Origin of the sequence: Curtobacterium sp. MCSS17_008 (assembly GCF_003234185.1) — a bacterium.
In the GTDB taxonomy this organism is placed as follows: domain Bacteria; phylum Actinomycetota; class Actinomycetes; order Actinomycetales; family Microbacteriaceae; genus Curtobacterium.
Genome location: NZ_QKSM01000008.1, coordinates 1 through 57671 on the forward strand (window position 1 = coordinate 1; position 57671 = coordinate 57671).

Consider the following 57671-nt stretch of genomic DNA (forward strand, 5'->3'; position numbering starts at 1 on the left):
GGGGGGGGGGGGGGGGGAAGGACCGGAGGCCCGTGGCGACGTGCCACGGGCCTCCCGTCACCTGGGCGCTGGTGGCGCCGTCAGGCGCGCGCCTTCAGGCGCGCGTCGTCAGGCGCGCGTCGTCAGGCGTGCGAGCAGGATCGCCTCGGACGCGATCGCGCGGTGCAGCACGCCGAGGTGCTGCGACTCGTTCGGGCTGTGCGCGCGGGTGTCGGGGTCCTCGACACCGGTCACCAGGATCTGGGCCTCGGGGAACTCGGCGGCCAGGTCGGACACGAACGGGATCGAGCCACCGATGCCCTGCTCGACCGCGGGGTTGCCCCAGCCCTCGTGCATCGCGGTCCGCGCCTCCTGCACGGCCCAACCGGCCGTGTCGACCAGGAACCCGTCGCCGGTGTCGACCTCGGTGATCTCCAGCTGCGCGCCGAACGGCACGTGGGCGCGCAGGTGGCGCTCGACGGCGGCGTACGCGTCGGTGGCGGACTGCCCGGGGGCGACACGCACGGACACGCGGGCGGCGACCGTCGGCAGCAGCGTGTTCGACGCGTTCGCGACACTCGGGACGTCCATGCCCGTGACGGTGATCGACGGCTGGAACCACATGCGGGACAGGACCGGTCCGGTGCCGACGGGCTGCACGCCCGGGAGCAGGGCGGCGTCGGCGGCGAGCTCGGCGTCGGTGCGCTCGGGGACCTCCGCGTCGTACGCGGTGAGTCCCTCGACGGCGACGGAGCCCGCGTCGTCGTGGAGCGAGGCGAGCAGGCGCACCATCGGGATCATCGCGTCCGGGGCGGCCCCGCCGAACATGCCGCTGTGGCTCGCGTGCTCGAGCGTGGTCAGGCTGGCCCTGAACGTGACGTTGCCCCGGAGCGACACCGTGATCGACGGCACCTCGGCCGACCAGTTGTCGCTGTCGGCCACGACGATGACGTCCGCGGCGAGGTGCTCCTTCTGCTCACGGAGGAACGTGCGGAAGGAGCGGGAGCCGAACTCCTCCTCCCCCTCGACGAAGAGCACGACACCGAGGTCGAGGTCGTCGCCGAACTGCGCGTGCAGGGCGCGGAGGGCGGCGACGTGGGTCATCACGCCGGCCTTGTCGTCCGAGGCGCCGCGGCCGTACAGGCGGTCACCGCGGAGTGTGGGCTCGAAGGGCGGGGTCTCCCACAGCGCGTCGTCGCCCTGGGGCTGCACGTCGTGGTGCGCGTAGAGCATGACGGTCGGCTTGCCGTTGCGCGCGGGACGCACGGCGAGGACGGCCGGCTGCCCGAGCTCGCGACCGTCGGCCTGGGCCGTGGCCGTCTCGCCCTCGACCGCGGACCGCACGATGCGGACGGCGTCGTCGGCGAACACCCCGGTCGAGCGGGCGAGGTCGGCGACCGCCTCGGCACTGGCCTGCACGTGCGCGGGGTCGAAGGCCGACCACGACACCGACGGCAGCCGGACCAGGGCGGAGAGGTCCGCGATCGTGGTCGGCAGGCCTCCCTGCACGTGTTCGCGGAGGGCATCGAGGAGCGCGGGGTCGGTCGCGGAGCTGTGCTGGTCGGTGTCGGTCATGTCCCGTAATCTAGAGGAGATCCAGCACGCAACCGCAGTCAGGAACGCACCGTGGCGAAGGCAGCCCCCAAGACCAACACGACCGTCAACCCGTCCGAGGAAGAACTCCTCGAGTCGGGGAAGGGTCGGCCGACGCCGTCGCGTCGCGAGCGCGAGGCCGCCAACCGTCGTCCCCTCGTCGGCAACAGCCCGCAGGACAAGAAGGCCGCCCGCGCGCGACTCAACGCCGAGCGTGAGAAGGCCCGCGTGGGCATGGCCAACGGCGAGGAGCGCTACCTGCCCGCCAAGGACAAGGGCGAGCAGCGGAAGTTCGTGCGCGACTGGATCGACGCCCGCTGGAACGTGGGCGAGGTCATGATGCCCGTGCTCGTGCTCTTCCTCATCGTCGGCTTCGCGGCAGCGCAGACGGTGCTCGCGTCCTACTCGCTGCTGCTCGTGTGGGCGTTCGTGGCGCTGTTCGTGCTCGACTGCATCGTGCTCTGGCTGTCGATGCGCAAGAAGCTCGCGAAGAAGTTCGGTGAGATGCAGCGCGGCACGTTCCTCTACATCCTGACCCGGGCGTGGCAGCTGCGCTTCCTGCGCCTGCCGAAGCCGCAGGTCCGTCGTGGGGAGTACCCGACCCTCTAGCGCCCCTCCCGCAGAGCGCCGTCCGGTTGATCCGGGCGGCGCTTCGTCGTTCCCGGGCGCACCGCGCTCCCCCGCAGGCTTGGTCCACCCGGCGGAGTCGGATCCCGGCCCGGGCCGTCGGTCGGGACACGCGCGGAGCCGTCCGCCCAGGTCGCACGACACGCCGCTCGCCCCACACAGCGGCGGCGGTTCGTGCAACAGCGGCGGTCCTGAGCGGCGAGTCGTGCGCCCCGATGAGCCGGACCCCGGCGACGTCGCACGCCCGGCCGAAGCGTCAACGGGGCCCGACGCGTCAACGAGCCAGACTCGACAACGAGCCCGACTCGACAACGAGCCCGACGCGTCGATCGGCCCGACGCGTCAACGAGCGGCGTGCCGCAGGCGCCGACGCCGCAGGCGGTTGATCCGCGTCGCCCAGGTGGGCCCCTCGTAGAGGAACGCCGTGTAGCCCTGCACGAGCGTCGCACCGGCGTCGATCCGGTCCTGCACGTCCTGCTCGCTCGTGACGCCCCCGACCGCGATGACGCAGAAGTCAACGGGCACCGACGCCCGGACGCGGCGCAGGACCTCGAGCGAACGACTCGCGATCGGCGCGCCGGAGAGCCCGCCAGCGCCCATCGCCTCGACCTCGGCGGCGGGCGTCTCGAGTCCGGTGCGGGCGATGGTGGTGTTGTTCGCGATGATGCCGTCGAGCCCGAGGTCGACCGCGAGCCCGGCGATCGCGTCGATCTGCTCGTCCGTCAGGTCCGGCGCGATCTTGACGAGCACGGGGGTGCGCACCGCGGCGTCGCGCACGGCGGACAGCAGCGGGCGGAGCTGGTCGAGCTCCTGCAGACCGCGGAGCCCCGGCGTGTTCGGCGAGCTGACGTTCACGGCGAGGTAGTCGGCGAACGGCGCCAGCAGTCGGGTCGACTCGAGGTAGTCGTCGACGGCGTCCTCGACCGCGACCACGCGGCTCTTCCCGATGTTGACGCCGATGACGGGTCGGCCCGGGTTGCGACGTGCACGCTCCAACCTGCGGGCGGCGCGGACTGCGCCGTGGTTGTTGAAGCCCATCCTGTTGACGAGCGCCTTGTCGCGGACGAGACGGAACAACCGGGGCTTCTCGTTGCCGGGCTGCGCCTTCGCGGTGATCGTGCCGACCTCCACGTGGCCGAAGCCGAGCAGCCCGAGCCCGGCGATGCCCTTCGCGTCCTTGTCGAACCCGGCCGCGAGCCCGAACCGCGACGGGAAGTGGATCCCCATCGTGGTGACGCCGTCGGCTGCCGACGGCCGCGAGTACCGCTCGACCACACGACTCAGGAACGGCACCTTCGGCAGCGCCCGGATCACCGCGAACGCGATGTGGTGCGCTCGCTCCGGATCCATGTTGGCGAAGACCGATCGGAAGACGACGGCGTAGCCGTTCCGGACGACCCGCTCCGCCACCCCGCTCATGCCCGGTCCCCCGTGCCGGCACCGCCGGATGCGGAAGCCTCTGCCGCATGGTGGTCGAGACGGAGTTGCGCGATCGCCTCCTCGAAGTCCTCGAGGGTGTCGAACGCCTGGTAGACGCTGGCGAAACGGAGGAACGCGACCTCGTCGAGCTCCCGGAGCGGCGGCAGGATCGCGAGGCCGATGTCGTTGGCGTCGATCTGGCTCGACCCCGACGAGCGCACGGTCTCCTCGACGCGCTGCGCCAGCACGGCCAGGTCGCCGTCGGTGACCGGACGCCCCTGGCACGCCTTGCGTACCCCCGAGACGATCTTGTCGCGGCTGAAGGGCTCGGTGACGCCGTTGCGCTTCACGACGTTCAGCGAGGCGGTCTCGGTCGTCGAGAACCGGCGCCCGCAGTTCGGGCACTGGCGGCGGCGACGGATCGAGGTGCCGTCGTCGCTCGTGCGGGAATCGACGACGCGGGAGTCCGGGTGGCGGCAGAAGGGGCAGAACATGTCGGAGCCAAGGCTATCGGCTCAGCCGCCACCCCAGGGCTCAGGCGACGGGTCCGTGGAGCGATCCCCCCGGGCCCACCGGCTCAGGCGCGGCCCGTCCGCTCCGTCACGGCAGCAGCATGCCCGGGCAGCTGCTCCTCGGTGGCGAGCGCCACGATGTGCGGCGCGACCTCGGCCAGCGCCCCGGGCGTGTAGCGGATGACCTGCTGCGGTCGCAGGAACGTGGACGCCGACAGGCCCGACCCGAACCGCGCCTGGCCGCCGGTCGGCAGGACGTGGTTCGACCCGGCCAGGTAGTCGCCGAGGCTCACCGGCGTGCTCGGCCCGACGAACACGGCCCCGGCCGCGTCGATGTCCGCGAGCACGCCGTCGTCGTCCGCGGTCTGGATCTCCAGGTGCTCCGGCCCGTAGGCGTTGCTCACGGTCGCGGCGTCGGCCAGCGAGTCCACCAGCACGACGGCCGACTGCGGACCGTCCAGCGCGGTCTGGAGGCGCGCAGCGGTCCCGAGCGCCGCCACCCGTTCCGGGACGGCGGCCTCGACCGCGTCGGCGAACGCCTCCGACGTGGTCACCAGGACGCTGCCCGCCTGCTCGTCGTGCTCGGCCTGGCTCACCAGGTCGGCCGCGACGTAGCCGGGGTCGGCGGTGTCGTCGGCGATCACGAGGATCTCGGTCGCGCCGGCCTCGGAGTCGATGCCGACCACACCCCGCACCAGGCGCTTCGCGGCCGCGACGAAGTTGTTGCCCGGGCCGGTGACCAGGTCGACGGGCTCGAGGCCGATCTCGGCGACCCCGTACGCGAGCGCGCCCACCGCGCCGGCGCCGCCCATCGCGTAGACCTCGTCGATGCCGAGCAGTCCGGCCGCGGCCAGGATCGTCGGGTGGACCCGGCCGCCGTGGTCGCGCTGTGGCGGCGACACCAGGGCGATCGAGCCGACGCCGGCGACCTGCGCGGGGACGACGTTCATGACGACGCTCGACGGGTAGACGGCCTTGCCGCCGGGCACGTAGAGGCCGACGCGGCGCATCGGCTGCCACCGCTGGTGGACCTCGGCACCGTCCGCCAGGGTGGTGACGGAGCCGACGGGTACCTGCGCGGCGCTGGCGGCACGGACGCGGCGGATCGCCTCGTCGAGCGCCTCGCGCAGTGCCGGCGCGAGCCCGGCGACGGCGGCGGCGATCTCGGCGGCGGGCACGCGGACGTGCTCCGGCGCTCCCCCGTCGAAGCGCTCTGCCTGCTCGCGCAGCGCCGACGCCCCGTGGTGCCGCACCGCGTCCACGAGCTCGCGGGCGGCATCGACGGCGTGGGAGACGTCACCGACGGCGCGCGGCATGAGGCGGAGGAGTTCGGCACGGGCGGGCAGGCCGCCGCGGAGGTCGATTCGCTGCATCATCAGGCGTCCAGCGTACCGGCGGCACCGGACAGGAGTGCGTCCACGACCGGTCCGTGGTGCCGGGCCTGGTCGGGGCCCCACGTACCGAGCAACTGCAGGGTGAGGACGCGGAACGCCAGTGCCCGCACGAGCACCTGCGACCACTCCGGTTCGTCTGCGACGACCCCGAGCGCCGCGAGCCGCTCGACCTCGACGCCCTGCCAGCAGACCGCGTCGACGGCTGCGATCGCCGCGGCGTACCCGACCGGCCGCCAGGAGGGCGCCCAGTCGAACACGACGGGCGGCTCGCCCGGCTCGAACAGCACGTTGCCGAGCAGGTCGCGGTGCACCAGCTGCGACGGCGACCGGACGGGCCGGAACGCGGCGGTGAGCCGGTCGAGCGTCGGGCCCGACGGCATCGAGCCGGTCCCCCACACGGCGCGGTCAGCCCGACTCCACGCGTCGTCCACCGTGTCGAGGAATGCAGGACGTCGGAGCCCCGCCACGGCGCGGTGGAAGGCCGCACCGGCACGTATCACGTCCTCGACGCGCTCCGGGGCGGTCTCGCCGGCGCACCACGTCCAGGCCTCCCAGCCGTCGGCCGTCCACCCGCCGTCGAGCGTGGGGACCGGCCGCGGTGTGCGGAACCCGACCGTGTGCTCGAGGCGGGCGAGCACGTCGGACCGCCACCGCGCCTCCCGGGGGTCGCCGTGCGGGCGCAGGACGACCGCTCCGGCGCGCCACGTGCTCCCGCGTCCACCGGGCAGCCGCTCCGGCCGCCGTCCTGCTGCCCCGAACGTCCGGAGCACCGCAGCCGAGGGCCACGGTGCGCCGGAGGTGGACATCGGGTTCCTAGACCAGGCAGCGCGGGCCGAGCAGGCTCTTCAGCTCACCGAACAGGTCGGGCGTCAGGCTCACCGGGAACGGCAGCTCGAAGGTCCGTGCGACCGAGTCCTTGAGCAGGCGCAGCCGCACCTCGGTCTCACCGCTGTGCCGACCGAGCACCGCAGCGAGCTCGGTGACGATCTCCGTCGTCGCCTGCCGCTCGGGCACCGACAGCGTCAGCGGACCGGACCCCATGGCGTCGCCGACGTTCGGCTGGAACATGCTCACCGCGTGCAGCGCCTTGCCGTCGTCGCGCACGTTGACCCGGCCACGCAGCACCACGATCGAGTCCGCCACGAGCGACGGCCCGAACTCCTGGTACGTCTTGCCGAGGAACATCACGCCGATCTCGCCGCCGAAGTCCTCGATCTGCACGATGCCGTACGGGTTGCCGCTCGACTTCGCGACCCGGTGCTGCACGCTCGTCAGGAGCCCCGCGACCGTGACCGTCTCGCCCTCCACGGAGTCGTCGGCGGCGATGAGGTCCGCGATCGTGATCGACTGGTGCTTGGCCAGCTCGATCTCGAGCCCGGCGAGCGGGTGGTCGGACACGTAGAGCCCGAGCATGTCCCGCTCGAACGCGAGCTTGTCGCGCTTGGCCCACTCGGGCCGGTCCGGCACCTGCGACACGGGTGCGGCGGCCGGCTGTTCCTCGGCGACCTCGGCGAAGAGCGAGTCGAAGTCGAAGCCGACGTTGCCGTTCGCCTCGTCGCGCTTGACCTTGACCGCGCTCTCGACGGCGCCCTCGTGGATCTCGACGAGCGCGCGTCGGGTGTCGCCGAACTCGTCGAAGGCACCGGCCTTGATGAGCGACTCCACCGTGCGCTTGTTCGCCGACGAGATCGGGATCTTCCGCAGGAAGTCGTGGAACGACTCGAACGGCCCCTTCTCGGTGCGAGCCGCGACGATGTCGTCGACGACGTTGAACCCGACGTTGCGGATCGCGCCCATGCCGAAGCGGATGTCGTCGCCGACGGCCGCGAAGAACCCGATCGACTCGTTGACGTCCGGCGGCATCACGCGGATGCCCATGCGGCGGCACTCGTTGAGGTACAGCGCGAGCTTGTCGCGGGCGTCGCCGACGCTGGTCAGCAGCGCCGCCATGTACTCGGCAGGGTAGTGCGCCTTGAGGTACGCCGTCCAGAACGACACCACGCCGTAGGCCGCCGAGTGCGCCTTGTTGAACGCGTAGTCGGAGAACGGCAGCAGGATGTCCCAGAGGGTCTTGATGGCAGCGGCCGAGTAGCCGTTGTCCTGCATGCCCTTCTCGAAGCCGGCGTACTGCTTGTCGAGCTCCGACTTCTTCTTCTTGCCCATCGCACGACGGAGGATGTCCGCCTGTCCGAGCGAGAAGCCCGCCACCTTCTGCGCGATCGCCATGACCTGCTCCTGGTAGATGATCAGACCGTAGGTCTGGTCCAGGATGTCGGCGAGGGGCTCGGCGAGCTCCGGGTGGATCGGGGTGATCGGCTGCTCGCCGTTCTTGCGGAGCGCGTAGTTCGTGTGCGAGTTCGCACCCATCGGCCCCGGACGGTACAGGGCGATGAGCGCGGAGATGTCCTCGAAGTTGTCCGGCTTCATGAGCCGGAGCAGCCCGCGCATCGGGCCGCCGTCGAGTTGGAAGACACCGAGCGTGTCACCGCGCTGCAGCAGCTGGTACGCCGCCTCGTCCTCGAGCCCCATGGTCTCGAGGTCGAGCTCGATCCCCCGGTTCGTCTTGATGTTGTCCAGGGCGTCGCTGATGATCGTCAGGTTCCGCAGGCCCAGGAAGTCCATCTTGATCAGGCCGAGCGACTCCGCAGCGGGGTAGTCGAACTGCGTGACGATCTGGCCGTCCTGCTCGCGCTTCATCACCGGGATGATGTCGATGAGCGGCTCGCTCGACATGATCACGCCGGCCGCGTGCACACCCCACTGGCGCTTCAGCCCCTCGAGCCCGAGGGCGGTGTCGAAGACCGTCTTCGCCTCGGGGTCGGTCTCGACGACCGTGCGGACGTCGACCGCCTCCTTGTAGCGCGGGTGGTCCTTGTCGAAGATGCCGGTCAGCGGGATGTCCTTGCCCATGACGGGCGGCGGCATGGCCTTCGTGAGCTTCTCGCCCATGCCGAACGGGAAGCCGAGGACACGCGATGAGTCCTTCAGCGCCTGCTTCGCCTTGATGGTGCCGTAGGTGACGATCTGCGCGACACGCTCCGACCCGTACTTCTCGGTGACGTACTTGATCGCCTCACCGCGGCGCCGGTCGTCGAAGTCGACGTCGAAGTCGGGCATCGACACGCGGTCCGGGTTGAGGAACCGCTCGAAGATCAGACCGTGCCGGATCGGGTCGAGGTCGGTGATGCGCATGGCGTACGCCACCATCGAGCCGGCGCCGGAGCCGCGGCCGGGTCCGACCCGGATGCCGTTGTTCTTCGACCAGTTGATGAAGTCGGCGACGACCAGGAAGTACCCCGGGAAGCCCATCTGGTTGATGATCCCGACCTCGTAGTCGGCGCGCTCCTGGACCTCGCGCGAGATGCCGTCCGGGTACCGGTACTGCAGCCCCTTCGCGACCTCCTTCTCGAACCACGAGTGCTCGGTCTCGCCCTCGGGCACCGGGAACTTCGGCATGTAGTTCGCCGCGGTGTCGAATTCGACGTTGCAGCGCTCCGCGATGAGGAGCGTGTTGTCGCAGGCCTCGGGGTGGTCCCGGAAGACGTGCCGCATCTGCTGCGGCGTCTTGAGGTAGAACTCGTCCGCGTCGAACTTGAAGCGGTTCGGGTCGTTGAGCGTCGACCCGGACTGCACGCAGAGGAGCGCCGCGTGCGACTTGGCGTCGTGCGAGTGCGTGTAGTGCAGGTCGTTCGTGCCGACGAGCGGGATGCCGAGGTCCTTCGAGATGCGGACGACGTCCTCGATGACGCGGCGCTCGATCTCGAGCCCGTGGTCCATGACCTCGGCGAAGTAGTTGTCCTTGCCGAAGATGTCGCGGTAGTCGGCCGCGGCCTGCAGCGCCTCGTCGTACTGGCCGAGGCGCAGACGCGTCTGAATCTCACCCGAGGGGCAGCCCGTCGTGGCGATGATCCCCTCGTGGTACTGGTCGAGGAGCTCGATGTCCATGCGGGGCTTGAAGTAGTACCCCTCGATCGACGCTCGGCTCGACAGGCGGAACAGGTTGTGCATGCCCGTCGTGTTCTCGGCGAACATCGTCATGTGCGTGTAGGCGCCGGAACCGGACACGTCGTCACCGCCGCCGTCGCCCCAGCGCACGCGCGTCTTGTCCGAGCGGTGGGTGCGGGGCGTGATGTACGCCTCGGTCCCGATGATCGGCTTCACGCCGCCGGCCTTCGCGGCCTTCCAGAACTCGAACGCGCCGAACATGTTTCCGTGGTCCGTGACCGCGACGGCGGGCATGCCCTGCGCGGCGGTCTCGGCGACCAGGTCGTTCAGCCTGGCGGCGCCGTCGAGCATCGAGTACTCGCTGTGCACGTGCAGGTGGACGAAGGAGTCGGAATCCGACACGGGACCTCCGGGACGACGGGGACGGCTTCGGGGCGGGACAAGCCTAACCGTCGGCACCGACGTCCTCCGCGTGTCCGGCGCCGGTGCCGAGCGGCGTCCGGCAGCGCGGTCGCGCGGGCGGGCCGGACACGCCGCACGCATCGCGCCGAGCGGGCGGAACCCGTCGGCAGGGGCCGCGAACCGGGACGGACACTGCCCGCTCGCGTACGGGCGGCGGACCCGACGACCCGCCGGCAGGGAGGCACGTGGAGGCGCCGCCACGCGCCTCCCGGCTGGCTCGCAGCGCGCAGCGCTCGACGGCCGGTCAGCTCAGGTCGCAGGACCTGCCGCTCACTTCTCCGACGGCCGGCGTGTTGCGCGACCGGTACGACCGCCGGCGGCGGGTCGTGCGACCAGAAGAGGCCCGCGCCGACGCCGCGCCTCCCGGCCCGCTGCCGCCTACGCGGAGGCCGCGCGGATGCGCTCCAGTGCCGTCTGCAGGTCCTCGGGGTAGTCCGCCGAGTAGGACACCCACTCCCCCGTGCGCGGGTGCTCGAACGCGAGCCGGACGGCATCGAGCCACTGCCGCGTCAGGCCGAGCTCGTTCGCGAGCACCGGATCGGCGCCGTACGTCGTGTCACCGACGAGGGGGTGCTTCGTCGCCGCCATGTGCACGCGGATCTGGTGGGTGCGCCCCGTCTCCAGGTGCACCTCGAGCAGGGTCGCCGCGCGGAAGGCCTCGAGGGTCTCGTAGTGCGTCACGCTCGGCTTGCCGTCGGCGGTGACCGCGAACTTCCAGTCGCTCGACGGGTGTCGGCCGATGGGGGCGTCGATCGTGCCCGAGGTCGGGTCCGGGTGCCCCTGCGCGAGAGCGTGGTACACCTTCTCGACCGTGCGCTCCTTGAACGCACGCTTGAGGTGCGTGTAGGCGAGCTCAGTCTTCGCGACGACCATCAGGCCCGAGGTGCCGACGTCGAGCCGGTGCACGATGCCCGCGCGCTCGGCCGCCCCGGAGGTCGCGATCGTGAAGCCCGCGGCCGCGAGCCCGCCGGGCACGGTCGGTCCGTCCCACCCGGGCGAGGGGTGCGCGGCGACGCCGACGGGCTTGTCGACGACCACGATGTCCTCGTCGTCGTGCACGATCCGCATGCCGGGGACCTCGACCGGCACGATGCGCGGCGGTTCCTTCGGCGACCACTCGACCTCGAGCCAGGAGTCGGCGTGCAGCCGGTCGGACTTGCCGACCTCGACGCCGTCGACCCGGACGCCGCCCGCTGCGACGACCTCGGCGGCGAAGGATCGGGAGAACCCGAGGAGCTTCGCGATGGCCGCGTCGACGCGCTCACCGGCGAGCCCGTCGGGGACGGGCAGGGAACGTTGCTCGCTCACGTCGCGTCGTGCCCGAGGACGTCGCGACCGTCACGCGGCGCGCGGGGATCGGACTCGATGGTGACCGGACGGGAGGCACGACTCGCCTCCGCCTGGTCGGTGGACACCGTCGACTCGGCCGGACCGGCCTCCGCGCGGGCAGCGGCGGCGTCGGCTGCGCGCTGCTGCTTCGCCGAGAGCGCCCGGGTGCCGTCGAGGTTCACCCCGAGGATCACCAGGAGGACGAACACCACCATGCTGACGCAGATGAAGGAGTCGGCGATGTTGTAGATCGCGGGCATCATCCACGGGGTCGAAATGAAGTCGACGACGTGTCCGCGCCCGAACCCGGGCTCGCGGAACAGCCGGTCGAGCAGGTTGCCCAGCGCTCCGCCGAGGAGCATGCCGAGCACGATCGCCCACCACATCGACCGGATGCGCCGGGCGAAGACGATGATGCCGACGACGACGGCCGTCGAGACGATCGAGAACACCCAGGTCATGTTCACCGCGAACGAGAACGCGGCGCCGGGGTTCCGGACGTAGAACAGCTGCAGGGCGTCGCCGAGGACCGCGACGGGCTGGCCGTAGGGCAGGTTCGCGACGACGAGGGCTTTCACGCCCTGGTCGAGCGCCACCACGATGACAGCGGCGAAGGCCAGTGCCGCGATCGCGCGGACACTGACCTTCGCCGATGGTGCTGGTCGGACCAACGTCAGTTGCCGAAGCCCTGCGCCGACGCCGGCGCCGGGGTGAGGCCGGACTGCTCGGAGCCCGACCCGTCGAGCTCGGCGAGCTGACCCTGGATGTAGCTCTTGAGCTGCGCACGGTAGTCGCGCTCGAAGGTGCGGAGCTCGTCGATCTTGCCCTCGAGCTGGCGCTGCTCCTGCTCGAGCACCGCGACGCGCTGTCGGTTGGTGTTCTCGGTGTCGGCGATGATCTGGCGCTGCTTCGCCTCGGCCTCGGAGACCAGGCGGGCGGCCTGCGCGGTGCCCTCGGCGATGAGGGCGTCGCGCTTCTCGATGCCCTCGCGGACGTGCTCCTCGTGCAGGCGGCGGGCCAGCGTGAGCAGGTTCGTGGTGCCCTCGGTGTCCTCGTCGGCCGGCACGGTCGAGGGGGCCGGGGCCGCGGCGGCGACCGGCGCGGGCTCCGGAGCGGCGGCGACGGGGGCCGGCTCGGGCTCGGCGGCCGGTGCCGACTGCTCCGCGGGCTGCTCGCCGGCGGCCGGCTTCGGCGCCGACTCGGCGGCCTGCAGGCGCTGGCGGAGCTCGTCGTTCTCGGCCGTCAGGCGGCGGAGCTCGACGACGACCTCGTCCAGGAAGTCGTCGACCTCGTCCTGGTCGTAGCCCTCGCGGAACTTCGTCGGCTGGAACCGCTTGTTGACTACGTCTTCCGGCGTCAAAGCCATTGCCGTCACCTCAATAGAACTGCTGAACGTGTGGAACCACTTGCGTCGCGACCGAATGTACCAGCCGCGTCGAGCGGTGCGGATGCCCGCCGGGGCGGACATCGATCCCGACCACCGTACACCGGGGCCGGTGCGGAACGGCGACCTCGCCGTGGCGTGGCGCGTGTCGCGGCCCGACGGTGGTCAGAAGGAGCGGGCGAGCGCGCCGACGACGACCCGGAGGATGATCACCACGAGCATGACGATCGTCCAGCCGAAGTCGAGCGCCACCGGCCCGAGCCGGAGCGGCGGGAGCAGGCGTCGGACGAACCGGATCGGCGGGTCGGTCAGGGTGTAGACCACGTCGGCGACGACGAGCATCGCGCCACGGGGGCGCCAGGTGCGGTTGTACGCCTGCACGATGTCGAACGCGAACCGGCCCCACATCACGAAGAAGTAGAGCAGGAGGGCGAAGGAGAGGATCCCGAAGACCAGTGACACGATGGGGCTCGCTCGGCTCGGGTGCGTCCGCCGTCACGGCGACCGCACGGGGCGGGGTGAACCGGGGGACGGCTCAGGACTGGGCGAAGAAGGACGCCTCGATGTCGGACTCTACCTCAGCGGGCTCACCGCTCACCGCGACGTGGGCGGGTGAGAGCAGGAAGACCTTGTTCGTCACGCGCTCGATCTTGCCGTACAGGCCGAGCGACAGGCCCGACGCGAAGTCGATCATGCGGCGGGCGTCCGACTCGGTCATCTGCGAGAGGTTGATGATGACGGGGATGCCGTCGCGGAAGCTCTCGGCGATGGACTGGGCGTCCTTGTACTCGCGCGGGTGGACGGTGAGGATCTCGTTCATTTCCTGGACCGGGGTCGCCTTCTGTGCGGTCGTGTGCGAGCGGCGGAGCGGGGTGACCTGGGCGCCGCGCTGGTGGGTGTGCGTCTTGGGCTCGACGGGTGCCGCCGCCGGAGCAGGTGCGGCCGGTGCGGCTGCAGCGGGCGTCTCGGGCCCCGCGGTGGCGGCTGGCGCGGCAGCCGGAGCGGCGGCCTGGCGCGTGGGCGCCGGGGCCTGCTGCTGCTCGTCCTCGTACAGTTCCTCGTCGGCGAGGCCGAGGTAGACCATCGTCTTCTTGAGCGGGTTGGCCATGGTTCCTCCGGAGGTCGGTGCTCGTGGATGCCCTGCAACGAGGCTAGGGCGCGAGCGGCCGGTTTCCCGTGATTGCGCTCCCGATGCGGAGGTGTGTCGCGCCCTCGGCGATCGCCTCGGCGTAGTCGCCGCTCATCCCGGCGGAGATGTCGGCGGCGTGCGGGGCGATCGCGACCACGCGTGACGAGATCGCGCGCAGACGGGCGAACGCTCGCCGGGGTTCCTCGTCGAGCGGCGCGACCGCCATCACCCCGCGGAGCCGGATGGTCCCGGTCGCCAGGACACGCTCGACCATGGCGTCGACGTCGTCCGGCTGCACCCCACCGCGTCCGGGGTCGTCGGTGAGGTTGACCTGCACGAACCCGTCGATCACCCGTGGCTCGGGCTCGGTCTCGGTGGGCGCGAAGGCGTCGACCACGGAGCCACGGTCGAGCGACTGGACGACGTGCGCGTACCGACGTGCTTGTCGTGCCTTCTTGGACTGCAGCTGGCCGACGAAGTGCCACGTCAGGCCGAGGTCGGCGAGCTCGGCAGCCTTGGCCTGCGCCTCCTGGTGCCGGTTCTCCCCCACGTCGGTGACGCCGAGGGCGGCGAGTTCGCGGACGAGGGAGGCCGGGTGGTACTTCGTCACGACGACGAGCGTGAGCTCGTCGCTCGACCGCCCAGCGGCTCGCGCCGCGTCGGCGATGCCCGACCTGACGGACGCGAGACGCGCCTCCGGTCCGTCAGGGTCGACGGACGGGAGGCGCGTGTCGGCTGCCAACGGCGTCCTACTTGAGGAAGTCGGGGACGTCGAGCTCGTCGTCGTCGTCGAACGCCGGGTCGGCGGCACGACGCACGGGGGCCTCGTGCTCCTGCGATGCCCACGACGGCGTACTGGTCGCCGTGTCCTCGATCGCACCGGTGCCGGCGGTCGCCGCCGAGGCGGACACGCCGGACTCCGGGTCGACCCAGCTCGAGCGACGCTCCTTCTGCTGCGAGCTCGGCTCGCCGCCGTCGAAGCCCGCGGCGATGACGGTGACGCGGACCTCGTCGCCGAGGGTGTCGTCGATGACCGCACCGAAGATGATGTTCGCTTCGGGGTGGACGGCCTCCTGCACCAGGCGGGCGGCGTCGTTGATCTCGAAGATGCCGAGGTTCGACCCGCCCTGGATCGAGAGCAGCACGCCGTGCGCACCGTCGATCGAGGCCTCGAGCAGCGGCGACGCCACGGCGAGCTCGGCCGCCTTGATCGCCCGGTCCGCTCCGCGGGACGAGCCGATGCCCATGAGCGCCGAACCGGCGCCCTGCATGACGGACTTCACGTCGGCGAAGTCGAGGTTGATGAGGCCCGGGGTGGTGATGAGGTCGGTGATGCCCTGGACGCCGGCGAGCAGGACCTGGTCGGCGGTCGCGAAGGCCTCGACCATCGAGATGCCGCGGTCGCTGATCTCGAGCAGGCGGTCGTTCGGCACGACGATGAGGGTGTCGACCTCGTCCTTGAGGGAGGCGACGCCGTTCTCGGCCTGGGACTGCCGGCGCTTGCCCTCGAAGCTGAACGGCTTCGTGACGACACCGATGGTGAGCGCACCGATCGACTTCGCGATGCGGGCGACCACGGGGGCACCACCCGTGCCCGTGCCGCCGCCCTCACCGGCGGTGACGAAGACCATGTCGGCACCCGCGAGGGCCTCCTCGATCTCCTCGGCGTGGTCCTCGGCCGCGCGGCGGCCGACCTCGGGGTCCGCGCCGGCGCCGAGGCCGCGCGTGATCTCGCGGCCGACGTCGAGCTTGACGTCGGCATCGCTGAGCAGCAGTGCCTGTGCGTCGGTGTTGATCGCGATGAACTCGACGCCGCGCAGGCCGAGCTCGATCATGCGGTTCACGGCGTTCACGCCGCCGCCGCCGACACCGACGACCTTGATGACGGCGAGGTAGTTGTGGTTCGTGGTCACGTCAGTCGGGCCTCCGGTTGAACCCTCAACCTCTACTTGAAGTTCAGGGGCAATGCTGGTAGATGTGGTGCTCCCCCGAAGCTACGGGTGCGCTCCGCACGCTGTCGCCCCGCCACGCCGCGTGTCGCCGATCAGGTCGGGCAGATCGCGCTCGGGAGGTCAGTCCTTCGCGCGGATGATCCCGTTGTCGGGCGCCGAGACGTCGAACTCGACCTTGCGGTCCGGGTCCCGAGACGCGTGGTCCGCCACGAGCGCGGCGAGCAGTGCTGCCTTGGCGTCCGACGCGTCGGGGCTCCCCCACACCACGGTCGAGCCGTCGTCGAGCGTGAGCGTGACGTCGTCGGCCGTGCTGGCGCGGACGTCGGTGACCTGGCGCCGGACCGTCGAGGGCAGCGAGAGGACGACCTCGGTCATGGTCCGGAACACCGACGAGCCGAGCTTCGCACGGGCGACGTCGGCGACCGGCACCCCCTCGGGACGCTTCGGTGAGGACTGCACCACGATGCCGGCAGGATCGACCAGGTCGTACGACGATCCCGACCGCACCGCGACGACCGGCGTCCGCTCGGTGACCGTCACGACGAGGGTGTGCGGCGGGAGCTCCTCGGTCACGTAGCTCTCGATGAGGGGGAAGCCGGCGATGTCCCGCTTCACCTCGTCGAGGTCGAGCCGCGCGAGCGGGGTCCCGACCTGGTCGGAGAGCGCCTGGCGCAGCGCCGTCGCGTCGACCCGTTCCGTCCCGCGGACCTCGATCGTCCGCAGCGCCATCAGCGGCGAGTACACGGCGACGAGGATCGAAGCGCCGAACACCACGACGACGGTCGCCGCCGTGATCCAGGCAGCACGACGGTGCCGCGCACGGCGGGTGAAGCGCCGGACCTCGGCGCGCTCGAGCGACCTGCGGCGGCGCTTCGCCACGCGGGCCTCGCGGGCGGTCTCCGCCGCACGGACGCCGGCACCGAGCGGCGCCGCGTGCTCGTGCCGGTCGGGAGCGGGCGGTGCGACGGGGTCGATGACGTCCGTCACGGTCGCGGCGGGGCCGGTCGCGGCGCCGCTGACGGCCGACGCGTCGAGGGCGTGCCCGTCCTCGCCGGTGCGGTGATCGGCGCCTCTGTCGTCGGCAGGCCGGTCGTCGTCCTGCTGGTACTCGCGGAGACGCTCGGCGACCGACGAGAAGCCGGCGCCGAGACGACGCCCGGCCGCGCTGGCGAATGCGCCGGCGCGGTCCCGGCGACCCGACGCACCGGACAATCCGGCGTCGGACGAGGTGACGGGTTCCTCGGATTGAGCCGGCGTACCGGGGGCGGGTCGAGCCTCCCGGCCGTCCACCGTCGAGCCGCGCGGCGACCGCCGCGGGACGACCGGGCCGCGACGTTGCCGCGGCGCCCGGGCACCGTCGGCCGGGGCGTCCGGTTCCTCCGGACGCCCGTCGAAGCCCTCGGGACGCTTCACCGCGCGCGCGTCCCGTCGTGCAGGGCGCCGAGGACCTGCGGGATGATCCGGTACACGTCGCCGCAGCTCAGCGTCATGATGATGTCGCCGTCACGGGCGACCTCGGCGGCTCGCGCCGCGGCGTCGTCCCAGTCTGGCAGGAACTCGACGTGCGACTGGTCCGCGAAGCGCTCCTGCACCAGGGCGCCCGTGACACCGGGCTCCGGGTCCTCGCGGGCGCCGTAGACGTCGAGCACCACCGTGTGGTCGGCGAGCTCCTCGTACACCTTGGCGAAGTCACCGGCCATCAGCCGGGTGCGCGAGTACAGGTGGGGCTGGTGGATCGCGATGATCCGCCCGTCGCCGACGACGTTGCGGGCCGCGCGCAGGGCGGCGGCGACCTCGGTGGGGTGGTGCGCGTAGTCGTCGTACACCGACACGCCGCGCTCGACGCCGTGCAGCTCGAACCGACGCTCCGTCCCACCGAACGCCTCGATGCCACGGATCGCGTCCTCGGGTGCGACACCGAGGGCGGTGAGGACAGCGAACGCGCCGACCGCGTTGACGGCGTTGTGCCGACCGGGAACGCGCAGGGTCAGGTGGTGGGTCTCGCCGGCGGCGCGGAGGTCGACCTCGACGCTGGCGGCCTCGACGATGCGCTCGATGCGCACGTCGGCGTCCGCGGCCTCGCCGAAGGTGACGACCTCCGGCGCGTCCTGCCGCGCCCGGACACCCGCGGTGACGCGCTTCGCGCCCGCGTCGTCACTCGAGACGACGATGCGCTCGCTCGCCTTGCCGGCGAACTCGACGAAGGCGTCGATGAACGCCTCCTCGCTGCCGTAGTGGTCGAGGTGGTCGGCGTCGACGTTGGTGATGAGGGCGACGGCGACGTCGTAGAGCAGGAACGAGCCGTCCGACTCGTCGGCCTCGACGACGAACAGGTCGCTGCTGCCCGGCGCCGAGCTCGTCCCGAGGGACTGGATGACGCCGCCGTTGACGAAGCTCGGGTCGAGGCCGAGCTCGACCAGTGCGGTGACGATCATGCCCGTCGAGGTGGTCTTGCCGTGCGCTCCGGCCACCGCGACCAGGCGGTGCTCCGCGATGAGCGCGGCGAGGGCCTGCGACCGGTGCAGGACCGGCAGACCGCGTCGCCGGGCCTCCAGGAGCTCGGGGTTGTCGGGCCAGAGCGCGCTCGTCACGACGACGGTGTCGGCGGCGCCGAGGTTCCCTGCGTCGTGGCCGATGTGCACCTCGGCGCCGAGCGCGCGCATCGTGCCGGTCGTCGCGGTCTCGCGGGAGTCACTGCCGGTGACGCGGTGACCTGCGGCCAGGAACATCCGGGCGATGCCGCTCATGCCGGAGCCGCCGATGCCGACGAAGTGGACCGTGCCGAGGTCGTCCGGGATCGGCTGGGTCAGGTCCGGCTTGATGGTCATCGTTCCTCCGTGGTGGTGCTGGTGCTCGGGCGCTTCGAGGCGTCGCGGACGAGGGCCGTCATGCGGTCCGCGCCGTCGCGGTGTCCGACGCTGCCCGCCCGCACCGCCATGTCGGCGATCCGAGCCCGGTCCCGCAGGATCCCGAGCAGCTGGAACGTCACCCACTCCTCGGTGAATTCCCCGTCGTCCACCAGGACCGCTCCCCCGGCGTCGACGACGTCCTTCGCGTTGTACCGCTGCTCGCCGTTGCCCACCGGGTAGGGCACCAGCACGCTCGGCAGCCCGACCGCGGTCAGCTCGCACACCATGCCGGCACCCGATCGCGAGACGACGAAGTCGGACGCCGCGTAGGCCAGGTCCATGCGGTCGCAGTAGGGCAGCACGTGGTAGCCGTCGAGGTCGCTCGGGCCGATGTCCGACTTGCCGCCGACGACGTGCAGGACCTGCCATCCGGCGTCGACGAGCGCCGTGGCCGAGCGGTTCACCGTCGTGTTGATGCTCCGCGCACCCGACGACCCGCCGGTGACGAGCAGGACCGGGCGCTCCGGGTCGAGGCCGAACTCCGCGAGTCCCTCGGCGCGGGCGGCCCGCCGGTCGAGCGTCTCGATCTCCCGGCGGAGCGGCATGCCGACGACGCGACCGTGACGCAGGCGCGTGTTCGAGAACGTGACGCCGACGTGCCGGGTCAGGAACGCGGCGAGGCGGTTGGCCAGGCCGGGCTTGGCGTTCTGCTCGTGCACGACGATCGGCGTACCGGTGCGCTTCGCAGCGATGTAGGCCGGCGCGGCCGCGTAGCCGCCGACACCGAGGACGACCTCGACGTCGTGCTCACGGATCAACTGCTCGGTCCGCCGGACCGCTCCGAGGAAGCCGCCCGGGAACCGGAGTGCGCGGGCGTCGAGCCGTCGCGGGAACGGCAGACGCGGGATGGTCAACAGCTCGTAGCCGCGCATCGGGACGAGTCGCGCCTCGAGTCCCTCCGCCGTCCCGAGGACGAGCACGCGCGCGTCCGGGTCGCGCTCGGTCAGGCGGTCGGCGACCGCGAGCAGCGGGTTGACGTGGCCGGCGGTACCGCCGCCGGCGAAGAGGTACGTGCTCACCGGAGCACTCCGTTCTGTGGTGCGGGGACCTGGCCGTTCTTCCCGGGCAGGTCGCGGGCGAAGGACAGCACGACCCCGATCGCCACGAGGGTCATGATGAGCGCCGACCCGCCCGCCGAGATGAGGGGCAACGGGACGCCGAGGACCGGGAGCAGGCCCAGGACCACGGCGATGTTGACGAGCGCCTGCCCGATGATCCACGCCATGATCGCCCCGGTGACGGTGCGGACGAAGGGGTCGGTGGACTGCCGGACGACCTTGACCATGCTCACGGCGAGGACGACGAACAGGGCAAGGACGACGACGGCGCCGATCAGTCCGAGCTCCTCGCCGATGATCGCGAAGATGTAGTCGTTGTCGGCTTCCGGCAGCCACGACCACTTGGCCTTCGAGTTGCCGAGTCCGACGCCGAACACACCGCCGGACGCCAGCGCCCACATGCCGTGCACGGGCTGCCAGCAGAGGTCCTGGTACTGGTTCGAGTCGGTGCAGCCGGAGAGCCAGGCGTTGATGCGGTACTGGCGGGACGACGACGCCATCGTGACGAAGGGCAGCACCACGAGCATCGCCACGATGCCCACGAGCAGGTGCCGCGCGCGGGCTCCGCCCACGTAGAGCGCACCGAACACGAGGATGACCATGATCATCGCGGTTCCCTGGTCGCCGCCGAGGACCACGAACCCGAGTGCGAGGACCGATGCGATGCCGACCGGGACGAAGACCTCCTTCCAGTCGTCGAGCTTGTCGCGCTTGACGTGCAGGATGGCGCCGATGCCGAGCGCGAGTCCGAGCTTCACGACCTCGGACGGCTGCGCGGTGAAGGAGCCGAGCTCGATCCAGTTCCGGTTGCCCTGGATGTCGAGGCCGAGCGGGGTGAACACGAGCAGCTGCAGGACGAGTGCCGCGAAGAGGATCCGCATCGCCCACTTCCGCCACATCCGGGCGGGGACGCGGCTCGCGACGAGCATGAGCGGCACACCGAGGACGGCGTACAGCCCCTGGCGCGACGCGGCGCCGAAGAAGTCGTGCGTCGCCGCGTACTGCTCGACGCTCGACGAGGACAGCACCATGACGACGCCGAAGACGACCAGGAACAGCGTCACACCGAGGATCGTGTAGAAGGTGCTCGACTCCGCGACGAAGAGGTTCTTCACCGCGACGACGGCGCCGCGACCCCGGTGGGGTGCGTCGGCGTGCGGAGTGCTGCCCGTCGTGCGGCTGCCGCTACGGCCGCTCGGGAGATCCGTGGTCGCCATCGGCTGTGCCTCCCAGGTGCTCGTGGACCGCCGCCGCGAATCGACGCCCCCGGTCTGCGTAGGAGCCGAACTGGTCGAACGACGCCGCGGCCGGGGCGAGGAGGACCGTGTCGCCCGGTCGCGCGACCGATGCGGCATGCCGGACCGCCTCGGGCATGACCTGATCAGTGTCCGTCGCCTCGACCTGCAGGACCGGCACCGCGGGCGCGTGTCGTGCGAATGCCTCGAGCACGGGGGTCCGGTCCGTACCGATCACGACGACGGCACGGGCGTCCGGGCCGAAGCGCTCGACGAGGCCGTCGATGTCGACGCCCTTGAACTGGCCGCCGACGATCCAGACCACGGTGCCGAAGGACGACAGGGACGCGGTCGCCGCGTGCGGGTTCGTGGCCTTCGAGTCGTCGACCCAGGCGATGCCGTCCGCCGTCGCGACGTGCTCGGTGCGGTGGTGGTCGGCACGGAAGCCCTGCACCGCGGCGCGGATGTGGGCGGGCTCGACCGCTGCGGCCCGGGCGAGGGCGGCGGCGGCGAGCACGTTCATGGTCATGTGCGGGCTCGCGAGCCCGGCGGTCTCGAGGTCGGCGACGGTCGCGAGCTCGAGCGCGCTGTTCCGGCGGTCCTCGGTGAAGGCCCGGTCGCACAGCACGTCGTCGACGACCCCGACGTCACCGGGAGCCGGTACGCCGGGAGTGAACCCGACGGCACGGCAGCCCTCCACGACGTCGGCCTGCTCGACCATGCGGCGGGTGGCCTCGTCCGCGGTGTTGTACACGCACGCCATCACGGTGCGCTCGTAGACCTTCGCCTTCGCGGCACGGTAGGCCTCGGCCGAGCCGTGCCACTCGAGGTGGTCGTCCGCGATGTTCAGGCAGGTGCTCGCGAGCGGCACCACGGCGCCGTCGCCCGCCGTCGGCATGTAGTGCAGCTGGTGGCTGGAGAGCTCCACGACCAGGACGTCGAAGCCCTCCGGGTCACGCACGACGTCGAGCACCGGCACCCCGATGTTCCCGCATGCCACCGCCCGCAGACCGGCGGCGGCGAACATCGCGGTCGTCAGCTGCGTGGTGGTGGTCTTGCCGTTCGTGCCCGTGATGGTCACCCACGGCGCGGCGATCGGCCCGCGCACGACCTTGTCGCGCACACGCCAGGCGAGCTCGACGTCGCCCCACACCGTGCTGTTCGCGGTCGCCCACTGCACGGTCGGGTTGTGCGGCGGGAGACCGGGCGACACGACGACGACGTCCGGGGCCTGCGCCTCGAGCGCCGAGGGCACCGTGTCGAGCGGGGTGCGCACGAACCGCGCCCCGATGACGTCCAGGAGCTCGACGGTGCCGTCGGCGCCGTCAGGTGCGTAGACCGCCACGTCGCTGCCGAGCTCGACGAGCGTGTCGGCCACGGAGAAGCCGGTGGAGCCGAGGCCGAGCACGGCGACCCGCAGCCCCTTCCAGCCCTCGGCGTACCAGCTGTCGAGTCCTGCGAGGCGGGCGTCAGCCGACACGGGCGATCCATTCCAGGTAGAAGAGTCCGACACCGGCCGCGACGCACAGTCCCGCGATGATCCAGAACCGGACGACGACGGTCACCTCGGCCCACCCCTTCAGCTCGAAGTGGTGGTGCAGCGGACTCATCCGGAAGATGCGCTTGCCGTGGGTGATCTTGAAGTAGGCCCGCTGCAGGATGACCGAGCCGGTGACGATGAAGAACAGGCCGCCGATCAGGATGAGCAGCAGCTCCGTGCGGCTGAGGATCGCGAGACCGGCCAGCGCGCCGCCCAGCCCGAGCGAGCCGGTGTCGCCGAGGAAGATCTGCGCCGGCGAGGTGTTGTACCAGAGGAAGCCGATCAGGCCACCGCAGACCGCCGCCGCGACGACCGCCAGGTCGAGCGGGTCCGACGTGCTGTAGCAGGCGTGCGCGGTGCTCTCGTCGAGGCGGACGCCGCCGCAGATCTGGTTCGACTGCCAGAAGCCGATGACGACGTACGAGCCGATCGCCAGGATGCTCGAGCCGGTGGCGAGGCCGTCGAGGCCGTCCGCGACGTTGACGCCGTTCGACGTCGACACGGTGAGCAGGACGATCCACGCGAGGTACAGGATCGTGCCGATGACGGTGCCGAGCACCATGAAGTCGAGCCACGGGACGTCCCGGATCGCCGAGATCATGGTCGATGCCGGGGGCTTCCCGTTGCCGGTCGGCACGACGAGCGCGATCGTGGCGAAGACCACCCCGACGATGACCTGCCCGAGCACCTTCGCCCACCCGCCGAGCCCGAGGCTGCGCTGCCGACGCACCTTGAGGAAGTCGTCGATGAAGCCGACGAAGCCGAGCCCGACCATGAGGAAGAGCACGAGCAGTCCGGAGAGCGTCACCGAGTCGCGGCCGACCAGGTGTCCGACGAAGTACCCGAGCACCGCGCCGATGATGAGGACGATGCCGCCCATCGTCGCCGTGCCGCGCTTGGTGTGGTGCGACTGCGGTCCGTCGTCACGGATGAACTGTCCCCACCCGAGACGGTGGAACAGCTTGATGAACAGCGGTGTGAGCAGCAGTGTGAACACCAGCGCCACGGCGCCGGCGACGAGGAGCGCGATCATTCGGTGACACCTCCGAGGCGGTCGCCGAGGAATCGCAGTTCGGCGGACTTCGAGGACTTGACGAGGACGACGTCGCCGGGGCGGACCATCTCCTGCAGGGCGTGGACGGCGTCGTCGACGTCCTCGATGTACACGGACTCGCCGTCCCACGACCCCTCGAGGGTGGCGGCCTGGTGGATCGGCGCGGCACCGGGTCCGACGACCACGAGCTGTCCGATCCCGAGACGGACGACGAGCCGGCCGATGCGGTCGTGCTCCTCCGTCGAGAACTCCCCGAGCTCCGCCATCTCGCCGAGCACGGCGACGGAGCGCTCCCCCGGGCGCACGATCTGCGCGAGGGTGCGGAGCGCGGCCGCCATCGAGTCGGGCGAGGCGTTGTAGGCGTCGTTGATGACGGTGACGCCCTCCGGGCCGCCCTGGAGGAGCTCCATGCGCCAGCGCTCGGCACGCGTCATCGACGCGAGCGCCTCGGCGCCGGCGGCGAGCGGGATGCCCCAGAGGTGGGCCACGGTGAGCGCGGCCGAGGCGTTCATGGCGTGGTGCTCGCCGAGGATGGCGAGGCGGACGTCGACGGTTTCGGGGACCGGGGACGTGCCTCCCACGTGGTCCGCGGCGGCCTCGTCCAAGACGGGAGGCGCGGTGAGCGTGAAGCGCGTCCCGCTGCGGTCGGTCTCGACACCGGCGATGCGGTAGTCCGCACCGGCGGACGTGCCGAATCCGACGACGGTCGCGTCGGTGATCGCGCGCATGGACGCGACCCGGTCGTCGTCCACGTTGAGCAGCGCGGTCGCGGTGGCGGGCAGGTCGGTGACCATCTCCGACTTCGCGCGCTGCGTCGCCTCGATGCCGCCGAACTCGCCGGCGTGCGCGAGCCCGACCTTGAGGACGACGCCGACGTCCGGTTCGGCGATCGACACGAGCTTGGCGATGTGCCCCGTGCCGCTCGCGCCCATCTCGACCACGAGGAAGCGGGTGTCGTGCGTGATCCGGAGCATCGACACCGGGGCGCCGACGTGGTTGTTGAACGACCCCTGCGGCGCGACGGTCGCGCCGTGCTGCTCGAGGATCGTGCGGAGCATGTTCTTCGTGCTCGTCTTGCCGTTCGAGCCGGTGATGCCGACCACCCGCAGCGGCGCCGGGCGGCCGTGCTCGTCGACGCGGGTGGCGCTCGAGGCGCGGACGCGCGAGACGACCTCGTGCGCGAGCGCGGCGAGGGCCGCGTACCCGTCGGCGACGACGATCTGCGCGGTGCCGGTGCCCTCGGTGTCGGAGCCCTCGGGCAGGTCGACGGCGCGCTCGGTCACGACCAGGGCGGCACCGGCCCCGGCTGCGTCCGGGACGAAGCGGTGGCCGTCGGTCTCCTCGCCGAGGAGCGCGAAGAACACGCTGCCGGGGCCGACCAGGCGGGAGTCGGTCTCGACGCTGCCGTCGACGATCTGCTCGGGCGCACCGCCGACGAGCTCGCCGCCGATCGCGGTGGCGATCTCGGCGAGGGTCAGGGCGATCATCGGATCTCCTCCGCCGGACCGGAGTTCGGCTCCCAGCCGGCCTCGCGCAGGGCCTGTCGGGCCTCGTCGCGGGCCGAGTACGGCGTGCGGACGCCGGCGATGTCGCGGTAGTCCTGGTGCCCGGGGCCGGCCCAGAGGATCGAGTCCCCCTCGCCGAGCAGGCTCACGGCCTTGCGGATCGCGGCCTCGGGCGGGCTGACCTCGTACGTCTCGTGGTCCGGGTACGCCTCGCGCGCGGCGTCGACCAGGGTCTTCCGGATGCTCGCGGCGTCCTCGAAGCGGGGGTGGTGGTCGGTGATGACGAGGATGTCGCTCCCCGCCGCCGCAACGCGGGCCATGTCGCCGCGCTTGGTCTTGTCGCGGTCGCCGTCGGCGCCGAAGAGCATGAGGACCTTCCCCGGCGTGAACTGCCGCACGGCGGCGAGGGTGTTCTCGAAGGCGTCGGCGCTGTGGCCGAAGTCGACGTAGACGCTCGGGCCGCGGTCCCCGGACACGCGCTCGGTCCGGCCGGGCAGGTAGCACTCGATGGCGCTGAGGCGCTGCTCGTCGGTCTCGTCGGCGTACCGGCGGTGGCCGGACTCGAGCGCCTGCGCGATGGCGCCGAGTTCGAAGCCGCCCTCGACCAGCATGACGATCGCGAGCGCGGCGTTCGCGGCCATGTGCCAGCCGATCAGCGGCACACGCGTCGTGAGCTCGCGGCCCTCCGGTCCGGCCAGACGGAACTCGGTGTAGGCGGCGTGCGCCTCGACGATGTCGACGTGCCACTCGGCCTCGACGTCGGGGTGCACCGTGATGGTCGTGACGGGGATGCGGGAGTCCTGCACCACGCGGTGACCCCAGTCGGTGTCCAGCGAGACGACGCCGCGTCGGGCGTGCTCGGGCTGGAACAGCGGGAGCTTCGCCTGGTAGTACTCCTCCATGTCGGCGTAGTCGTCGAGGTGGTCGTGCGACAGGTTCGTGAACCCGGCGACGTCGAAGACGATCCCGTCGACGCGGTGGCGGCTGAGGGCCTGGGCGCTCACCTCGACCGCGACGGCACGGACCTCGGCCTCGCGCATGCGGGCCAGGAGCGCGTGCATCTCGCTCGCCTCGGGCGTGGTCAGGCGGCTCGTCACGCTGAGCGACCCGATGTGACGCTCCGCGGTCGAGCTCAGGCCGGTGACCAGGCCGAGCTGCTTGAGGATGCCCTCGAGGATGTAGGACGTGCTCGTCTTGCCGTTCGTGCCGGTCGTCGCGAAGAGCTGCGGGAGGTCGGTGGCCTCGTCCGGGTGCGTGCGGTAGACCCACGCCGAGACGTCGCCGAGGGCGGCTCGCGGGTCCTCGACCACGAGCACCGCGAGGCCAGAGGGTTCGGCGAGGGCGACGCCGTCCGCGTCGGTCAACACCGCGACGGCACCGCGCTCGGCGGCCTCGGCGGCGAACTGCGCGCCGTGTCGGTTCGCGCCGTGCACGCCGACGAACAGGTCACCGGGCTGCACCTCGGCAGCACTCAGCGTGACGCCCGTCGTCTCGACGGCGTCGACCGTGCCGACGACGCGCATGCCGAAGGCGTTCGCGAGTTCGGCCACACTCCTCGGGGTCGGGTGTTCGGGTCGGAGGACCGGGGGGATCCGTGCGGACAAGTGCTCCTTCTTCCTCACCACGTGGACGGGTACAGCTGCGCCTCGGCCGTGGAGGGGGCTACTCGGTACTTCTCGAGCACCTGGGACATGAGTGTGCGGAACGCCGGAGCCGCTCCGCTGGACCACTTGTTGGTCTGCGGCTTCGTGAACGTCACCGTGACAACATACTGGGGGTCCTCGGCGGGTGCCATTCCGGCCACCGACGTGATGCGCTGGCCGCCGTAGCCCTTCGCGCCCTCGGCCACCTCGGCGGTACCGGTCTTCGCGGCGATGTTGTAGCCGGAGATCGGCTTCATGCCGACGAGCGTGCCGCCCGTGACCACGCTCTGCAGCATCTTGACGGTCTGGTCGGCAGCAGCGGCGGACACCACCCGGGAACCCTGCACGTCGGGCGCGTCGATCGTCTTCCCGTCGGCGGTCGTGCACCCCTTGACCATGTGCAGCGGGATCCGGACACCCTGGTTCGCCAGGGTCTGGAACACGCTCGCGACCTGGACCGCGGTCGTCGAGATGCCCTGGCCGAACATCGAGTTGATGTCGGTCTGCTGGTCCCAGTCCGGGCTCGCGCCGTACTGCATGCCCGGCTGGCCGGGGTACTGGATGGCCGACTCCGGCTCGAACAGGCCGAACTTCTTCATGTAGTCGTAGCGCTGCTGCGTCGTCAGCCGTCCACCGAGCTCGGTGATGCCGACGTTCGACGAGTTCTGCAGGATGCCCGTGAGCGTGAGGTTCTCGGTCTCGTGGTACTCGGAGTCCTGGATCTTGCCGCCCCAGGGGAACGTCCGCGAGTAGGGCACGACCGCCCGGTCGGTCGGACTCGACTTGCCCTCGTTGATGAGGGCCGCCGCGATCGCCGCCTTGATCGTCGAGCCGGGCTCGTACGTCGACGTCAGCGCGCGGGACCCGAACGCGCCCTTGTCCTCGGTCGCGTCGACGTCGTTCGGGTCGACGGTCGGGTAGTCCGCGACGGCGAGGAGCTCACCGGTCTCCACGTCGACGACGGTGGCGGTCGCGGACTCGGCCTGCAGGGTCTTCGCCGCCGACGCGATCGTCTGCTGGGCCATGTACTGCAGGTCGCTGTCGATCGTGGTCTCGAGCGTGCCACCGTCCTTGGCCTGCTTCGTCGTGCGGGTGCTGCCCGGCAGCTGCACGCCGTCCTCACCGCGCTCGTACGTCTCCGAGCCGTTCGTGCCCGCGAGGCACCGGTCGTACGAGTACTCGAGACCGGCTTGGGCGCCGTCCGTGCCCATGAACCCGGTCAGCGCACCGCCGGTGGCCCCCATCGGGTAGACCCGCGCCGCCTGCTGCTCCTTGTAGACCCACGGGATGCCGAGTTCCGCGACCGCCTCGTACTGCTTCACGTCGAGACCCTTGACGAGGTACGCGAAGTCCGACCTCGGGTTCGCGGCGATGTTCCGCTCCATCGTCGCGGCGTCGCCGCCGGACGCCTCCGCGAGCGCGTCGAGTGCCTGGTCGACGGAGACGTCCTTCACACGGTCCCCGCCGAGCTTCCCCCGGAACTCCTTGACGAGCCGCGGTGCGGTGGTGATGTTGTAGCGGTTCACGCTGTCGGCGAGTTCGGAGCCGTTGCGGTCGACGATCGCTCCGCGGGTGCCGTAGATCGTCACCGGGATGCTGCGCTTCTGCTTGGACGCGTCGTTGAGTGCCGCCGCCTGGACGACCTGGATGTCGACCAGTCGGATCACGAAGACCGCCACGAGGGCGATCACGGCGATGATCACCACGCTGTAGCGGAGTCGTGGGTTGCGGATCGTCTTCGTCACGCGGTTCGGTCCTTCCCGGGTGGTGCGGCGGCAGGGGGTCCCGACCCGCGGGTCAGCGGGTCGTGGGTGCCTGGAGCGGGTTCGCGTCGGACTCTACGTCCGGCGTCGAGGATGCCCCGCCCGACGCGCTGGCCCCTGCGCTGTTCCCAGCGTCCGTCGTCGCGGAGGCGCCCTCCGACCCCGCCTGCGTGCCGTCCTTCCCGCCTGCGTCCTGCTCGGACGTGCCCTGCTGCTCCGGCGTCGCCGGCGCCGGCTCGGCGTTCCCGGTGCCCTGCTGCTCGGCGAGCGGCACGCGGTCGAGGAGCGCGTTCGGGACCTGGTTGTCACCGCTTGCGGTGGCCTCGTCCGGCGCAGCCGGGGTCGGGGTGCCGTAGACGCGGCCGGTCTGCGGGTCGAGGTACACCGGCGTCGAGTTCGCGATCATCCCCAGCGCCTGCGCGTTGCGGGCGAGGTTCTGCGGTGAGTCGAGCACGCGCAGTTCCTCCGACAGCGACTGCTGCGTGCGCGAGAGCTTCGTCTGCTCGGCGCTCAGGGAGTCGAGCGTGTACGCACCCTGGCTGAGCACCATGCTGATGCCGAGCTGCGCGAGCAGCAGCACACCGAGTGCGACGACCGCGACGACCGCGTACGCGATGCGCGGCCGCGCTCGGCGCTGCGCCTTCGACGGCGTGACCTCGACGAGCTCGGGGCGGTCCCGGTGGGGCGGGCGCGGGGCACGCGACGGGACGACGACGGGGTCGACGAGTGCGAGGTTCGTGCTCATGTCACTTCCGGATCCGCTCGGCCGCGCGCAGACGCACGGGGATGGCTCGGGGGTTGGCGGCGCGTTCGGCCTCGTCGGCGAGTTCCGCGCCCTTGACGACCAGGGAGTAGGTGGGAGCGTGCTCCGGCAGCTCGACCGGCAGACCGGCGGGCGCGCTCGAGGTGGTGCGCTCCGCCAGGGCACGCTTCACCAGGCGGTCCTCGAGCGACTGGTACGACTCGACGACGATCCGACCGCCGACGGCGATCACGTCGAGCGCGGCGGGGATCGCCCGCTCGAGCACGGCCAGCTCGGCGTTCACCTCGATGCGGAGCGCCTGGAAGACCCGCTTCGCCGGGTGCCCCTGCCGCTGGACGGCGACCGGGGTGGCGTCGTGCAGGACCTGGACGAGGTCGCCCGACATCTCGAACGGGCGCTCGGCGCGACGCTCCACGATGGCGCGGGCGTAGCGTCCGGCGAGCTTCTCCTCGCCGTAGCGCTGGAAGATGCGTCGGAGCTCGCCCTCGTCGTAGGTCGCGAGGACGTCGGCAGCGGTCTGCCCCTCGGTCCGGTCCATGCGCATGTCGAGCGGTGCGTCCTGGCTGTAGGCGAACCCGCGCTCGGCACGGTCGAGCTGGAGCGAGCTCACACCGAGGTCGAACAGCACGCCGTCCACCTGGCGGAAGCCCTCACCCTCCACCGCGTCGACGATGCCGTCGTACACGGTGTGCACGAGCCGGACACGGTCGCCGAACCGGGCGAGGCGCTCCCCCGCGATGCCGAGCGCGTCGGTGTCGCGGTCGAGCCCGATGAGCGTGAGCCCCGGGAACCGCTCGAGCAGTGCCTCGGAGTGTCCGCCCATGCCGAGCGTCGCGTCGACGACGACCTTGTCCGGGCCGTCGAGGGCGGGCGCGAACAGGTCGACGATGCGCTGGAGCATCACCGGCGTGTGCGGGAACTTCGGCTGGTCTTCGGCCATGTGCAGCCCCTCGGTCCTTCCGGGCCACGCATCCGGATCCCCATCCATGCGACCTGACACCGGGGAAGGTGTGTCAGGGCACCACGGCTGGGAGTCCCGATCCGCGGATCAGAAGATCCCCGGGATCACCTCCTCGTCGTTCTCGGCGAAGCCCTCTTCGACCTCGGCGTAGTAGGCCTCCCACGCAGGGGTCGACCAGATCTCGGCACGGTCACCGCTGCCGATGACCGTGAGGTCCCGCTCGAGCCCCGCGTACTCACGGAGGTTCTGCGGGATCGTCACGCGGTTCTGCTTGTCGGGGGTCTCCGCACTCGCTCCGGAGAGAAACAGGCGCATGTAGTCCCGGGTGCGCTTCGAGGTCATCGGAGCCGTCCGGATCCGCTCGTGCAGTTGCTCGAACGTCTCCGCACTGAAGACCACGACGCAGCGTTCCTGCCCGCGGGTCATCACGAGTCCCCCGGACAGTTCGTCCCGGAACTTGGCGGGGAGGATCACGCGACCCTTCTCGTCGAGCTTCGGGGCATGGGTACCGAGCAGCACGTCGGGGCCTCCCCTCCGCTCCACCGGACCGTCGTGACCCCCACTTTACTCCACTTCGCTCCCCGCGGAACGGTCAACCCTCCCCTGGAGGCCCCCGGCCCCCGGATTGGGGCGGTTCATGCGGGCGCTCCGACGGCGCGGAACGCACGAGATCCGCGGAATGACGGGCGTGTGGAGCGGAGTGGAGGGCGTGGAGGGAAGTGGAGGACTTTCGCAGCCCCGGGAGGAACGGGTGGCGCGCCGGACGGGAGGCGCGCAGACGGTCCGCCTGCGCGCCTCCCGTCCGTCAGGGCTCGGTCCGCCGCCCGTTCATCCCCGTCGCGCCCGCGAGCCGGCACCCGTTCCTTCCCGTCACGCGCGTGACGGGAAGAGGGAACGGACACACCGGGCGATCCTGTCCGACCAGGGGTGTGCGTCCCGACCACGTGTCCCCGACCCCGTCAGGGGCACGTCAGGTACCCCGGACACGACGACGGGGCCGGTCCCGAAGGACCGGCCCCGTGGAGGCGTGTGGAGGAGGAGCTACTGCTGCCCCGGGTCGTTGCGCTTGTCCCAGCGCTCGTTCATGCGGTCCATGAAGGACCCACCCGACGACGGGCGTGACGTCCGGCTGGAGGAGGGCTTCCCTGCCCGCGGCGCCTTCGCCCCGGACCCCGGCACCCGCATGCCCGGACGCAGCGCGTAGAGCACGCCGGCGAGCATCACCACGAAGCCCGGCAGACCGAGCAACGGCTGCTTGAACACGAGCGCGAGCACCACGATCGCGATGCCCACGAGCGCACCCAGCACACCGAGCGTGATCGAGGTGTAACTCGCACGTCCCTGGCGGCGCGTGACACGCGCCACGAAGTCGGAGTCGTTCTGGTAGAGGCTCCGCTCCATCTCTTCGAGGAGTCGCTGCTCTTGCTCCGAGAGTGGCATCTTGTTTCCCTCTTGTTCTTGGGGATGCTGTCTGGGTGACCGCTGGTGTGCCGCGCTGCTACCGGGTTGTGGCACGCGCTGAAGTGGACCGATTCTATGACTCGACCGCTCCACTAGGGTAGGGATCGTGGCTGAGAGTACGCGATTAGTGGACCTCGTATCGGCGCGCGTCGACCGGGCACTCGACGAGCAGCGTGAGCGGCTCCTCGCGATCAGTCCGGACCTCGCCCCGTTCGACCAGTACGCCCGCGACCTGCTGTCCGGCGGCAAGCGCTTCCGCGCGCTGTTCTGCTACTGGGGATGGCAGTCGGTGGCTGGTCGCTCGGGCTCGTTCGACCCGCTCGCCGAGGGTTCTCGCCAGACCACGGCCGAGGCGGTCGTCACCGTCGCGGCCGCGCTCGAGGTCTTCCACGCGGCCGCCCTCGTGCACGACGACATCATGGACCGTTCGGACACCCGACGGGGTCGCCCCTCCGCGCACCGTCGCTTCGAGTCGCTGCACCGCGACTCCGGGTGGGCCGGCGACCGGGGGCTGTACGGCACGAACTCGGCGCTGCTGCTCGGGGACGTGCTGCTCGCGCTGAGCGACTCGGTCTTCGACGAGGGGCTCGCGCTGCTCGACCCCGCCCGTGCCCGCATCGTCCGCCAGGAGTTCCACGCCATGCGGCTCGACGTCACGGCGGGCCAGTACCTCGACGTGCACGAGGAGACCGCGTGGCCGTCCATCGACGAGTCGGAGCACCTCGTCCGGGCGCAGCGCGTCATCGTCTTCAAGTCGGCGAAGTACTCGATCGAGGCCCCGCTCGTCATCGGCGCACTCGTGGCGGGAGCGTCCGAGGCGCAACTCGAGGGCCTGCGGTCCTTCGGGCTGCCGCTCGGCGTCGCCTACCAGCTGCGCGACGACCTGCTCGGGGTGTTCGGCGACCCCGAGGTCACCGGGAAGCCCGCGGGCGACGACCTGCGCGAGGGCAAGCGCACCGTCCTCATCGCCTCGGCCCGCAAGTCGCTGCCGTCCGGCCCGCGCCAGCTCCTCGACGAACTGCTCGGTGACCCCGACCTCGACGAGGCGCAGGTGCAGATGCTCCGTGCGACCCTCTCCGAGTCCGGCGCCGTCGCCGCCGTCGAGCGCTCGATCGACCGGCACGTGCAGCGGGCCAAGGCCGCGCTCGAGGCGGCTCCCCTGACGCCGTCGGCTCGCGAGCAGCTCCTGTCGCTGGCCGACACCGTGAGCCGCCGCGTCGCGTAGCCACGGTCCCACCCGGACCGGACGACGGACGGGAGGCCCGTGGCGACGCCGCCACGGGCCTCCCGTCCGTCCGGGGTCCGGTCGGTCAGAGCAGGGACTGGGCGACCCGGCGCACCTCGGCCTTGCGGCCGGCACGCAGCGCCGCGATCGGCGAGGTCCCGAGGGCGGGCTCCTCGGAGAGCATCCAGCGAACCGCCTCGTCGTCGGAGAAGCCGTTGTCGCCGAGCACGATCAGCGTCCCGCGCAGCTCCGGCAGGGGCTCGTCCCCGTCGAGGAACTCGCTCGGCACCCGGAGGACGCCGTCGATGCGGGCGGGCAGCAGCGTCTTCTGCTCGAAGAGGCGGTGGATCCGGCCAGGGGTCACCCCGAGCAGGTCCACCAGGTCGGGCACCGTCAGCCAGCGCTCGGAGAGGGTCGTGTCGTCGGTGGGTACAGCACTCACGCGCCCCATGTTGCCAGAGCCACGGCCGTGTCCGGACGGCCGCGTTGATTCACACGAGTCACACGCGCAACATCCGGCTCTCTGGTTGACTTGGGAATCACGCCATGCCAGCGTGGAAGCCCCTGTGAGTGCTCGCGCACGCGCACGGCTCACCCAGGACAGGAGACAACCCCGTGGACAACGCTGCAGACGACGCCGCCCGGCGCGCTCGATCCGCCCGGTTCGCCACCATGCCGATCGTCCTCGCGGGCACGATCGCCGTCACCGCGGGCCTGACCGGGCCCGTGGCACACGCCGAGCCCCGCCACGACGACGGCGACGCGGAGAAGCGCCACGTCGACGAGGACCGCAACGTCGGTGGCCGCCCGGTGTTCGGGACAGCGGTCGCCCGCCCGTCGGCCCCGACCGTCACGACGGTCGCCGCGGTGTCGAAGGCACCGACCACGTACACGGTCCGCCAGGGAGACACCGTGTCCGGCATCGCCGCGCGCTTCGGGCTCTCCGCGCAGGAGGTCCTCGTACGCAACGGCCTCGGCTGGAACACCATCATCCACCCCGGCCAGACCCTGCACCTGTCGTCGAAGCCCGCGGCGCCCGCCGCCGCGCCGGCCTCGACGACACGCGGGAGCGGCAGCTACCACGTGCGGTCCGGTGACACGGTCTCCGGCATCGCCGCGCGCGTCGGCGTGTCGACCTCATCGATCCTGGCGGCGAACGGCCTGACGCAGCGCTCGGTCATCTACCCCGGCCAGACGCTGACCGTCCCGCGCGCAGCCAGCACGGCGAAGCCCGCCCCGGTGGCGAGCACCGCTCCGGCAGCGCCGTCCCGCGCCACGAGCGTGAAGATCGTCGCGGGCGACACGATCGGCGCGATCGCGGCCAAGCACGGCGTCTCCGTCAAGGCGCTCCTCGCCGCGAACGGCCTGAGCTACACGAGCACGATCTACGCGGGGAAGACGCTCGTCCTCCCGTCTGCGACCACGAAGCCGACGACCACGCCCACCGGCGGTGCCGTGACCACGTCGGTCGGGAGCGTCAACGGTGTCGAGCTGACCGGCGAGCAGCGCCGGAACGCGGCCACGATCGTCGCCGTCGGCCGGACCCTCGGCGTGCCGGACCGTGGCATCGTCATCGCACTCGCCGCCGCCCTGCAGGAGTCGAGCCTGCGGAACCTGTCCCACGGCGACCGCGACTCCGTCGGGCTGTTCCAGCAGCGGCCCAGCCAGGGCTGGGGCACGAGGGCAGCGCTGCAGGACCCCGCCACCGCCGCGGAGCTGTTCTACACCGGCAACCCGGGCAAGACCCGCGGCCTGATGGGCGTGCGCGGCTGGTCGTCGATGAGCCTGACCGCCGCCGCCCAGGCCGTGCAGGTCTCCGCGTACCCGAACGAGTACGCCAAGTGGGAGCAGACCGCCCGCGCCCTCCTCGCCTCGCTCTGACCCCGCTCCACCTGGTCGACCGGCCGAACGGGTCATCCTCGAGATCGAGATTGGGTCACGACCGGAGCGTCAGGCCGGGCGTCACCAGGACGTCTTCGTAGAATGCCGCCGATGACCACGAACGCCGCCACGGACCCGATGATCGGTCGGATGATCGACCAGCGGTACCGCGTGCGCTCGCGCATCGCACGCGGCGGCATGGCCACCGTCTACCTCGCCACCGACGTCCGGCTCGAGCGCCGGGTGGCGATCAAGATCATGCACGGGCACCTGGCCGACGACCAGGCGTTCCGGGAGCGGTTCATCCAGGAGGCCCGCTCGGCCGCCCGGCTGTCGCACCCGAACCTGGTCGGCGTCTACGACCAGGGCGCCGAGGACGACACGGCCTACATCGTCATGGAGTACATCCCGGGCATCACCCTGCGCGATCTGCTGCAGGAGCACCGGGCGCTCACCCCGGAGCAGGCCACGGACATCCTCCGCGCCGTCCTCGCAGGGCTGGCCTCCGCGCACCGGGCCGGCATCGTGCACCGTGACCTCAAGCCCGAGAACGTCCTGCTCGCCGACGACGGTCGGATCAAGCTGGGCGACTTCGGCCTGGCCCGTGCGACGACCGCGAACACCGCCACCGGCGCAGCCCTGCTCGGCACGATCGCCTACCTGTCCCCCGAGCTCGTCACGCGCGGCGCCGCCGACTCGCGCAGCGACATCTACGCGCTCGGCATCATGCTCTACGAGATGCTCACCGGCGAGCAGCCCTACAAGGGCGACCAGCCGATGCAGATCGCCTACCAGCACGCGAACGACACCGTGCCGCTGCCGAGCGCGGTGGAACCCGGGGTCCCGCCGGAGCTCGACGACCTGGTCGCCTGGGCGACCGCGCGCGACCCGGAGGACCGCCCGCGCGACGCCCGCGAGATGCTCGACCACGTCTCGGGCCACCAGCAGCGTGCGACCGGGCAGTACCGGACCGCCGTGCTCCGCCCGGAGAACGCCACCGCGATCCTGCCGGCCGGCGGCTCGTCGTCCTCCGCAGTGGAGTCGACGGACGCGTCCGGCCCCGCGGACGCCACGCGGGTCATCGCGAGCTCGACGGGCGGGGCCCCGGCCGCTCCCGCGCGGCGCGGCGCACCGGGCCCCCGTCGGACGGGTGCGCACCCCGGTGCGCTCTCCCCCGCTGGCCAGCGACTCGCCGACAGGTCCGCGAAGCGCCGGAAGCGCGGGTGGATCGCCCTCGCGATCGTGGTCGTGCTCGCGATCCTCGCCGGAGTCGTCGGTTGGGCGCTCGGGCCCGGCCCGTGGGGCAACGTCCGGATCCCGGAGGTGACCGGCAAGTCGGTCACGCAGGCACGTCAGCTCCTGCAGGCGCAGGGCCTCCGACCCGACGCACGGACCGACACCCGGTACGACGCCGTCGTGGCGAAGGGGCAGGTCTCGACGACGAAGCCCGCCGCCGAGCGCGAGGTCCGCAAGGGCACCGCCGTGCAGATCGTCGTCTCGGACGGTCCGCGGATGATCCCGCTGCCGGCGATCGTCGGCCAACCGCTGTCCACCGTGACCGCGGCGCTCGACGACGACTTCCAGCTGCAGGACGACCAGTACGAGTTCTCCGCGGACGCCCCGGAGGACACGGTGATCGCGGCGAAGGGTCTGGCCGCCGACGGCCAGACCGTCGACCTGTCGTCCGTCCGCGAGTACGGCGAACGGGGACCGGTCACGCTGACCGTCTCGCTGGGGCCCGTGCCCGACGTCACGGGGAAGACCGTCGAGGAGGCGACGGCGGTCCTCGACGGCGTCGGCCTCACCGTCGGCGCGCAGCAGGAGCGGTACGACGACGCGGTGCCGAAGGGCCAGGTCATCTCGTCCGAGGTCGAGGACTCCCCTGCCGTCAAGGGCTCGGCCGTGGACCTCGTGGTCTCCCGCGGCCCGACCCCGATCGCACTGCCCGACGTCGCGGGCAAGACCATCAACGAGGCCACCTCGACCCTCGAGAACCTCGGACTCGAGGTCTCCGTGCCGGACTGCAAGAACGTGCTGTGCCGGTTCTACGACTGGAAGGCCTCGCTCCCGGTCACCGCCACGGACCCGGTCCAGGGGTCGACGGTCTACCGCGGCGACACGATCACCCTGTCCTACGAGCAGTAGGTACCCGCGCCTCCCGGACGCACGACACGCCGCCGGCGACGGTTCCGGTCGCACGACATGCCGTCGACGGTGGCGGTCTCGGTCGCGCGACACGCCGCCGGCGACGGTTCCGGTCGCACGACGCGCCGCCGGCGGCGGTTCCGGTCGCACGACATCCCGTCGACGCATGACCTGAGCGGCGAGTCGTGCGACCAGGACCGGTCCGGGGGTGCCTCCCGGCCGGCCGCACGACGGACGGGAGGCGCGGTGCCAGCCGGCCCCGCGCCTCCCGTCCGCCGCCGGTCGCTACGGCCGCACGTACGGGTGCGCGCTGAGCTCCTCGGCCACCAGGAACGCGAGTTCGAGCGACTGCATGTGGTTGAGTCGCGGGTCGCAGAGCGACTCGTAGCGCGTCGCCAGCGTGGCCTCGTCGATCTGCTCCGAACCGCCGAGGCACTCCGTGACGTCGTCACCGGTGAGCTCGACGTGCATGCCGCCCGGGTACGTCCCGACCTGTCGGTGCGCCTCGAAGAAGCCGAGGACCTCGTCCACGACGTCGTCGAAGCGGCGGGTCTTGTAGCCCGTCGGCGTGGTCAGGCCGTTGCCGTGCATCGGGTCGGTCACCCAGAGCGGGTTCGCGTCCATGCCCTTGATCGCCTCTAGCAGCTTCGGGAGCTCGTCACGGATCCTGCCGGCGCCCATGCGGGTGATGAACGTCAGGCGGCCGGGCTCGCGCTCCGGGTCGAGCTTGTCGACCAGGGCCTTCATGTCGTCGACGCTGGTCGTGGGACCGAGCTTCACGCCGATGGGGTTCCGCACGCGGGACAGGAAGTCGACGTGCGCGCCGTCGATGTCACGCGTCCGCTCGCCGATCCAGATGAAGTGGCCGGAGGTGTCGTACGCCAGCCCCGACCGCGAGTCGATCCGGGTCATCGGCCGCTCGTAGTCCATGAGCAGCCCCTCGTGCGAGGCGTAGAACTCGGTGTGCTTGAGCGCCTCGAAGTCGGCGCCGCACGCGTCCATGAAGCGGATGGCGCGGTCGATCTCCTTCGCCAGGTGCTCGTAGCGGGCGTTCGCCGGGTTCGAGGCGAACCCCTTGTTCCACGAGTGCACCTGGCGCAGGTCGGCGAAGCCACCCTGGGTGAACGCGCGGACCAGGTTCAGCGTCGACGCGGCCGTGTGGTACCCCTGCACCAGGCGGCGGGGGTCGGCTCGGCGGCTCTCGGGCGTGAAGTCGTACCCGTTCACGATGTCGCCGCGGTACGCCGGCAGCGTGACGTCGCCACGGGTCTCGAAGTCGCTCGACCGGGGCTTGGCGAACTGCCCGGCCATCCGACCCATCTTGATGACGGGCATCGAGGCACCGTAGGTGAGCACGACGGCCATCTGCAGGATCGTCTTCACACGGTCGCGGATGGAGTCGGCGGTCGCGCCGGCGAAGGTCTCCGCGCAGTCCCCGCCCTGCAGCAGGAAGGCGCCACCGGACGCGGCCACGGCGAGACGGTCGCGCAGCTTGTCGACCTCGCCCGCGAACACGAGCGGCGGCAAGGTGGCGATCTCGGCCGAGGCGGCCTCGGCAGCCGCGGCGTCGGGCCAGGTGGGCTGCTGCTTGATCGGGAGCGTCCGCCAGGAGTCGAGGCCCTCGATCACGTCTGGATCCTGCAGGGCGACGAAGTCGGTCGACTCGATCAAGGCGGTACCTCGGTGTTCTGGGTCGGTGGCGCGGGAGGAGGCCTGCGTGCAGGCCGTTCCGGCCGGGGCCGGAGTCCTCAGATCCTACCGTCCGCTCGGGGGCGGCCGCTCGTCCGTGACGCGCCGTCGGCGGGGTCCGTGCGGCATCGCGCGATCGTCAGGCAGCGGTGCCGCGGCGGTCCTTCATCACCTGCTCGCGGGCGCTGCTCGCCCGCTCCTTGACACTCGTCGCGTAGACGTCGACGTACTCCTGGCGGCTCAGCCCGGCGAGCTCGTGCATGACCTCGTCCGTGACGCTGCGCAGGATGAACCGGTCGGTCTCGAAGCCCTCGAAGCGCGAGAAGTCGAGGGGCTTGCCGAAGACCACGCCGACGCGCTTGAACTTCGGGAACTTCTGGCCGATCTGCTGCACCTCGCGCGTGCCGACCATGGCGACCGGGACCACCGTGACGCGGCCCTCGAGGATCATCCGGGCGATGCCGGTGCGTCCGCGGTAGAGCTTGCCGTCGGGACTGCGCGTGCCCTCGGGGTAGATGCCGAGCTGCTCCCCGCGGGCGAGGACCTGCAGCCCGGTGCGGAGCGACGCCTCGGACGCCTTGCCGCCCGAACGGTCGATCGGGAGCTGGCCGATGGCGTTGAAGAACGTCTTGGTGGCCCAGCCCTTCAGCCCGCGACCGGTGAAGTAGTCGCTCTTCGCCAGGAACGAGATGCGCCGGTCGAGCACGGCCGGCAGGATCACCGAGTCGATGAACGAGATGTGGTTCGACGCGAAGATGACCGGCCCCCTGGCGGGGACGTGCTCGCGCCCGATGACCCACGGCCGGAAGAGGGTGAGGATGAGCGGGCCGAGCAGGAAGTTCTTGAGCAGCCAGTAGGTCATCGTCGACTCCAGTTCGGGAAGCGCGTGCCGTCGGGGTGACCCTACGCCGTGCGGGCGTGGATGCGTGCGAGGTCGGCGGCGCCGACGACGCCGGCGTCGTTGACGAGCTCGGCGATGACGAAGTCGGGCTCCGGGTGGTACCCACGGGCCGGCAGGTTGTTCAGGTAGGCCTGCTTGATGGGCTCGAGCAGCCGGTCGCCCGCGCTCGCCACGCCGCCGCCGAAGACGAACAGCTGCGGGTCGAGCACGGCGGACAGCGACGCGCAGGCCTCGCCGAGGTGCCGGCCGAGGCGGCGGAGCGCCGCGAGGGCGCCGGGGTCGTCGGCCAGGATGAGGTCGCCGACGATCGCGCCGTCGAGGTGCCCGCCGTTCTGCTCACGCGCCTCGGCGAGCGCGGAACCGATGCCACCGGCGTCGGCGACGTCGTTCGCCATGCGCTGCAGGGCACGACCGGAGCCGTACTGCTCGATGCAGCCGCGGGCGCCGCAGCCGCAGGGCAGACCGTTCGGCACGATGCGCAGGTGGCCGATCTCGCCACCGGTACCGAAGCCGCCGCGGAACAGGCGGTCCTCCGTGACGATCGCGCCGCCGACACCGGTGCCGATCGTCAGCATGGTCATGTCGGACACGAGTCGCCCCGCGCCGAAGCGGAACTCCGCCCAACCGGCCGCGTTGGCGTCGTTGTCGACGGTGATGTGCAGGTCACCGAGCCGCTCCTGGAGCTTCTGGCGCAGGGGCTCGTTCCGCCACCGGATGTTCGGCGTGTAGTAGACGATCGACTGCGAGGCGTCGATGAAGCCCGGCGCCGCGACCCCGACCGCTCCCACGTCGTTGGCGGCCCGCAGACGCGAGACCATCGTCACGACGTCGTCGAGCATGGCGTCCGGGTCCGCCGCGTTGGTGGCGACGCGGTCCTCGGCGATGATCTCCCCGAGCTCCGTGACGACCGCACCCGCGATCTTGGTGCCCCCGATGTCGATTCCGATGGCATGCACGAGCATCGAGCCTACCGCCTCCGGGTGGCCCCTCCGAACGTGCGCACGGTGGCTGACGAGGGGCTGCGAACCCCGACCGCCCCGATCCGCGCCGGGCCCGCCTCCCCGTATGCTGGCGGTGTCGCCTCGTGGTCGAGGCGTCCTCGTATCGAACCGGCCGACAAGGGAGTCAACCGTGAACGATCAGCGGCAGCCCGCACCCACCTCCGCGCCCGACCACGGCTCCGCGGCCCGACTGCTCTCGGACCGGGCCCGTCGGACTCCCGACCGGCCGATCCTGGCCGAGCGGCACGGCGACACGTGGACCACCATCTCGGCAGCCGACACGCTCGCGCGCGTGCGCGGCATCGCCAAGGGCTTCGTCGCCGCCGGCCTCGCGCCCGGCGCGCACGTCGCGATCCTGTCCCGCACGCGCCTCGAGTGGACACTCGTCGACTTCGCGGTGTGGACGGCCGGACTCGTCTCCGTCCCCGTGTACGAGACGAGCTCGCCGGACCAGGTGCGCTGGATCCTGTCCGACTCCGAGACCGTCGCGATCGTGGTCGAGCAGGAGGAGCACGCCCGACGCGTCGCCTCCATCGCGCCGGACCTGCCGCACCTCGGACAGCACTGGACGATCGACGGCGGCGGGCTCGACGACCTCGTGCGGCTCGGCGAGACCGTGACGGACGCGGAGCTCGACGCCCGCACCGCAGACGTGCACGGTCACGACGACGCCACGATCATCTACACCTCGGGCACGACCGGACGCCCCAAGGGGTGCGTGCTCCGTCACGACAACTTCACGGGCACCGTCGAGGGTGCGACCGAGGCGATGCCGGAGGTCGTCGCCGACGGCGCATCGACGCTCCTGTTCATCCCGATGGCCCACGTGTTCGCCCGCTTCATCGCGGCGATGTCGGTCTCCACCGGCGTGCTCGTCGGCCACGAGCCGGACACCCGGGACCTCATGCGAGCAGTGTCCACCTTCAAGCCGACCTTCCTGCTCGCGGTCCCGCGGGTGTTCGAGAAGATCTACAACTCGGCGGAGCAGAAGGCCGACCTCGGTGGCAAGGGCAGGATCTTCCGGGCCGCGGCCGCGGTCGCGGTGGCCCACTCGGAGGCCCTCGCCGCCGGACGCGTCCCGATCGGGCTCAAGCTGCGATTCGCGCTGTTCGACAAGCTCGTGTACGCGAAGCTCCGTGACGCGATCGGCGGTCGCGTGCAGTACGCGATCAGCGGTTCCGCGCCGCTCTCCCCACGGCTCTCGCACTTCTTCCGATCGATCGGCGTGCTCATCCTCGAGGGGTACGGGCTGACCGAGACCACCGCACCCGCCACGGTGAACCGCGCCCACGAGCTGCGCATCGGCACCGTCGGACGGGCGCTGCCGGGCGTCGAGGTCCGGATCGCCGACGACGGCGAGATCCTCATCCGCGGTGTCGACGTCTTCGACCGGTACTGGCACAACGACGAAGCGACCGCGAAGGCCTTCGCCGACGGATGGTTCCGCACCGGTGACCTCGGTCGGCTCGACGCCGACGGCGTGCTGACGGTGACCGGTCGGGCGAAGGAGCTCATCGTCACGGCGAGCGGCAAGAACGTCGCTCCCGCCCCGCTCGAGGACGGCATCCGCGAACACCCGCTCGTCGGTCAGGTCGTCGTGGTGGGCGAGGGCAAGCCGTTCGTCGCCGCGCTGGTGACACTCGACCGCGAGATGCTGCCCGGCTGGTGCGAGGCGCGCGGCATCCAGCCCGCGCTCTCACCGCGTGAGGCCGCCCACGACGAGCGCGTGCACCGGGCCGTGCAGGAGGCGGTGGACACCGCGAACGGACGCGTCTCCCGGGCCGAGTCGGTGCGGTCGTTCACCATCGTCGACACGGAGCTGACCGAGGCGTCCGGCCACCTCACGCCGAAGCTGACCATCAAGCGCGCGGTCGTCATGCGCGACTTCGCCGCCGAGGTGGAGTACATCTACTCCGGCTCGAAGGTCCAGACCACGGCGACGCCCGTGGTCGAGTCCCGTCGTCGCGACCGCGCCTAGCCGCGCGGGACGCACCGGAGGCCCGGTGCCGGCCCGTCGGACCGGCACCGGGCCTCCGGTGCGTGGTGCCGCGCGCAGGGCGCGACCTGGGGGCGTGCCTGCTCAGGCGTCCGGCGTCTGCAGCGTCTCCGGGGCGTCGAGGACGGCGGTCGAGGCCGTCACCGGAGTGGGCTCCGGGCGGCGGTTGGTGCGGGTGCGGTGCGAGCTGAGCTCGTCGTTCTGAGGGGTCATGCTGGGCGTCCTGGGATGGGAGGGAACGTGTCGGTGGGTGCCGACGCGGACACGGTACCTCCTCGTCCGGACGGAGCGACAATCCCGCGTCCGGGTGTCACCGACCCGGGCTCCCGCAGGGTCGGACCGCCGGAACGCCGCGGTCCTCGCGGCCCTCCGGCGGCCGTGCGTCGCCGGAGGGGTGCAGGTCAGCGCATGACGACGGGCGCCGGCGCGTACGAGGTCACCGAGGTGCCGTTCGGATGCCTGAGGGTGACGCGCACGTGGTAGCGGCCGGTCGGCAGCGACCCGAGTGCGAACGGCACGGCGTTCGCGCCCTTCTCGACCGCTACACCCGATGCGATGGTGCGGTACCCGCTCGTCCCGGGTGCCCCCTTGCCGACGGCGACGGTGGCGGTGGTCCCGGACACCCAGCCCGCGTCGTGGAAGCGGACCGTGGTCTTCCGCGTGTTCGACGCCGGGTCTGCCCGGAGGTGCACCGACTCCAGGTGCCACACGGCGGCGCCCGGGTCCTCGTTCGGGTCGAACCGGAGGGACGTGATGGTGCGCCCCTTCCACCCGAGCTCCGGTGCCAGTGCGTCCTCGTCGAGCGGGTCGGCCGCGGTCAGGTCGATCGAGACCTTCCCCGCGTTGCCGCCGGAGTACGTGACGATGTCGTTGCCGATCTGCGGCGTCCCACTGCCCGAAGCCGTCCAGATGAGCCGGGCGAGCTTGCCGCCGCCCGGAGCACCGGACAGGCTGTACGGCCCGTCGTAGGTCATCTCGAACTCGAGGCGGTGGTAGGTCGAGCCGGAGAACGGCTTCACCGGCAGGTGCAGTCGGGGGTCGTTCTGCGCCGGTCCGGCGTTCCGCCCGGTCATCCCGCGGGAGTCGTAGGCGAGGATCCGTGCGTTCTCCGTGCTGATCCCCCGCGCCCGGGCAGCCGACGTGAACGTCCACGCCGAGCGGCCCTGCGCGACCTCGAGCGCGCGTCCTTCGGACGGGTTCGGCGAGTCGACGACCAACTGCGGTCGTCGCGAGATGGTGAAGCCGTCGTACTTGCCCGGCGGGAGGGCGGCGTGTGGTCGGGACGCGTCCGGCGCCGCGTGCAGCCGCATCCAGCTGAAGACGGCGGTCTTCCCGATGCCGGCGTCGCCGCCGGCGACCACGACGGGATCCACCCGGAACGACACGATCTTCGTCGACCTCCAGGGCACCTTGCCGAGCAGCGTCGAACTCTTGCGGAGGTCGAAGTCGTACGTGTGCTTGCCCGGGGTGACCGGGAAGGTGATGCCGCCGCCGCAGGCGGCAGACCGTTCGCGGCACGTGAACCAGTAGACGGCGCCGATGTGCCGGTCCAGGGGCTGGTCGAGGGAGAACGAGAGGTGCGTGTACTTCGTCGGGTCGACCGGCTTGGTCGCACCGTCACGGCCGTACGGGAGCGAGCCGGACACCGTGCTGACGATGGAGACGCCGTCGCTCGGGGCGATCCGCACGCGGAGGCCGCCCGACGACACCTGGGCCTTCGACGCGACCTCGTCGGTGTTGACGTCGGCGGTGTTCGAGAAGTCCCACGGGTCGCCGTACACGTCGGTGGCGAAGTCCGGCGCCTCGGCCTCGAGCGTCGCGGCCGTCGCCGGCAACGGCGTGAGGAACGCACCCGCGAGGGCGGTCGCGAGCACCGCCACGACGAGCGGTCGCCCGGTACGCGGTCGCCTGATCCTGGATGAACGCATTCGGACCCCTGTCCCGATGCCGGCGGCATCGCCCTCGGTACCGACGGCGGTACGGCTCACCCCTGATCCGACCGACCGTCACCGGCCCCTCGCCGGTCAGCAGTACGGTACCCGCGACCGACGACATCGGCGAGCAGGGGCGGACCTCAGGCGCGGAACCAGTCCTGCGCCCGGATGTCGCGCAGTGCACCACGGCGGGTGTCGGGGTCGAGTGTCATGACGTACACGGTGCCGTCGAGGTGGTCGCACTCGTGCTGGAGCGCCTCGGCCATGAGTCCGGTGCCCTCGAGGACGACCTCTGCTCCGTCGACGTCGACACCCCGGACCTTCGCGTACGGGTAGCGGCGCGTCGGGTAGGCGAGACCCGGTACTGACAAGCAGCCCTCGTCCATGAGCTCGGGCTCGCCGGAGACCTCGACGACCTCGGGGTTGAGCACGTAGCCGACCGAGCCGTCCACGTTGTAGGAGAACGCACGGAGACCGACGCCGATCTGCGGCGCGGCGACACCGGCGCGACCGGGCTCCTCGACGGTGTCGATGAGGTCCTGCACGAGGTCGCGGATCCCCTGCGACCCGAGCGCTCCGGGCGCGATGGGGTCGGAGGGGGAACGGAGGACGGGGTCGCCGAACAGGCGGATGGGACGGACGGTCACGTTACTGCAGCACCACCAGGAGGTCGCCGGCGTCCACCTGCTGGGTCGCCGGGATCGCGAGACGGCCGACGGTGCCCGCCACGGGCGCCGTGATGGCCGCTTCCATCTTCATCGCCTCGATGCTCGCCACGGCCTGACCGGCCTCGACGACGTCACCGACGGCGACCTTGAGCGTCACGACACCGGAGAACGGTGCCGCGACGTGTCTCGGGTCGGACGGGTCCGCCTGCTCGGCGGCCTTCGTCTCGACCTCGACCGAACGGTCGCGCACGGTGACCGGGCGGAGCTGCCCGTTCAGCGTCGTCATGACCGTCCGCATGCCCCGCTCGTCGACCTCGCCGATCGCTTCGAGTCCGACGAGCAGGTTCACTCCCCTGCCGAGGGGCACCACGTGCTCCTGGCCCGGGAGGAGACCGTAGAGGTAGTCGACCGTCGGCACGACCGACAGGTCCCCGTACTGTTCACGGACCTGCTCGAACCGTCGGGTCGGCTGGGGGAAGAGCAGGCGGTTGAGCGCCCGCTGCCGCTCGCGACCGGCGGTCGCCAGCGCACTCCGCTCGGCCTCGGGCACCGGGGTGAGGGCGAGGTGCACCTCGCGACCCTCGAGGACCTTGGAGCGGAACGGCTCCGGCCACCCGCCCGGCAGGTCGCCGAGCTCGCCCGCCATGAAGCCGACGACCGAGTCAGGGATGTCGTACCGCTGCGGGTTCTGCTCGAAGTCCTCCGGGTCGGCGCCGACCGCGGCGAGCTGGAGCGCGAGGTCGCCGACGACCTTCGAGGACGGCGTGACCTTGGTCGGTCGGCCGAGGATCCGGTTCGCGGCGGCGTACCAGTCCTCCACCTGCTCGAACCGGTCGCCGAGGCCGAGGGCGATCGCCTGCTGACGGAGGTTGGACAGCTGGCCGCCGGGGATCTCGTGCTGGTACACACGGCCGGTCGGACCGGGCAGGCCGGACTCGAACGGGGCGTACGCGCGTCGGACCGCCTCCCAGTAGGGCTCGAGGGCGCCGACCGCGGCGAGGTCGAGCCCGGTGTCCCGCTCGGTGTGCGCGAGGGCGGCGACCAGGGCGGACATGCTCGGCTGGCTCGTCGTCCCCGCCATCGGCGCCGCGGCGACGTCCACGGCGTCGGCGCCGGCCCGCGCCGCCGCCAGGAGGGTCGCGAGCTGCCCGCCGGCGGTGTCGTGGGTGTGGACGTGCACGGGCTGGTCGAAGCGATCGCGCAGCGCGCCGACCAGCTTCTCCGCCGCACCCGCCCGGAGGAGCCCGGCCATGTCCTTGATGCCGATGACGTGCGCGCCGGCCTCGACCATCTGCTCGGCGAGGCGCAGGTAGTAGTCGAGCGTGTAGAGGTCCTCGGCGGGGTCGAGGAGGTCGCCGGAGTAGCAGAGCGCCGCTTCGGCGACCGCCGTGTCGGTGGCGAGCACGGCCTCCAGGGCTGGTCGCAACGCCCGGACGTCGTTCAGCGCGTCGAACACGCGGAAGACGTCGACGCCGCTGGCGGCGGCCTCCGCGACGAAGGCGTCGGTGACCTCGGTCGGGTACGGGGTGTACCCGACCGTGTTGCGGCCGCGCAGGAGCATCTGGACCGGGATGTTCGGGATCGCCTCGCGCAGGGCGGCCAGGCGCTCCCAGGGGTCCTCACCGAGGAAGCGGAGCGCGACGTCGTAGGTGGCGCCGCCCCAGGCCTCGACGCTGAGCAGCTGTGGGGTCAACCGGGCGACGTGCGGGGCGACCGCGACCAGGTCCTTCGTCCGGACGCGGGTGGCCAGGAGCGACTGGTGGGCGTCGCGCATCGTCGTCTCGGTCACGGCGAGTGCGGTCTGCGCGCGGAGTGCCCGTGCCCACTCGGCCGGACCGACCCGGCGCAGCAGGTCGCGCTGGCCGGTCGGCGGCGGCGTGGACAGGTCGACGTCCGGCAGCTTCTCGCTCGGCTCGACGGTCTGGGGGCGACGCTCGCCGTTCGGCTTGTTCACCGTGACGTCGGCGAGCCAGCCGAGCACCTTCGTGCCGCGGTCCTTCGACACGTGTCCATCGAACAGCTGTGGGCGCTCCTCGATGAACTTCGTCGAGACGTCGCCCCGCGCGAAGTCCGGGTCGTCGAGCACGGCCTGCAGGAACGGGATGTTCGTGCTCACGCCGCGGATGCGGAACTCGGCGAGGGCGCGCTTCGCCCGGGCCACCGCGGCCGGGAAGTCGCGACCGCGGCACGTCATCTTCGCGAGCATCGAGTCGAAGTGCGGGCTGATCTGCGCACCGGTCGCGACCGTCCCGCCGTCGAGGCGCACGCCCGCGCCGCCGGGGCTGCGGTAGGTCGTGATGCGACCGGTGTCCGGGCGGAACCCCTGGGACGGGTCCTCGGTCGTGATGCGGGTCTGCAGGGCGGCGCCGTGCACGCGGACGGTGTCCTGCGACAGACCGAGGTCGGCGAGGGTCTCCCCCGCCGCGATGCGCATCTGGGACTGCACGAGGTCGACGTCCGTGACCTCTTCCGTCACGGTGTGCTCGACCTGGATGCGCGGGTTCATCTCGATGAACACGTGCTGACCGGCGCGCTCGCCCTCGGTGTCGAGCAGGAACTCGACGGTACCGGCGTTGACGTAGCCGATCGACCGGGCGAAGGCGACGGCGTCGCGGTGCAGCGCCGCGGCGATCGACGGGTCGAGGTCCGGCGCGGGCGCGATCTCGACGACCTTCTGGTTGCGGCGCTGGACGGAGCAGTCACGCTCGAACAGGTGGATCGTGCCGTCCTCGCCGCCCGTGGCGTCCGCGAGGACCTGCACCTCGATGTGGCGCGGACGGATGACGGCCTGCTCGAGGAATATCGTCGGGTCGCCGAAGGCGCTGTCGGCCTCGCGCATGGCGGCCTCGAGCGCGGGGCGGAGCTCGTCCTTCGTCTCGACCCGGCGCATGCCACGGCCGCCACCGCCGGCGACGGCCTTCGCGAAGACCGGGAAGCCGATCGCGTCCGCGCCCGCCAGGAGCTCGTCGACGTCGCGGCTCGCCGGGGTGCTGGCCAGCACCGGCACGCCGGCGGCGATCGCGTGCTCCTTCGCCGTGACCTTGTTCCCCGCCATCTCGAGCACGTGCTCGCCGGGGCCGATGAAGGTGATGCCCGCCGCAGCGGCCGCTGCCGCGAGCTCCGGGTTCTCGGACAGGAAGCCGTATCCCGGGTAGATTGCGTCGGCCCCCGACTCGCGGGCGACGCGGATGATCTCGGAGACGTCCAGGTACGCCCGGACCGGGTGACCGCGCTCGCCGATCACGTAGGCCTCGTCGGCCTTGAGACGGTGCAGTGACCCGCGGTCCTCGTACGGGTACACGGCGACCGTGCGTGCCCCCAGCTCGTAGGCGGCACGGAACGCGCGGATGGCGATCTCGCCACGGTTCGCCACGAGGATCTTGCTGAACACGACGTCCCTTTCAGCCCGGGTTGAGGTGTCACAACCCTACTGGCGGTAACGTGGCTCACCGTGCATGTACTCAGCGTGAGCTCCCTCAAGGGTGGTGTCGGCAAGACGACGGTGACGCTCGGCCTGACTTCGGCTGCGTTCGCCAAGGGACTGCGCACGCTGGTGGTGGACCTCGACCCGCAGTCCGACGTCTCCACGGGCCTCGACATCGACATCTCCGGCCACCTCAACGTCGCCGACGTCCTCGAGAACCCCAAGGAGAAGATCGTCCGACAGGCGATCGCCCCGTCCGGGTGGACGAAGGGCTCCCAGGGCAAGGTCGACGTGCTCGTCGGCTCCCCCTCGGCCATCAACTTCGACGGGCCGCACCCCTCCATCCGCGACATCTGGAAGCTGGAGGAGGCGCTGGCGAACGTCGAGCAGGACTACGAGCTGGTCCTCATCGACTGCGCTCCCTCGCTCAACGCCCTCACCCGCACCGCCTGGGCGGCCTCGGACCGCGTGACGGTCGTCACCGAGCCGGGACTGTTCTCCGTGGCCGCCGCCGACCGCGCCCTCCGCGCGATCGAGGAGATCCGCCGAGGGCTCTCGCCCCGCCTGCAGCCGCTCGGCATCATCGTGAACCGCGCCCGCGTGCAGTCGCTCGAGCACCAGTTCCGCATCAAGGAGCTCCGCGACATGTTCGGGCCGCTCGTGCTGTCGCCGCAGCTGCCGGAGCGCACCTCGCTGCAGCAGGCGCAGGGTGCCGCGAAGCCGCTGCACGTCTGGCCGGGTGAGTCGGCGCAGGAGATGGCGCGGAACTTCGACCAGTTGCTCGAGCGCATCATGCGGACGGGCAAGATCGGTCCGTACGCCGAGGGCGGGGCCGCGTAGGGCGACCGCCGAGGTCCGCGGCTCGCGGGGCGCGAAGCGCGGTCGGTCGGTCGGTCGCGCTGCGGTCGCGTTGCGGTCGCACGACTCGCCGCTCACATCCGCTGCGGTCGCACGACTCGCCGTCGGGACGTCCCGATGGCGGCACTTCGTGCGACCTGAACGGCACGCGGGCGGCGCGTCGTGCGACCTGGCCGTCACAGCCGGTGGACCCGACCACGGCACCGACGACCGCGAGCAGCGCCACATCGCAGGCCCCGAGCAGCGCGCCAGCACAGGCCACGAGCAGCGCGACAGCGCAGGCCACGAGCAGAACGGCTCCCCCACCACGGGCGGGCACGACCAGCCGGACTGCACGTCACCGCACCGCGCGCAGCACCTCCAGCGGCAGCAGCAGCAGCGTCAGGAAGCGCGGGTGGCCCGGCGGGCTGCGAGCTCGTCGGCCGGGTCGGCCGCGGGAGTGGCGTCGAGCTCGACGAGGGAGCTCTCGACCTCGCGCAGGACCTTGCCCACGGCGATGCCGAAGACGCCCTGGCCGCGCGACACCAGGTCGATGACCTCGTCGTCGGAGGTGCAGAGGTAGACCGAAGCACCATCGGACATGAGGGTCGTCTGGGCGAGGTCGGACACCCCGGACTCGCGGAGCTGGTTCACGGCGGTGCGGATCTGCTGCAGCGAGATGCCGGTGTCGAGGAGTCGCTTGACGAGCTTGAGGACGAGGATGTCTCGGAACCCGTACAGGCGCTGCGACCCAGAGCCGGCGGCACCGCGGATCGTCGGCTGCACGAGCTCGGTGCGGGCCCAGTAGTCGAGCTGGCGGTAAGAGATCCCGGCGGCCCGTGCGGCGACGGTGCCGCGGTACCCGTTCTGCTCGTCGTGCTCCGGGAGGCCGTCGGTGAAGAGCAGACCGAGGTCGTACCGGGTCATCTCGGACTCGGTACCGGGGGTGTCAGTCCCACTCATGTGCATGCCTTCCACGACGTTCGAGCTCCCACCCGAAGGTTCAACGACGGGTTGAGAGTTGTTCCGAGGTCCACGGTAGCGACTCGGGCGCTCCGTACGCGGCACATCCGTCCCGGCGCGTCCGGCGTGTCGAGGATACGCCCCGACCGCCGACGATCGACAGGGCAGTGCTGCACTGTGGACGGCCGCAGGACACCGGTCATGCGTCGAGGCGACCGATGGCGGCGCGGACCAGGTTGGTGCGCACGACCTCGAGGTGGCCGGCGATCTCCCGCGCAAGTTCCGTCGCCTTGGCACGCGACGTGGCGTCCCCACGGCGCGACACCGGCATCAGGGCCGACTCGATGAGCCCGACCTCGCGCTCGACCACGCCACGCATCGTGCGCAGGTGGCGCGGCTCGATCCCGGTCCGCTGCAGTTCGACGAGCGCCTTCAGCACGGCCACCGCGTCGTCGCCGTAGGTGTCGGTAGCGGGCAGCAGTGATGCGGAGACGGCGTCGGAGAGCAGCATCGGGCTCGCGCCGGCGGCACGGATCGTCTCGTCGCGGGTGTACCGGCGCTCGCGTCCGAGGATCGACGGCCTGGGCGCGTCGCCGCCGCCGGGCAGGACGGGCTCGCGACCGGCGTCGAGGTCGGCCAGGTAGTCCTTGATGACCTTCAGTGGCAGGTAGTGGTCTCGCTGCAGCCCGAGGACGATCCGGAGGCGCTCGACGTCTGCCGCCGAGAACTTCCGGTAGCCACTGGCGGTGCGGATCGGCGTGACGAGTTCACGCTCCTCGAGGAACCGCAACTTCGAGCTGGACAGGTCCGGGAACTCAGGCTTCAACCGGGCGAGGACCTGCCCGATGGTGAGCAGGTCCGGGACCGCGGACCCTGAGCGGGCCGCGGCGGACCGTGCGCCCACTACGCGTTCGCCAGGCGCGCCAGGTCGACCCGGGAGGCGTAGAAGGTGAGCCGGAACTTGCCGACCTGGACCTCGGCTCCGTCGGTGAGCAACGCTTCGTCGATGCGGACACCGTCGAAGTACGTGCCGTTCAGCGACCCGTTGTCCTTCACGCTGAAGGCCGTGCCGTGCCGGAGGAACTCGGCGTGCTTCCGCGAGACCGTCACGTCATCGAGGAAGATCTCCGCGTCAGGGTGCCGACCGGCCGTCGTGACGTCGGAGTCCAGGAGGAACCGCGCACCGACGTTGGGGCCACGCCGGACCACGAGCAACGCCGACCCTGAGGGCAGGGCGTTGATCGCCTCGCGCTCCTCGGTCGAGACACCGGACTCGGCCGTGAGGGCCGCTCCCATGTCCATGCTGAAGGTCAGGGTGGTGTCGACCAGCCGCTGTTCCGGGGTCTTCTGACCGCCCGACTGCGGGACCACTGGCTCTGGCATCGTGGACCTCCTCCTCTTGGCGCACCAGCGTATCGGAAACGGGTGACCGTGCGGGAGCCCCGAACGGGGCTGGGGAGAAGTCAGGAGCACGCGCACAGCGAACGCACCGGCTGGACCCGGCCGACCAGCAGGACGGACGCGGCGGGCGCCCACCGCGCCTCCAGGCCGGAGGACGCGGCGGCAGCAGCCGTGCGTGCGCCACCGACGTTGCCGTGTCGGTGCGGCGGCAGCAGCCGTGCGCGCCGCCCCGACGCAGCCGTACCGACCTGGCGGAGGCAACCGCGCGGCCCAGCACCGCGCCGTCGGACTCAGCGCCCGCGCGCGAGCAGCCAGAGCAGGTACGGGGCGCCGACGACCCCGGTGACCACGCCGACCGGCAGCGCGTTGCCCGGGATCGCGAACTGCGCGACGAGGTCACCGGCGAGGGTCACGACCGCCCCGACCGCCGCGACCACCCCGAGTGCGACGCGACCGTTCCCGACGAGCCGCCGGGCGATCGGCGCCGCCATGAGCGCCACGAACGCCACCGGCCCCGCCGTCGCCACCGCGCTCGCGGTCAGGCAGACGGCGGTGAGGAGCAGGAGGACCTTCGCCCGGTCCGGCCGCAGCCCGAGGGCGGCGGCGACCTCGTCACCCAGCGCGAGGACGGTGAGCCGCCGCGACTGCAGGAGCGCGGCGGCGAGCAGGACGACGACGGCGACCCCGAGGACGCCGACGAGCGTGCGGTCGACGGCGTTGAGACTCCCGGAGAGCCAGAGGAGCGCGGTGCCCGCCTGCTGCACGGTGCCCGCGGTGAGCATCCACCCGGTGATGCTCAGGCAGATCGCCGCGACGCCGATGCCCACGAGCACGACCCGGTTGCCGGTGATCCCCCGACGCCACGAGAGCCCCGCGATCACGACCGACACGAGCAGGGTGCCGACCAGCACCGATCCGAACAACAGGCCGCCGCTCGCCCCGAGGAGCACGATCGCGGTCAGACCGGACGCACTCGCGCCCGACGTGATGCCGATGACGTCCGGGCTGGCGATGGGGTTGCGGACGACGCTCTGCACGATCCCGCCCGCGGCTCCGAGGGCGGCACCGACGAGCACCGCGCCCGCCACCCGTGGTCCGCGGAGCTGCCCGATGACGAAGTCCGACACGGTGTCACCGTGCCCGACGAGCGCGCCGGCGACCCGCAACGGCGAGAGGGGGATCTCCCCCACGCCGAGCCCGACGAGCACGAGGGCGACGAGGAGCGCCAGGACCGTACCCAGGACGGTGACCTCGCGTCGGAGCGCGCTCACAGGCCGGTCACCACCCGCGAGCGCACCAGCCAGATGAACACCGGCGCGCCGATGAGCGCGGTCACGATGCCGACCTGCAGCTCCCCCGGGTACGCGACGACCCGGCCCACGACGTCGGCGACGAGCAGGAGCGCCGGTGCGACCAGGGCGGACAGGAGGATCGTCCACCGCTGGTCGGGTCCGCTCAGTCGACGGACCGCGTGCGGGACGGCGAGACCGACGAAGGCGATCGGTCCGGCGGCGGCGACGGCGGAGCCCGCCAGCAGGACCGTCACGACGCCGCCGACGATCCGCACGAGCACGACGCGCTGCCCGAGCGACGCCGCGAGCTCGTCGCCGAGCGCGAGGGTGTTGAGCGAGCGGCCGAGTCCGGCCGCGACGACGAGCCCGACGAGCACGGGGACCGCGATGACGCCGGCGGTGGCGAGGTCCTTCCCGGCGAGCGCCCCGACCTGCCAGAAGCGCAGCTGGTCGAGCAGGCTCTGGCTCGACACGAGGACCGCGGTCGTGATCGAGGACAGCGCCGCGGCCACCACCGCACCGGCGAGGGCGAGGCCGACCGGGGACAGCCCCCGGCGCGCGACCGCCGCCACCCCGTAGACGAGCAGCGCGGCGAGCCCGGCACCGACGAAGGCGAAGGGCAGGTACGCGGCGGTTCCGCTGATGCCGAAGACCGCGATCCCGACGACCACGGTGAGGGCGGCACCGGCGTTGATGCCGAGGATGCTGGGATCGGCCAGCGGGTTGCGCGTCACGCCCTGCATCACCGCGCCGGCCACCCCGAGGGCGGCACCGGCGAGGAGCCCGACGACCGTCCGGGGCACGCGGTTGCCGAGGACGATGAGCCTGACGTCGTCGTCCCGGTCCGGGTGCAGCACCACGTCGAGGACGGTCCCGAGCGGGATCGGGCGGGATCCGAAGGCGACCGACAGCGCCACCGCGACGGCGAGCACGGCGACGGCGAGGAGCGCGGCCCCGATCAGACGCGACCGCGAGGCCGGGGCCGACCGGGGTCGGCGTGCAGGGGTGACGGATGAGGACGCAGGCATGGGGAGTGCGGCAAGCCTAGCCGCGCACCCCGTTCGGCAGCCCCCGAGGAAGCCGGGAGCGGGCACCGAGCGCGCTCATAGGATCGTCATGGGTCCGGCTCCTGTACTGGTCTCCGTCGACGCCCGACCGGGTCGTCGAGGAACGGGCCACCACCTCCGAGTGGTGGCCGAGGGACGACCGGAGAACACCCATGCACGAGAACCCCGCCGACGACCAGCGCGCCACCGACCGCCCCGCTTGGGAGGCGCCGCACGCCGACCCGACGACCCTGCGCGCCGCCTACGCCTTCGACGGCAGCGGTCCGTACCTGTACGGGCCGGACGGCTCCGGGCCCTACGCGTACGCCCCGGACGGCCGCGGCCCGTACCTGCTCGGCAGCGCCGCGCTCTGCGGGACCGCGCTCGGCAGCACGCAGCACGCCTGGACCCACGGCACGGCCACCGGGGTCGGCCCCGGTGTCGGCCCCGGGGTCGGCCCCGGGACGACGCGCCCGCGACGCCTCGGTCTCGCCATCGGCTCGGGCATCGCGGCGCTCGCCATCGTCGGCGCTGCCGGCGGGACAGCGTTCGGCCTCTCCTCGCAGGGCACGACGACGACCTCGAGCCAGTCGCAGGGCACCACCACGCTGCCCGGCAGCGGATCGGGCACGGACGGGACGGGCACGGACGGCGGCACGAACGGCTTCACGGTCCCGGGGTACGGCTCCGGCTCCGGCCAGAGCAACGGCGGCGGCACCGGCACCGGCACGCAGGCCGAGCCCACGGCGGCGACCGCCGCGCAGGAGCAGGGTGTGGTGACCATCAACACGGTGTTGAACTACGACACGTCCTCGCAGGCCGCCGGCACCGGGATGGTCCTGACCTCCGACGGCACGGTCCTGACCAACAACCACGTGATCCAGGGCGCCACGAGCATCACCGTCACCGACGAGACCACGGGCAAGGAGTACACCGCCGACGTCGTCGGGTCGGACGCCACGAACGACGTCGCCGTCCTGAAGCTGCGGGACGCGTCCGGGCTCTCCACCGTCACGCTCGACGACGACGGGGAACCCGCCACCGGGGACGCCGTCACGGACGTCGGCAACGCCGAGGGCACCGGGAACCTCGTCGCCGCCGAGGGGACGGTGACCGCCCTCGACCAGGACATCCAGGTGCAGAGCGAGTCGGGCACGGGCACGGAGTCGCTGCACGGCCTCATCCAGGTGGCGGCCGACATCGTCTCCGGCGACTCCGGCGGGCCGGTGCTCGACAGCGAGGGCGAGGTCGTCGGCATGGCCACCGCGGCGTCCTCCGGTTCCGCGGAGGTCACCGGGTACGCCATCCCGATCACGACCGCGAAGGCCATCGCCGACAGGATCCTCGCCGGCGAGTCCTCGGACACCATCACGATCGGCCTGCCGGCGTTCCTCGGCGTCGAGGTCGGATCGACCGCCACGACGCAGACCACCGCCGGGGTGCCCGTCGCCGGGACGGTCGACGGCTCCGGCGCGGCAGCGGCGGGCCTGGTCACGGGCGACACCATCACGAGCATCGACGGCACGGCGGTCACCAGCAACGACGCGCTGACGTCCGCGATCCGCTCGCACGCCGTCGGCGACCGTGTGGAGGTCGGCTACACCGATGCGTCGGGCGCGGCGCACACCGTGACCGTGACCCTGACCGCGGGTCCCGCCGCCTAGCGCGCGACGCCCACGGGCGGCGGCGGGCTCAGCCCAGCAGTGCCCGCACCACCGACCGGTAGACGTTCGCCGGGGAGTCGGTCCGGAAGGCCGTCTCCCCGGCCGCCGTGCGTCCGACCCGCGCGAAGCCGATCCCCTCGGCGTGCACGACGACGACCGGCGTCGGTCGTCCCGGATGTCGGATCGACGAGACGGTCCACGGCGCCGCCCAGAAGGCCGCGAGCCGCGGGTCGGCCTCGGCGACCGCCGCCGGCAGCTCCGACGCGGTGTCCGGCGCACCCGTCCTGCGGGCGAGCAGGCCGGCGCCGACCGATGCCGTGCGGAAGGGGAAGGTCCACGACGGACGGATGCCGAGCCTCCCGGCCGCCAGCGCGACGACGCGTTCGACCGGCAGCCGGGCGACGGTGCCGCCCGTCTCGTCCGGTGCGTCCACGACGGTCTCCGACCAGGCCTGGAGGCGCGTGGTCCGCCCGTCCGGCAGCCGCTGCTCCAGGGTGACCGGCGGGGTGTCCTCGGCCCACGGCGCGAGGAGCTCCTGCGTGGACTCGGGGAGCGTCCCGAGCCGGCCGACCAGGCCGGACTGCACGAGTTCGCGGCCGGCAGGGGTGCGGAGGAGCGTCGGGCTCCACCGCCGTCCGGCCAGGCTGCGCAGGGTCGCGATCGCCTCGGCGCCGAGCCGCGTGCCGTCGAGGTCGGGCACGGGCGCTGCGACCGGGAGGGGCTCGAGCTCGCGCTGCGGGCGGGCCGGGGCCGGCTCGGTCGCGCGGACGGACTCGAGCACAGCCGACACCAGGTCGTCGGTGGCGAGCATCCGGGCGAGCGGCCGTTCGACCGTCACGTCGACGCGGTGCCGTCCGGTGACGAAGAGCAGGTGGGCACCGGTGACGTCGCCGCCCTCGTCGGGGCGGACGTACTCGACCAGGCGTGCCGGGGCATCGACGGTCGTCCACGGGTCGCAGCCGATGAGCCGGAGTCCGTCGACCGAGCCGGGCAGGCGTTCGAGCAGGCTGGTGTGCTCCTCGGCGATCGTGCGCTCGGAGGGGCGGGAGCGGACGGTCAGCACGACGTCGTCGCCGATCAGGCGGAGGTCGGACTGCGTGCCCTCCTGGCGCCGCCAGCGGTCCGGGCGACGCAGGGTCAGACGGGGGGTTCGGTCCTCGGTGCCGAGCGGGACGGGGACGGCCATGGGTCGAGGCTACGTGGCGGCTGTGACGGGGACGGGGACGGCTCGCCGGTGACCCGCAGGGGCGTCCCCGTCAGCGTCCACGCGGCCGGGGTGCCGGCGGCGGGGGCACGTGCTTCGCCGCGACGACGTCGGCGAGCAGGACCTCGACCGCCCCTCGCCGGGTCTCGATCGTCACCGAGTCGTCGGTCCGGGCGGTCAGGACGCCGAGTGCGTCCTGCGCGCCCGATCCCCGTCGCGCCCGCACCACGATCCGGTCACCGAGGGTCGCCTCGTGCAGCACGCCGAGCGCCAGTGCCCGGGCGAGCGCGTCCTGGCCGCCGGGGGGCAGACCGTCGGGGTCCTGCTGGCGCGGTTCCTGCACGCGTCGAGCGTAGGGGCTGCGCCGGCTGCTCGATCGCTGCCGTCGCGCCTAGGGTGGAGGGATGGAGAAGGCACGCGTCGACAGCTGGATCTGGGCGGTGCGGATCACGAAGACCCGGTCGGCCGCGACCAGCGCGTGCAAGGCCGGGCACGTCCGGGTGAACGGGGAACGGGCGAAGCCGGCGCAGCCGATCGCCGTCGGCGACGAGGTCCGCGTCCGGCAGCACGGCTTCGACCGCGTCGTCGTGGTCCGCGGCATCATCCTCAAGCGCACGAGCGCGACCGAGGCGGCGAAGCACCTCGAGGACCGGACCCCGCCGCGGCTCCCCCGTGAGGAGGCCGGCTTCGTCCCGACACGTGACCGCGGCGCCGGGCGTCCCAGCAAGCGGGAACGGCGGGACCTCGAGAAGCTCCGCGGGTACTAGCGCGTCCGGGGTCGGT

Annotated in this window: 49 protein-coding genes; 8 read left to right on the top strand and 41 right to left on the bottom strand. The window is 71.9% G+C overall.

What is annotated here, in order from left to right:
• Window positions 1–108: 108 nt before the first annotated feature.
• A complete protein-coding gene (locus DEJ23_RS09625; RefSeq protein ID WP_111240056.1) occupies window positions 109–1554 on the bottom strand; it encodes a dipeptidase in 1446 nt (481 codons plus the stop codon).
• Window positions 1555–1605: 51 nt separating this feature from the next.
• On the opposite strand from DEJ23_RS09625, the gene DEJ23_RS09630 reads away from it, so the two are divergent.
• Entirely contained in the window at window positions 1606–2181 is a 576-nt protein-coding gene (locus tag DEJ23_RS09630) for a DUF3043 domain-containing protein (protein WP_111240057.1), read from the top strand.
• Between the two features lie 360 nt (window positions 2182–2541).
• Here the strand turns inward: DEJ23_RS09630 and DEJ23_RS09635 are convergent, their stop codons facing one another.
• The 25 genes from DEJ23_RS09635 to DEJ23_RS09755 form a co-directional block, all read right to left on the bottom strand.
• Window positions 2542–3618 carry a quinone-dependent dihydroorotate dehydrogenase gene (locus DEJ23_RS09635; protein ID WP_111240058.1) on the bottom strand — a complete coding sequence of 359 codons (1077 nt, stop codon included), beginning with the start codon at window positions 3616–3618 and terminating at the stop codon, window positions 2542–2544.
• Complete coding sequence (nrdR, locus tag DEJ23_RS09640) at window positions 3615–4112, bottom strand: transcriptional regulator NrdR (protein WP_111240059.1); 498 nt, start codon at window positions 4110–4112, stop codon at window positions 3615–3617. The genes DEJ23_RS09635 and nrdR overlap by 4 nt, the downstream gene beginning before the upstream one ends.
• An 83-nt stretch (window positions 4113–4195) precedes the next feature.
• A complete protein-coding gene (hisD, locus tag DEJ23_RS09645) occupies window positions 4196–5506 on the bottom strand; it encodes a histidinol dehydrogenase (RefSeq protein WP_111240060.1) in 1311 nt (436 codons plus the stop codon).
• Window positions 5506–6330, bottom strand: coding sequence for a hypothetical protein (locus tag DEJ23_RS09650; RefSeq protein ID WP_111240061.1), 825 nt, complete (start codon window positions 6328–6330; stop codon window positions 5506–5508). The genes hisD and DEJ23_RS09650 overlap by 1 nt, the downstream gene beginning before the upstream one ends.
• Window positions 6331–6337: 7 nt before the next feature.
• Window positions 6338–9820: a DNA polymerase III subunit alpha gene (gene dnaE, locus DEJ23_RS09655; RefSeq protein ID WP_375342271.1), complete on the bottom strand. Its 3483-nt coding sequence runs from the start codon at window positions 9818–9820 to the stop codon at window positions 6338–6340.
• 489 nt (window positions 9821–10309) lie between these two features.
• Entirely contained in the window at window positions 10310–11239 is a 930-nt protein-coding gene (locus DEJ23_RS09660) for an RluA family pseudouridine synthase (RefSeq protein WP_111240063.1), read from the bottom strand.
• Window positions 11236–11931 carry a signal peptidase II gene (gene lspA, locus DEJ23_RS09665; protein WP_258375416.1) on the bottom strand — a complete coding sequence of 232 codons (696 nt, stop codon included), beginning with the start codon at window positions 11929–11931 and terminating at the stop codon, window positions 11236–11238. The genes DEJ23_RS09660 and lspA overlap by 4 nt, the downstream gene beginning before the upstream one ends.
• A 2-nt stretch (window positions 11932–11933) precedes the next feature.
• Complete coding sequence (locus DEJ23_RS09670; RefSeq protein ID WP_181429205.1) at window positions 11934–12626, bottom strand: DivIVA domain-containing protein; 693 nt, start codon at window positions 12624–12626, stop codon at window positions 11934–11936.
• Between the two features lie 183 nt (window positions 12627–12809).
• Window positions 12810–13106, bottom strand: coding sequence for a YggT family protein (locus DEJ23_RS09675; RefSeq protein WP_111240065.1), 297 nt, complete (start codon window positions 13104–13106; stop codon window positions 12810–12812).
• Window positions 13107–13179: 73 nt separating this feature from the next.
• Window positions 13180–13752, bottom strand: a complete 573-nt coding sequence (locus DEJ23_RS09680; protein WP_111240066.1) for a cell division protein SepF — start codon at window positions 13750–13752, stop codon at window positions 13180–13182.
• 43 nt (window positions 13753–13795) lie between these two features.
• The gene (locus tag DEJ23_RS09685) at window positions 13796–14515 is read right to left on the bottom strand and encodes a YggS family pyridoxal phosphate-dependent enzyme (RefSeq protein ID WP_111240067.1); all 720 of its coding nucleotides are present in this window, start codon (window positions 14513–14515) and stop codon (window positions 13796–13798) included.
• 7 nt (window positions 14516–14522) lie between these two features.
• Window positions 14523–15686 carry a cell division protein FtsZ gene (gene ftsZ / locus DEJ23_RS09690; protein ID WP_111240068.1) on the bottom strand — a complete coding sequence of 388 codons (1164 nt, stop codon included), beginning with the start codon at window positions 15684–15686 and terminating at the stop codon, window positions 14523–14525.
• A 159-nt stretch (window positions 15687–15845) separates the two neighbouring features.
• Window positions 15846–17138 carry an FtsQ-type POTRA domain-containing protein gene (locus DEJ23_RS09695; protein WP_111240069.1) on the bottom strand — a complete coding sequence of 431 codons (1293 nt, stop codon included), beginning with the start codon at window positions 17136–17138 and terminating at the stop codon, window positions 15846–15848.
• Entirely contained in the window at window positions 17135–18553 is a 1419-nt protein-coding gene (gene murC / locus DEJ23_RS09700; protein WP_111240070.1) for a UDP-N-acetylmuramate--L-alanine ligase, read from the bottom strand. The genes DEJ23_RS09695 and murC overlap by 4 nt, the downstream gene beginning before the upstream one ends.
• Window positions 18550–19653, bottom strand: coding sequence for an undecaprenyldiphospho-muramoylpentapeptide beta-N-acetylglucosaminyltransferase (murG, locus tag DEJ23_RS09705; protein ID WP_111240071.1), 1104 nt, complete (start codon window positions 19651–19653; stop codon window positions 18550–18552). The genes murC and murG overlap by 4 nt, the downstream gene beginning before the upstream one ends.
• On the bottom strand, window positions 19650–20909 hold the full coding sequence (ftsW, locus tag DEJ23_RS09710) for a putative lipid II flippase FtsW (protein ID WP_111240072.1): 1260 nt from the start codon (window positions 20907–20909) through the stop codon (window positions 19650–19652). Before ftsW ends, murG begins: the two co-directional genes overlap by 4 nt.
• Entirely contained in the window at window positions 20878–22440 is a 1563-nt protein-coding gene (gene murD, locus DEJ23_RS09715) for a UDP-N-acetylmuramoyl-L-alanine--D-glutamate ligase (protein ID WP_111240073.1), read from the bottom strand. The genes ftsW and murD overlap by 32 nt, the downstream gene beginning before the upstream one ends.
• Window positions 22397–23500, bottom strand: coding sequence for a phospho-N-acetylmuramoyl-pentapeptide-transferase (mraY, locus tag DEJ23_RS09720; protein ID WP_111240074.1), 1104 nt, complete (start codon window positions 23498–23500; stop codon window positions 22397–22399). Before mraY ends, murD begins: the two co-directional genes overlap by 44 nt.
• Window positions 23497–25008: a UDP-N-acetylmuramoyl-tripeptide--D-alanyl-D-alanine ligase gene (gene murF / locus DEJ23_RS09725; protein WP_111240075.1), complete on the bottom strand. Its 1512-nt coding sequence runs from the start codon at window positions 25006–25008 to the stop codon at window positions 23497–23499. The genes mraY and murF overlap by 4 nt, the downstream gene beginning before the upstream one ends.
• Window positions 25005–26630 carry a Mur ligase family protein gene (locus DEJ23_RS09730; RefSeq protein ID WP_111240161.1) on the bottom strand — a complete coding sequence of 542 codons (1626 nt, stop codon included), beginning with the start codon at window positions 26628–26630 and terminating at the stop codon, window positions 25005–25007. The genes murF and DEJ23_RS09730 overlap by 4 nt, the downstream gene beginning before the upstream one ends.
• 14 nt (window positions 26631–26644) lie before the next feature.
• Window positions 26645–28414 (bottom strand): penicillin-binding protein 2, encoded by a 1770-nt coding sequence (locus DEJ23_RS09735; protein WP_111240076.1) that lies wholly within the window; start codon window positions 28412–28414, stop codon window positions 26645–26647.
• Between the two features lie 52 nt (window positions 28415–28466).
• The gene (locus DEJ23_RS09740) at window positions 28467–29177 is read right to left on the bottom strand and encodes a hypothetical protein (RefSeq protein WP_111240077.1); all 711 of its coding nucleotides are present in this window, start codon (window positions 29175–29177) and stop codon (window positions 28467–28469) included.
• Between the two features lies 1 nt (window position 29178).
• On the bottom strand, window positions 29179–30135 hold the full coding sequence (gene rsmH, locus DEJ23_RS09745) for a 16S rRNA (cytosine(1402)-N(4))-methyltransferase RsmH (RefSeq protein ID WP_111240078.1): 957 nt from the start codon (window positions 30133–30135) through the stop codon (window positions 29179–29181).
• Window positions 30136–30243: 108 nt separating this feature from the next.
• Window positions 30244–30675 (bottom strand): division/cell wall cluster transcriptional repressor MraZ, encoded by a 432-nt coding sequence (gene mraZ, locus DEJ23_RS09750; RefSeq protein WP_111240079.1) that lies wholly within the window; start codon window positions 30673–30675, stop codon window positions 30244–30246.
• A 522-nt stretch (window positions 30676–31197) separates the two neighbouring features.
• A complete protein-coding gene (locus tag DEJ23_RS09755) occupies window positions 31198–31596 on the bottom strand; it encodes a DUF3040 domain-containing protein (protein WP_111240080.1) in 399 nt (132 codons plus the stop codon).
• 127 nt (window positions 31597–31723) lie between these two features.
• Between DEJ23_RS09755 and DEJ23_RS09760 the strand changes: the two genes are divergently transcribed.
• Window positions 31724–32842: a polyprenyl synthetase family protein gene (locus DEJ23_RS09760; RefSeq protein ID WP_111240081.1), complete on the top strand. Its 1119-nt coding sequence runs from the start codon at window positions 31724–31726 to the stop codon at window positions 32840–32842.
• 85 nt (window positions 32843–32927) lie between these two features.
• Here DEJ23_RS09760 and DEJ23_RS09765 read toward each other — a convergent pair whose 3' ends face one another.
• Window positions 32928–33284, bottom strand: coding sequence for an Rv2175c family DNA-binding protein (locus tag DEJ23_RS09765; protein WP_258375419.1), 357 nt, complete (start codon window positions 33282–33284; stop codon window positions 32928–32930).
• A gap of 173 nt (window positions 33285–33457) precedes the next feature.
• Here DEJ23_RS09765 and DEJ23_RS09770 point away from each other — a divergent pair, with 173 nt between their 5' ends.
• Complete coding sequence (locus DEJ23_RS09770; protein WP_258375420.1) at window positions 33458–34723, top strand: LysM peptidoglycan-binding domain-containing protein; 1266 nt, start codon at window positions 33458–33460, stop codon at window positions 34721–34723.
• 111 nt (window positions 34724–34834) lie between these two features.
• The gene (gene pknB / locus DEJ23_RS09775; RefSeq protein WP_181429207.1) at window positions 34835–36868 is read left to right on the top strand and encodes a Stk1 family PASTA domain-containing Ser/Thr kinase; all 2034 of its coding nucleotides are present in this window, start codon (window positions 34835–34837) and stop codon (window positions 36866–36868) included.
• Window positions 36869–37153: 285 nt separating this feature from the next.
• On the opposite strand, the gene DEJ23_RS09780 is transcribed toward pknB, so the two are convergent.
• The 3 genes from DEJ23_RS09780 to DEJ23_RS09790 form a co-directional block, all read right to left on the bottom strand.
• The gene (locus tag DEJ23_RS09780) at window positions 37154–38497 is read right to left on the bottom strand and encodes a class II 3-deoxy-7-phosphoheptulonate synthase (protein ID WP_111240163.1); all 1344 of its coding nucleotides are present in this window, start codon (window positions 38495–38497) and stop codon (window positions 37154–37156) included.
• 199 nt (window positions 38498–38696) lie between these two features.
• The gene (locus DEJ23_RS09785) at window positions 38697–39419 is read right to left on the bottom strand and encodes a 1-acyl-sn-glycerol-3-phosphate acyltransferase (protein ID WP_111240084.1); all 723 of its coding nucleotides are present in this window, start codon (window positions 39417–39419) and stop codon (window positions 38697–38699) included.
• 41 nt (window positions 39420–39460) lie between these two features.
• Window positions 39461–40414, bottom strand: a complete 954-nt coding sequence (locus tag DEJ23_RS09790) for an ROK family protein (protein ID WP_111240164.1) — start codon at window positions 40412–40414, stop codon at window positions 39461–39463.
• 175 nt (window positions 40415–40589) lie between these two features.
• Between DEJ23_RS09790 and DEJ23_RS09795 the strand changes: the two genes are divergently transcribed.
• Entirely contained in the window at window positions 40590–42437 is a 1848-nt protein-coding gene (locus DEJ23_RS09795; protein ID WP_258375421.1) for a long-chain fatty acid--CoA ligase, read from the top strand.
• Window positions 42438–42539: 102 nt separating this feature from the next.
• On the opposite strand, the gene DEJ23_RS15950 is transcribed toward DEJ23_RS09795, so the two are convergent.
• The 4 genes from DEJ23_RS15950 to DEJ23_RS09810 form a co-directional block, all read right to left on the bottom strand.
• Entirely contained in the window at window positions 42540–42668 is a 129-nt protein-coding gene (locus tag DEJ23_RS15950; RefSeq protein ID WP_258375422.1) for a hypothetical protein, read from the bottom strand.
• A gap of 188 nt (window positions 42669–42856) precedes the next feature.
• Window positions 42857–44383 (bottom strand): hypothetical protein, encoded by a 1527-nt coding sequence (locus DEJ23_RS09800; protein ID WP_220034209.1) that lies wholly within the window; start codon window positions 44381–44383, stop codon window positions 42857–42859.
• A 146-nt stretch (window positions 44384–44529) separates the two neighbouring features.
• Window positions 44530–45036, bottom strand: a complete 507-nt coding sequence (locus tag DEJ23_RS09805) for a peptide deformylase (protein WP_111240087.1) — start codon at window positions 45034–45036, stop codon at window positions 44530–44532.
• Window position 45037: 1 nt separating this feature from the next.
• The gene (locus DEJ23_RS09810; protein WP_111240088.1) at window positions 45038–48448 is read right to left on the bottom strand and encodes a pyruvate carboxylase; all 3411 of its coding nucleotides are present in this window, start codon (window positions 48446–48448) and stop codon (window positions 45038–45040) included.
• Window positions 48449–48508: 60 nt separating this feature from the next.
• Between DEJ23_RS09810 and DEJ23_RS09815 the strand changes: the two genes are divergently transcribed.
• Entirely contained in the window at window positions 48509–49321 is an 813-nt protein-coding gene (locus tag DEJ23_RS09815) for a ParA family protein (RefSeq protein WP_058742403.1), read from the top strand.
• A 399-nt stretch (window positions 49322–49720) separates the two neighbouring features.
• Here the strand turns inward: DEJ23_RS09815 and DEJ23_RS09820 are convergent, their stop codons facing one another.
• From DEJ23_RS09820 to DEJ23_RS09840, 5 genes are all read right to left on the bottom strand, one after another.
• Window positions 49721–50281 carry a MerR family transcriptional regulator gene (locus DEJ23_RS09820; RefSeq protein WP_258375423.1) on the bottom strand — a complete coding sequence of 187 codons (561 nt, stop codon included), beginning with the start codon at window positions 50279–50281 and terminating at the stop codon, window positions 49721–49723.
• A 199-nt stretch (window positions 50282–50480) separates the two neighbouring features.
• Entirely contained in the window at window positions 50481–51185 is a 705-nt protein-coding gene (locus tag DEJ23_RS09825; RefSeq protein WP_111240089.1) for a MerR family transcriptional regulator, read from the bottom strand.
• Window positions 51185–51664, bottom strand: coding sequence for an FHA domain-containing protein (locus DEJ23_RS09830; RefSeq protein WP_111240090.1), 480 nt, complete (start codon window positions 51662–51664; stop codon window positions 51185–51187). Before DEJ23_RS09830 ends, DEJ23_RS09825 begins: the two co-directional genes overlap by 1 nt.
• A 308-nt stretch (window positions 51665–51972) precedes the next feature.
• Window positions 51973–52953, bottom strand: a complete 981-nt coding sequence (locus DEJ23_RS09835) for an iron chelate uptake ABC transporter family permease subunit (RefSeq protein ID WP_111240091.1) — start codon at window positions 52951–52953, stop codon at window positions 51973–51975.
• Complete coding sequence (locus DEJ23_RS09840) at window positions 52950–54002, bottom strand: iron ABC transporter permease (protein WP_111240092.1); 1053 nt, start codon at window positions 54000–54002, stop codon at window positions 52950–52952. Before DEJ23_RS09840 ends, DEJ23_RS09835 begins: the two co-directional genes overlap by 4 nt.
• Before the next feature lie 191 nt (window positions 54003–54193).
• Between DEJ23_RS09840 and DEJ23_RS09845 the strand changes: the two genes are divergently transcribed.
• Entirely contained in the window at window positions 54194–55684 is a 1491-nt protein-coding gene (locus DEJ23_RS09845) for a S1C family serine protease (protein ID WP_111240093.1), read from the top strand.
• A gap of 28 nt (window positions 55685–55712) precedes the next feature.
• On the opposite strand, the gene DEJ23_RS09850 is transcribed toward DEJ23_RS09845, so the two are convergent.
• A complete protein-coding gene (locus DEJ23_RS09850) occupies window positions 55713–56870 on the bottom strand; it encodes a hypothetical protein (RefSeq protein WP_111240094.1) in 1158 nt (385 codons plus the stop codon).
• Between the two features lie 70 nt (window positions 56871–56940).
• Complete coding sequence (locus DEJ23_RS15955) at window positions 56941–57231, bottom strand: hypothetical protein (RefSeq protein WP_258375425.1); 291 nt, start codon at window positions 57229–57231, stop codon at window positions 56941–56943.
• A gap of 61 nt (window positions 57232–57292) precedes the next feature.
• Here DEJ23_RS15955 and DEJ23_RS09860 point away from each other — a divergent pair, with 61 nt between their 5' ends.
• Window positions 57293–57655, top strand: coding sequence for an RNA-binding S4 domain-containing protein (locus tag DEJ23_RS09860; RefSeq protein WP_111240095.1), 363 nt, complete (start codon window positions 57293–57295; stop codon window positions 57653–57655).
• Window positions 57656–57671: the final 16 nt, after the last annotated feature.

What these genes read in the sequence shown, in the direction of transcription:
- DEJ23_RS09625 (WP_111240056.1), bottom strand. Translation starts at nt 1,554, where the DNA reads ATGACCGACACCGACCAGCACAGCTCCGCGACCGACCCCGCGCTCCTC.
- DEJ23_RS09635 (WP_111240058.1), bottom strand. Translation starts at nt 3,618, where the DNA reads ATGAGCGGGGTGGCGGAGCGGGTCGTCCGGAACGGCTACGCCGTCGTC.
- nrdR (WP_111240059.1), bottom strand. Translation starts at nt 4,112, where the DNA reads ATGTTCTGCCCCTTCTGCCGCCACCCGGACTCCCGCGTCGTCGATTCC.
- hisD (WP_111240060.1), bottom strand. Translation starts at nt 5,506, where the DNA reads ATGATGCAGCGAATCGACCTCCGCGGCGGCCTGCCCGCCCGTGCCGAA.
- DEJ23_RS09650 (WP_111240061.1), bottom strand. Translation starts at nt 6,330, where the DNA reads ATGTCCACCTCCGGCGCACCGTGGCCCTCGGCTGCGGTGCTCCGGACG.
- dnaE (WP_375342271.1), bottom strand. Translation starts at nt 9,820, where the DNA reads ATGCTCGACGGCGCCGCCAGGCTGAACGACCTGGTCGCCGAGACCGCC.
- DEJ23_RS09670 (WP_181429205.1), bottom strand. Translation starts at nt 12,626, where the DNA reads ATGGCTTTGACGCCGGAAGACGTAGTCAACAAGCGGTTCCAGCCGACG.
- DEJ23_RS09680 (WP_111240066.1), bottom strand. Translation starts at nt 13,752, where the DNA reads ATGGCCAACCCGCTCAAGAAGACGATGGTCTACCTCGGCCTCGCCGAC.
- murC (WP_111240070.1), bottom strand. Translation starts at nt 18,553, where the DNA reads ATGACCATCAAGCCGGACCTGACCCAGCCGATCCCGGACGACCTCGGC.
- ftsW (WP_111240072.1), bottom strand. Translation starts at nt 20,909, where the DNA reads ATGGCGACCACGGATCTCCCGAGCGGCCGTAGCGGCAGCCGCACGACG.
- mraY (WP_111240074.1), bottom strand. Translation starts at nt 23,500, where the DNA reads ATGATCGCGCTCCTCGTCGCCGGCGCCGTGGCGCTGGTGTTCACACTG.
- murF (WP_111240075.1), bottom strand. Translation starts at nt 25,008, where the DNA reads ATGATCGCCCTGACCCTCGCCGAGATCGCCACCGCGATCGGCGGCGAG.
- DEJ23_RS09740 (WP_111240077.1), bottom strand. Translation starts at nt 29,177, where the DNA reads ATGAGCACGAACCTCGCACTCGTCGACCCCGTCGTCGTCCCGTCGCGT.
- rsmH (WP_111240078.1), bottom strand. Translation starts at nt 30,135, where the DNA reads ATGGCCGAAGACCAGCCGAAGTTCCCGCACACGCCGGTGATGCTCCAG.
- DEJ23_RS09755 (WP_111240080.1), bottom strand. Translation starts at nt 31,596, where the DNA reads ATGCCACTCTCGGAGCAAGAGCAGCGACTCCTCGAAGAGATGGAGCGG.
- pknB (WP_181429207.1), top strand. Translation starts at nt 34,835, where the DNA reads ATGACCACGAACGCCGCCACGGACCCGATGATCGGTCGGATGATCGAC.
- DEJ23_RS09785 (WP_111240084.1), bottom strand. Translation starts at nt 39,419, where the DNA reads ATGACCTACTGGCTGCTCAAGAACTTCCTGCTCGGCCCGCTCATCCTC.
- DEJ23_RS15950 (WP_258375422.1), bottom strand. Translation starts at nt 42,668, where the DNA reads ATGACCCCTCAGAACGACGAGCTCAGCTCGCACCGCACCCGCACCAAC.
- DEJ23_RS09800 (WP_220034209.1), bottom strand. Translation starts at nt 44,383, where the DNA reads ATGCGTTCATCCAGGATCAGGCGACCGCGTACCGGGCGACCGCTCGTC.
- DEJ23_RS09820 (WP_258375423.1), bottom strand. Translation starts at nt 50,281, where the DNA reads ATGAGTGGGACTGACACCCCCGGTACCGAGTCCGAGATGACCCGGTAC.
- DEJ23_RS09830 (WP_111240090.1), bottom strand. Translation starts at nt 51,664, where the DNA reads ATGCCAGAGCCAGTGGTCCCGCAGTCGGGCGGTCAGAAGACCCCGGAA.
- DEJ23_RS09840 (WP_111240092.1), bottom strand. Translation starts at nt 54,002, where the DNA reads ATGCCTGCGTCCTCATCCGTCACCCCTGCACGCCGACCCCGGTCGGCC.
- DEJ23_RS09845 (WP_111240093.1), top strand. Translation starts at nt 54,194, where the DNA reads ATGCACGAGAACCCCGCCGACGACCAGCGCGCCACCGACCGCCCCGCT.
- DEJ23_RS09850 (WP_111240094.1), bottom strand. Translation starts at nt 56,870, where the DNA reads ATGGCCGTCCCCGTCCCGCTCGGCACCGAGGACCGAACCCCCCGTCTG.
- DEJ23_RS09860 (WP_111240095.1), top strand. Translation starts at nt 57,293, where the DNA reads ATGGAGAAGGCACGCGTCGACAGCTGGATCTGGGCGGTGCGGATCACG.